This is a genomic window from Dethiosulfatarculus sandiegensis, from assembly GCF_000931935.2.
Taxonomy (GTDB): Bacteria; Desulfobacterota; Desulfarculia; order Desulfarculales; family Desulfarculaceae; genus Dethiosulfatarculus; species Dethiosulfatarculus sandiegensis.
The window spans coordinates 57672-115342 of the sequence record NZ_AZAC01000015.1; the positions used below are offsets into that span (position 1 = coordinate 57672).

The following is a 57671-nucleotide window of genomic DNA, read 5'->3' on the forward strand; positions in this document are numbered from 1 at the left end:
TCCGTCAAAACTTGGGCCAGGGTTTTATGCTCCTGGTTTTCATAGAGCATCACCTTGCCTGCCTGAGGCGGGGCCGCTTCAAGGATTTCGGTATATTCGGCCGGAGGCATGAAGGCGGGGGGGTGGGCTGCGCCGCATTGTTTCAGGGCCTGACCGGCAATCCGCTCCCAGCGTTCTATACGTTCGGTGGGGTTTTTGAGTTTTTTCACCGAGCGCAGAGATTCAAAGGGCCTAACCTCGTCTACTGCCAGTTCAGTGAACTTTTGGGCCAAAAGATCCATGTTGCCGCCTTTTATAAGGCCGCAACATAGAACCAGTTTGGGCAGGGGGCGGGGTTTTTGCCAGGTCTTCCGCACCAGGCAGGAGACCTGCTTTTTATCGACCCGGTTTATCTGGGCCAGGGCCATAAGGCCCCGGCCGTTCATCAGCTCAACCAGATCGTCTTTTTTAAGGCGTAAAACCTTTCTGGCGTGGGCCGCTTCCTCGGAAGGCAGGTCGACCACCTGATCCGTTTTAAGGGACCCTGATATGAGAAAGCGCCTTTTGCTCACGCCATCACCAAAGAAGACCAGGCCGCCATGGTGTTCAACTCCATAAAGGTGAGGCCTGCCTGTTCCAGAATTTTCCTCACCTGACCCGCCTGTTCGGGCAGTATGCCCGAAACCACCAACTCTCCGCCCGGAGCCAGATGGTCGGCCAGGTCTTGGGCCAGGCCGGTGACGTCCTTGGCTGTGAGATTGGCCATAACCAAGGGGAATTTTCCGCTGAGCGAGGCAAGGGGAGTCTCACTGAACTCCACCTTGTCCGCCATGTTATTGATCTCCGCGTTTTTACGGGCCGCTTTTATCGCCTCCGGGTCCAGGTCAACCCCCACCGCGCTTTGGGCTCCGAAGGCTAGTGCGGTAAAGGAAAGAATCCCCGTGCCGCAGCCCACGTCAAGCACCCGCTCAGGCAAAAGATCACGCTTGGCCAGGCGGCTGATTCGTTTCATGCAAAGCAGGGTGGATTCATGATGACCGGTGCCAAAGGCCTGTCCCGGATCAATGATGACTACATTTTTGCCCGGTTCCGGCTCGGGGACCTCCCAGGAGGGCGCTATTATCAGTCCCGGTATGGCTTCTCTTGGGTGAAAATGTTTCTTCCAGTTGCGGCTCCAGTCCTCAGCCGGAATAAAGTTGAAATTGATGCTGGCCGTTTCGCCCTCTTCCATCTGGCCAAGGCTTTGGGTAAACCTCTCCAGGCGGGCTCTTTTTTCGTCCAGCTTATGATCAGCATCAAGATAACCCAACACCTGGATTTGGTTTTCCGGGATCTGGCCATCTTTTAATAATACGCCCCTGCCGGTCAAGTTAGCCAAAAAGTCGGCCGCCGCTTCGGCCTGGGGGGGGGCGGCGGTGATCGCAACCTCCAGCCATTGGGTCTGTTCAGCCGCCATGATGATTCAACTCCTATAAAGATAAATGTTTGCCCGCTGATTGGGGCCGGTTTAGAATACTTTGGTTGTTATAAATATAAGATTAGCAGTTCCAAAGAACAACCCGGAGGCTGATTTACCAATATTGTTAGATGATATGAGGTATTTTTACGATAACATCACGATTTTATAATTTATTTTTGGTTCTTATTACGTAATCCCTTTGCTCTTTGACGGAGATGTAAAAGTCTTTTTTGGGGGCGCGGCTTTTTGTTTGTTGTGGTTATGGCCGGAAAAATAATTGTAATCCAATCTTAACTGGTTCATGAATAAAGAGTGATCGAGCCTGTTACAGGTGAGGGTAAAAAAAGGTAAAGAGCATTAAACCCCCGCTGGATTTTTCCCGGGTGAAGTGCTTTTGTGAAAATAATTCATATTCAGATTATCGTATAAGGAGCAGGTATTTTGCGGGCAGTGGTTCAGAGAGTGAGTGAGTCCAGGGTAAAGGTGGGAGACAGGGTGACAGGCCGGACCGGCCCCGGGCTTTTGATATTGCTCGGTGTTTCCGGGGAGGATACGGAAAAGGAATCCGCCTGGATGGCCGACAAGATAGCAGGGCTCAGGATATTTCCGGATGACCAGGAAAAGCTGAATTTATCTGTGATGGATATCAAGGGTTCGATAATGGTGGTGAGCCAATTCACCCTTTGGGGGGATTGTAGAAAGGGCAAGCGCCCCTCGTTTGTGCGGGCCGCCAAGGGAGAGGTGGCAGAGCCCCTTTATCGGGATTTTGTTCAAAGGCTTGAGCAAAAGGGGATTACCGTGGCCACCGGCGAGTTCGGGGCCATGATGGATGTGGAGTTGGTTAATAAAGGTCCTGTAACCATTTTGGTTGATACGGAAAAACAGTTTTGACTTGAAGGGGAGAGCTTGATGACTGAAAAGCTGGATTTAAACGGTTACATCCCCGAGGGTTGGCAGGGCAGATATCCACCTTGTCAGATCCAGGTCAACAATAATGGGGAGCTGTTGCATAACGGAGCCCCCTTGGTGCATCCCGGCATTATAGAGCTGATTTACCAGTCCGTGCATCTGGACGAGGACGGGGTTTACTACCTTTACATGGACGGTAAAAAATGCCAACTTGAGGTGGCCGACACCTTTTTCGTGATAACCAGGGTGGATATTAAGGATGATAATCTCGTCCTGACAGTAAGCGACGGCTCCAAACAGGAGCTTGATCCCGCTTCCCTTTACATAGGCAAAGACGAGGTGCTTTATTGCCGGGTGCATGAAGGCCGTTTCCCCGCCCGTTTCCAAAGGGCCGCCTATTATCAGATAACCGATTGGGTCAAGGAGACCGAGGCAGGTTTTGCCCTGAGCTTGGGCGGCAGGCTCCACCCCTTGCCCGGTACAGCCTGAACACCGGCAAAAAATTCTTTGTTTACAGGGTAAAAAAAGCCCTGAATTAAAGCCCGAGGCCTCATCAGCCTCGGGCTTAATTTTTGTAAATACCTGTATGTAAATACAAAATTAAAAAATCACTCTAACTGGCATTACACTTGCTAGCATCAAAGGCCAGACCCATTTTGCTCAAGGAGGAGCCAGTGAAAACCGAGGCATTTGCCATTGAAACCTTTGGCGGAATAATACCCCAAGGCTTCAATCAGGATCAGGGCGGATCATCGTCCAATGCCTTTGAGGTGCTGTTTAATCAGATCATGCAAAAACAACAAGCTTACGATTATAAACAGACCGAGACCAGGCAGAACGAGACCCTGGGGCAGGTTTTAAGCGGCGGGCGGGAAACCAAGCTCGAGCTCACCTCTCCAGAGGGAAGCCCCATAGCCCGGCTGGAGGCCGGTCTCAGATCCACCCAAAAGTCATTGAACGAGTTCAGCCTGCCTCCTTCGGCAAAGGATGAGCTTAAGGAAACCTTGGTGAAAAGCGGCTATTCCGATGAAGACGCCGAGGAGATGATTAAAAGGGCCAGTCAGGAAGACGGTTCGGTGAATATGGGGGTTTTGTTTGAAATGATGCCCCAATACGCCGTAACCGAGGGGCCTGTTTTCGAGCTCAATGCCACGGATCGCCCGCTTTTGATCCAGGCCTTGAAAGATTTGGGGATTAGCGAATCGGAGATAAAGGAGTTTGTGAATTCCCTGCCCCAAAAGGGAAACAAACTTATGGTAAGCGGCCTGCCCGAACTGCTTTCCAAGGCAAAGGGCGGCAAGGTGGATCAAAAGGTCCTGAGTGATCTTTTGGGCCGCTTGGGGCTAGACAAACAGGAAGTCCAGACCCTTTTGACCCAATCCGGAGCAGCTCAGGGAGAACTTTCACCCAAATCCTTTATGGCCATGCTCCAGGTGGCGGCGGATCGCCAGGACAAGGGCATGCAGGAAAGTTTGAAAAGCCTGGCCGCCAAATTGAAGGTTAATCCGGCCCAGGTTGATACGGCAGGCGACGCCGCCCGCATAAAGGCCAAGGTTCTGCAGAATTTACAGATGAACTCTCCGGCCCTGGCTGCGCAGGATAAGGGCGATATCGCCCAAGCCTTTAACAGCGCTTTAAAGGCGCTTGGCGGCTCCACTTCGGCCGAGGCAATGCAGGCCGCGATCCAGACCCAGACCGATGCCCCGGCCCAGGCAGCAATGGCCCAGGCCGCGCCGGTCAGGGAAAGGCCCGAGGCACAGGCGGCCGCAAATGCGGCCAAGGCTGGCGTGGTGGAGGTTTCGGCCGCAGATGACCTGCCCTCCACCTCCAAGGTGGCCCAGGCAGGGGCGGGGGCAACAGTGGGCGATAGGCTGAATCAGGCCGGGCAGGCCCTTAAATCAAACCGAACCTTGCCCTCTTATGTGGTGCGTCAGGTCAGTGACCAGATCACCCAGATGGCCAAGACCAGTAAGTCCAGTCTTCAGCTTGCCTTAAAGCCCGCCCACCTGGGTCAGCTCAACCTGGAGCTGAGCGTAAAGGACGGGCTGGTTAAGGCAACGGTTATGGCCGAGACCGTGGCCGCCAAAAACGCCCTGGATTCAGGCATGGAGCAGTTAAAAAGCGCTTTGAGCCAGCAGGGCATAAAGCTGGAGCGTCTGGAGGTGATGGTCAACCCGGACTCCCAGGACGGGCAGCAGCAAAGACAAGCCCAGTTCGGAGCAGGCGGCCAACGTCAGGGTTCCGGTGGCTTCAACCAGAACGGCGATGGTCAGGGACAGGGCCGGGAAGGGGCGGCGGACGATGACCTGCCGCCCGGAAACATGGCGGCCTCTCAGATGATCGGAGGCAGGGGTATAAGCCTCTTTGCCTGAATTAATTAATAAAACGGCCGGTTGCCCCTGAAAAGGGCTTCAGGTTAAAGGCATGAATATCAAGCGCGTCAGGAGGTCAAGGTGATATACCAGACCACAGCCACTCAATTAAACAGCACCACCACGGGAACTGGGTCCAAGACTACAGGGCCTGATAGTGGACAGGGTAAAGATGTCTTTTTGAAGTTGTTCATGACCCAGATGACCAACCAGAACCCGCTTGATCCCATGGACAATTCCGAGTTCACCGCACAGCTGGCCACCTTCAGCAGCCTGGAGCAGTTGACCAAGATCAACACCAACCTGGAAGGCCTGGCCAGTATAAAGACCAGTGTGAACACCTCCACCGCCTTAAGCCTGGTGGGCAGGGAAGTGGAATTCTCCGGAAACCTCATGCCTGTGGGCGAAAACCACGTGGGTAAACTGAACTACACCCTGCCCGCCAAGTCCAGCAAGACCTCCGTCACCATAACCAACACGGAAGGTGATATTGTGCGGGATTACGAATTGGGTGAACTCGAGGCCGGCTATAGAACCCTGGAATGGGACGGCAACGACAACCAGGGCAACAGGGTTGAGCCGGGCGTGTACAAGATCGCAATCAGCGCCTATAACAGTCGGGATGAGGTGATCAAGATAGAAGACTACACGGTCTCCGGCCTGGTTACCGGCTATGAGCGGGGCGAAGACGGCACAGCTTATCTCCTGCTGGGTGACGACTCAGCCCTGCCTCTGGAAAAGGTCATGAGCGTCAGCCAGGCCAAAACCACCACCGGCGACACCAATCTCGGCACTGACGGGGGCGACGACTCGGAAGAGGAAAGCACTGAAGAGGCTTCTTCCACCAGTTCCGACGATGATACGGACATCTTGGATGTCCTCAAAAAGATAGCGACCGTGGGCGGCATGGCGGCCGCCTTGTTATAGGAATTACGGTTCAGAGCGGCAGGGAAGCCGCTTGGATGAACTCCAGGGATAAGGAGAACAGGCCATGGGAATGTTAACCGCAATGTATGCGGGGGTTAACGGCCTTAATGTTCACGGCAAGGCCTTGAGCAGTGTGGCGGACAACATCGCCAACGTAAACACCCACGGATTCAAGTCCACGCGAGTCAATTTTGGTGATCTCATGGTCCATGCGCTCACGGCCGGGGGCAGCGTTTCCTCCAATGTGGGCACCGGCTCCCGGGTCTTGAACGTGCAGAACATGATGACCCAGGGCTCTTTTGAGGGCACGGACATCCCAACCGACCTGGCCATTAACGGCTCGGGGTTTTTCGAGGTCTCAAACCCGGACGCGGGCAACAACGCGGGGTTTTTTTACACCCGGGCCGGGCAGTTCACCATGAATGCGGAAGGCTACATGGTGAATCCCTTGGGGTACCGCCTCAGGGGATACAATGTGGATGGAGACGGCAACGTGGTGCAGCAACCCACTGACCTGCGGGTAAGGGTGCATCAGACCGACGCCATCAAGACCGAAAACGTGGAGTTGAGCATCAACCTGGATGCAGAGGATGAAGACGAACACAAAGCCTCTGAACCCATTGATCCCACGGACACCGCAACCTGGAACTACCTCACCCCGGTGAGGACCTACGACACCCTGGGTGTGGCCCACGACCTCATGACAATTTACCAGAAAATTGATAGGGACAGCTATCCCGCCGGCGGGCCTTACCCCACAGGCGAGAATAATGACGTCTCTCCTTCCGATATCACCGGTATCTGGAAAGTTGCGGTCTATGAGCAGGAAGACGGGACCTTTGACAACTCAAACATCCAGTCTCCCACCACCTATTTCCTGCATTTCGATACTAACGGACACCTGGTCGGCACCACCACCGGCCTGCCGGACAGCGGTGATTCCTATGAGAGCAAAAACGCCTTTGCCGACGGTCTTAACACCCTGGTGAGCGAAAGGGCGGGCGAGATCTTCAACTACACTGCCGCGGGAGCGGATCAGGAGTTTGTCTCCAGCGTGGAAGTAGTCATAGATCCGGCCACCTGGGACGCCAGCGGTGACACCTTCGGGGTGGGATCCACCACCTACACCTATGACAATTTCGCAACGACATCCGAACTGGTGGGGGCCATCAACGGAAATGCCTCCACCTCGGGCATCTGGGCCGATCTGGCCAGTGGCGGCACCACCATCACCCTTTATGGAAACGGCGACTCGGCGGTCAATGTAACGACCAGCTCTTCCGTTACCGCCACTGTGACCGGCACCTCCTTGAGTGAGGTTGTAGACGCCATAAACAACGGTGATACGGCCAACGGCACAATTTACGTGACCGGGGCCACCGTGCCCGCGGCAACAGATCTCTATGTAAACGGAACCACCGTAAGCGTGGCCCAGGGCACCACCATGGGCGCATTGGCCACCCAGCTCGAAACCGCACTTGAAGGCGGCGGGGGCGACACCTGGAGCGTCAAGGTGATCGGGCAGTCCATATTCTTTGAGGCCAACCAGGTCGGCACCGCCTACAATGTGGACCTTTCAAGCTCCAACACTTCTTCCATCAAGGGGCTTAAGGGCGACAAAGCGGCCGGAGGCATGGATACGGGCACAGACACCCGGGTTACCGCCTCGGTGGATTCGGATAACAAATTCACCTTAAGCCATACCAGCACAGGCCTGGGAGCCACGGTGGAGATCGGCACCAACACCCTTGGCACCTCCCAGAATGGGGCGGATTTCTCCACCTGGGTGCAGAACACCTATGCCAATGACGGTGAATCACAAAACACCACCCACAATGACTCCAAGCAGCCCATAACCTTTTTGTGGAAAGATGAAACCGGGGCGGGTGAGCCCCAGGAAATAACTTTTGACTATAAACCCACCGGCGCCAGCGCCAGCGCCTCAACCCAGTCGGCCGGAGCCAGCGAGGTGCTTTACCTGTTCCAGGACGGTTCCACCAGGGGCACCCTGGATTCATTAACCATCAGTGATGACGGCGTGATCACCGGCAACTTCAGCAACGGCACCCTGCAGATTCTGGGCAGGATTTTTCTGGCCGGTTTTGCCGATGCCGGTTCCCTGGAGAGGAACGGCGAGAACCTTTGGAGCAAGACCCGTGATTCGGGCCAGCCCAACATAAACAATCCCAATCAGGGAGGCATGGGCAAGGTTCAGTCCAGGACTCTGGAACAGTCCAACGTGGACCTGGCAGAGCAGTTTGTGAAGATGATCAACTACCAAAGGGCCTTCCAGGCCAACAGCCGGACCATCAGCACCACAGATCAGATGCTGAACGAGCTGGTGAACCTTAAACGGTAAGTAAGATTCCCCGCCTGACCAAGGCGTGGTTCTGCCCCTTTTGCGCGGGCCTTTTGACGTCAAAAGGCCCGCGTGTCATTTCCCTGACATGGTTTTAACTCTTGACCGTGTCTCCCAAAATGCGTTTTCAGGTGCTTTTGGAAGCATCGTTTTAAAAAGCGTCTCCTTATTTCCGTTTTTTTGCCCTCTCTATGAATCGGCTGGTTAATTATTTAAAATAATATGGCTTTTACAGTTTGCGTAATTCGCAGGGTGCGTTTCCCCGGGGCCCTGGCAGGCGCAGATTTTTCACGGTGAATCCCGCCTTGGTTTTACAGCTGTTTTAAAAACACATGTTAAAGCCTGATATAAAAATAATCCTTTCCAAAGGCCGCCTTAAATAAGCATAATCAGGCCCAAGGCTACAGACAGGCTGCCGGTTAATATTATTTTTGGATAACTTATTGATTCGTAAGGCTAAATGTAATTTATGATTCGGTTGGGCCAAAGGCGTGCGCTTTTGTTTTCACAGATGATGTCAAGGGGTCCGGGAGACCTTTGGGTGGTGCAACCGATTTTAAAAACCATTTGCCGCCGACAGGACTTAACTCCCCAACTGGACGCATGGTAGGCTGGCTGTCAACATAAAAGTCAACGGCTTTATTTTTCCTTGCCGGTAAAATTCATTCAAGGTATTGATATCCTATGTCAAATGGCAGGATTGCCTTGACTGGTTATCTGGCGCGGATGTTGCATGATCCTGTTTCGATAGGGAGGCTCTAGGAGGGGTAATGGATCTGGCTACCATTATAGGCATTGTCAGCGCGTTCGCCTTGGTTGTTATCGCCATGAGCCTTGGCGGCAGTGTTGGGCAGTTTATTGACGTCAAAAGCCTTTTGATTGTGGTCGGCGGAACCATCGGCGTGACCCTGATCAACTATCCTTTAAGGGATCTGCTCAAGTTGATAGGGATTGTAAAACAGGTGTTTTTCTCCCGGGTGGTCCCCGTACCCCAGCTGATAAGCCAGTTTGTGGAATATGCCACCAAGGCCAGGCGCGAGGGGATTTTAGCCTTGGAGGCCATCATGAAAGAGGTTAACGACCCCTTTTTACGAAAAGGTCTGCAATTGACCGTGGATGGTCTAGAGCCTGCGGCCATAAAGGAAATTCTGGAAACGGAGATCGATTATGTGGCCGACCGGCATCGTCTGGGGGCCGAGATTTTCCTGACCATGGGCACCTTTGCTCCTGCTTTGGGCATGATCGGTACATTGATCGGCCTGGTCCAGATGTTGGCAGCCATGGACGATCCCTCCTCCATTGGCCCGGCCATGGCTGTTGCCATCATAACCACCTTTTACGGTGCGGTTATGGCCAACATGGTGTTTCTTCCCATGAGCGGCAAACTGCGCAACCGCTCCCAGGAAGAGGTTATGGTAAAGGAATTGATTTTAAACGGGGTTCTCTCCATCGCCCGGGGCGACAACCCCAGGGTGATTGAGCAGAAACTGCACAGCTTTTTGCCCCCTGCCTTACGGCAGTCGGTCTTTAAATAGAAGCGAAAGGGGGCCCGCCTTTGGGTCGCAGCAAGCAACAAGAGCCGGATCGACCAAGCATTGTGGTGCTTTACACCTCTTTGATGATCCTTTTGCTTGCTTTTTTTATCCTGCTGAACGCCTTCAGCACCACCGAGGAAACCAGGCTTATCAAGGCGGTTAAATCAGTGGGCGATGCCTTTGGAGCGGCCAAGGGCAGCGTGAGCCCTTTGAGGCTGGGCTATTCAAGTTCCGGCAGCTCCTATAAAGCGCCGATCAACCCGGTGGAGCAGGACTATCTGGCCTTGAGGGGCCTGGCTTCTGATCAGGATAATATAGAAGATGTGAGACTACTCAGAAGCCAATCGAAGAAGACCCTGGTGATGACCGACGCCCTTCTGTTCATGCCCGGCTCAATTGAACTTGGCGAGCGGGGAGAGGAGTTTTTGTTGCGGGTGGCTGAGGTGATCCGGGGCAGAAGTTACCCGGTAAGCGTCAAGGGACACACGGATGATGAGGAGAGTTCCGACGTTGGGGGGCGTAACAACTGGCGTTTGAGTGCGGAAAGGGCCCTGGCTGTGGTGAGGTTTCTTGCCTCCAAGGGGGTGGACCCCACCAGACTGGCCGCCTTTGGCCTGGCCGGTTACCGGCCCATGGTGCCAAGGACAAACCCCAATCATCTACGCCTTAACAACCGGGTGGAACTTGTTTTTGACGCCAAAGACTCCAGTTTTTATCAGATTCCCGATGGCAAGGCCCAAAGAAGACTTGATTTCAAGGGCTTTACCTTTGATCTTTTCAAAGATGAGGATAAAGACTAGCCATGGGCAGAAAGGGAGACCAGGGAGTTAAAATGGACCCTCTGGGCTGGATGTTCACGTTCAGCGATCTGGTCACCCTTTTGCTTACTTTCTTTGTGATGCTTTTGACTATGAAGGAGCCGGAGGTCCCCAAGATGCAAGAGGCTTTTGGTTTCTTCGCAGCGGGCGGTTCGCCTGCCATAATGGATATAGATGGGGCGAAGCCAAAGGACGCCTCGACTCCGGGGGCCATACATAAGCCTTCGGTCGATGATCTGCTCAAGGAAAGTGTGAAACTTTCCATGGAGATGGGGTTGCCTCCCGCCGCCAAGGCGGCTTTGGCTCAAAAGCTCCAGGGCAAGGTGTCTTTCAGAAGGGATCAAAGGGGCGAGGTGATCACCTTGGCCAATGACCTTTTGTTTGGCCCGGCCAGCGCGGCCCTCTCGGATAAGGCGCGCAGGGCTCTTAAGGAAGTGGCGGTGGTTTTAAGGCAGGTCGACGTCCCCATGGTGGTGGAAGGGCATACAGACGACGCCCCTCCCAATCCGGCCACCGGTTTCAGGGATAATTGGCAACTTTCCCTGGCCAGGGCCCTGGCTGTGCTTGACTATCTGGTACAGGAACAAGGTCTGCCCCCTGATCTCATGCGGGTGGGGGCCCTGGGTGAAACCAGGCCGCTCAAACCCAACCGGAGCAGGGAGCAGAGGGCCATGAACCGGCGCACCGAGATTGTGCTCTTGACCGGGGAATCATGATGCCTGACCAGAAGATAAGCTCTTCCCCTTTGGAGTTGGGGAAATGTTGATAAAGGCTCGGGAAAAAAGCAGGCCCGCGGGCCGGTTTTTTAAGGTGCTTACAGAAATCCCGGGCGATTTTGAGGGTGAAGGCAGCAGGGCTTTGGCGGCATATCCCCCAAAGAGGTTTTCCTGCTGAGACCTGGTTGGCTCCTCGGGGCCCAGGAGGGAAAAATGGCTGAAGAAGAAATGGAAATGGAAGTTGACGGCGGGGAGAAAAAGAAAAAAAAGTCTCCGCTTTTGAAGATCATCATTCTTGTGGTTCTTTTGCTGATTCTCGGTGCGGGCGGATTTTTTGGCTGGCAGTATTTTATGGCCGAGCCCGAGCCCCCGGCAGAGGACAAGGCCAAGGCGGAGGACGCCCAGCCTGCCGAAGAAGGAGCACCGGGCGAAAAAGGAGCCAAAGCCAAAGACGGGGAAAAGGCCAAAGAAGCCCAAGGTACGGTTATCAATCTGGAACCTTTTGTGGTTAATCTGGCCGACCATGGCGGCAAACGCTATCTGCGCCTTTCCCTGGCGGTTGACGCCAAGGAGGAAAAAATCAGAAAAGAGATAGTGGCCCGCATGCCTATAATCAGGGATTCCGTGCTGCTTTTGCTGACCAGTAAGAGTTACGGGGAAATCTCAAACGTATCCGGGAAACTGCGCCTGCGTAACGAGGTTTTGCAGGCGTTTAACCGGGCCTTGGCGGGCAAGGGTTCGGTTCACGCCGTGTATTTTACCGAGTTTGTGGTTCAGTAGGGGTGCATCATGAGCAAGATTCTCAGCCAGGACGAGGTCGATGCTCTGCTCAAGGGGATGAGCGGCGGCGAGATCGAGGTGGAGACCGACACCGGTCCCGGGGCGGACGGGGTCATAGTTTATGACCTCACCAACCAGGACCGGATCATCCGGGGTCGCATGCCTACCCTGGAGATTATAAATGATCGATTCGCCAGGCTTTTCAGAACCACATTGAGCAGCGCGGTGCGCAAGATCGTGGATATGACCACCACCAGTGTGGATATGGTGAAGTTCGGCGAGTTCATGCGCTCTTTGCCTGTGCCCACCAGTCTGCATATTTTTAAAATGGACCCCTTGCGCGGCCACGCCATATTTGTGCTGGAATCAAAGCTGGTCTTCAACCTGGTGGAGACCTTTTTCGGCGGCGCGGGCACCGGAGAGGTTAAGATAGAGGGCCGGGATTTTACCGCTATTGAGCAACAGCTCACCCGCAAGGTGGTGAGCATGGGGCTAAAGGACCTGGAACAGGCCTGGAAACCGGTGCATGAGGTGACCATGGTCTATCAGCGCACCGAGATCAACCCCCAGTTCGCCTCCATTGTGCCGCCTTCGGATGTGGTCATTGTGATCAAGTTCGAGATGGAGATGGAGCATGCCGCGGGCACCATAACCATCTGCATACCCTATTCCACTATAGAACCTATCCGCTCCAAGCTTTATGCGGGTTTCCAGAGCGATCAGCTGGAAGTGGACCACGAGTGGATGAGGCGCTTCCGCACCCAGCTCAGAGAGGCCAAGGTGGATTTTACGGTGGAGCTGGGGCGCACCCATATCACCAGCGGTGAACTGCTTGATTTAAAGGTGGGTGACGTAATGAAGCTGGATAAGGATGTGAGCGACACCCTGGTGGGGATGGTGGAGGGTGTGCCCAAATTCAAAGGCAAACCGGGAACCTTCCGGGGCGCCAAGGCCTACCGGGTGGAGGACTTTACCTGAGGGCGTCCGGTTTTTTTGTTTGAGGTCCCCACTCGCGGGCCGCAGACGCCCGCAAAAAGCAAGCACCCGGGGATTGAAATAGTTTGTCAAAGGCCGGAAAACCTTCGGCCCCAACAAAAAGGTGATTGATCATGCCCGATGAATGGGAAGACGGACAGAATGGAGATTTGGGAGGCGAGGCTTCGCTGGAAGAGTTCGGCGAACCGGAGGCCCCCGCGCCTGCACAGGCACAGAATATTGATTTTATTCTGGATATTCCCTTGGAGGTTACGGTTGAACTGGGGCGCACCACCATGCTCATAAACGATCTTTTACAGTTGGGCCAGGGGTCTGTGATAGAGCTGAACAAACTGGCCGGCGAACCCCTTGAGATCCTGGTCAATCGTAAGCTTATCGCCAGGGGCGAGGTGGTGGTGGTTAATGAGAAATTCGGTGTGCGCCTAACCGATATCGTCAGCCCCATTGAACGCGTAAAATCCCTGTCCTAGGAGATGGGTATGAGTCGCGCATTGGCTGTCATATCGGTTGCCCTTATCATCTTGGCCAGCGCCTGCCCGGCCCTGGCCGGGCAAGAGGATGCCGCAAACGATCTGGCCCAGGGGGATTTCAGCCTGGCTTTACTGAACATGGTGGCCGGATTGGCCCTGGTGTTGGGTATCATGCTCTTGCTTTTTTGGGCGGCCAAACGCTTTTTACCCTCCGGTTTCACCGGTGGTGCGGCCGGCATGCGCATAATCAGCCGCTTACCTTTGGGGCCGCGCAAGTTTCTGGCCCTGGTCAAGGTGGGCGACAAGGTTCTGGTTTTGGGTGTGAGCCCGGACCGGATCAATCTATTGACCACCTTTGAAGATTCCGAAGAGTTCAACATGCTTCTAAAAGAAAAGGGTGCAGGCCTGGCTTTTGGGGAGATCTTCAAAAAGGCCAAAGCCAAAAAGGAGGAAGGCAATTGAAACGCCTGGCCCTTTTAGCTTTACCCGTTCTTTTGGCCCTGTTCTGGGTGGATCCGGCCTGGGCCCAGGAAGGCGTCTTGAGGCTGCCCACCATAACCATGGGAGTGGAAGAGGCGGTCAATCCGGAGCAGGTCTCCACGGCTTTGCAGATAGTGGTCCTGCTGACCATATTGACCCTCGCGCCCGGCATATTGATCATGACCACCAGTTTCACCAGGCTGGCGGTTGTGTTTTCCCTTTTGCGAAACGCCATGGGCACCCAGCAGATGCCCCCGGCCCAGATCATCGTGGGGCTAAGCCTTTTTTTGACCTTTTTTATCATGGCCCCGGTCTTCAACCAGATACATGAAACAGCCCTGCAACCCTACATAGACGGGAAGCTTGGGCAGGAAGAATTTTTAAAAAAAGCCGCCGGTCCTTTGCGCTCCTTCATGCTGAAACAGACCAGGCAAAAGGACCTGGGGCTTTTCATGAAGATAGCAGGTGAGGAAAAACCGAAAAACGCAGACGACGTACCCTTGACCAGCCTGATTCCCGCTTTTGTGATCAGTGAACTTAAGACATCGTTCCAAATAGGTTTTTTGTTATATGTTCCCTTCCTGGTCATAGATATGGTGGTGGCCAGTGTGCTTTTGTCCATGGGTATGATGATGCTGCCGCCGGTAATGGTTTCCCTGCCGTTTAAATTGATGCTTTTTGTATTGGTGGACGGCTGGTTCTTGATTGTGGGTTCCTTGGTCAGGAGTTTTGCCTGACCTTTACATCGGCTCCCCTTTTGGGGGGGGAACCGGCAGAGGTGTTTGCATGACCACGGATTTTATCATCGGCTTTGCCAAGATGGCGGTTGAGACAACCCTGCTTCTTGCCATGCCCATGCTGGGGCTCGGCATGATTGTGGGACTTGTGGTGAGCATTTTTCAATCCGTGACCCAAATCCAGGAGATGACGCTCACCTTTGTGCCGAAGATTTTGGCGGTCATGCTGGGGCTTCTGATCTTTGGGCCCTGGATGCTTAACCGGCTTATGAGTTTTACCCAGGGGATTTTTACCAATTTCCCGGACTATATAAGATAAAGGGGTGAAAAGGGCGTGATTCTGGAAGGTTTTGATTTTGGTCAATGGATGGCCTTTTTGCTGGTGCTTGTAAGGACAAGCGCCGTTATGGCCACCATGCCCTTTTTCAGCTCCCAGAACCTGCCGCCCATGGCCAAGGCAGGGCTCAGTTTTGCCCTGGCTATCTGGCTTTATCCGGTGGTTAAACTGGATCCGGCGTTATTTCCGAATAATGTTTGGCAGTTGGCCCTTTTGGCCGTGGGCGAGCTTATGATCGGAGCCATTTTGGGGTTCACGGTGCGCCTTTTTCTCACCGCGGTTCAGATAATGGGTCAGCTGGTGGGGTTTCAAATGGGCTTTGCCGTGGCCAACGTCATTGACCCCATGGGAGGCGGACAGGTTTCGGTATTGGCGCAACTATGCTATTTAATGGTACTTTTAACTATGTTTGCCGTTGGGGGGCACCTTTGGATCATAAAGGCCCTGGCCGACAGTTTCACCCTGATCCAGCCCGGCGGCTTTGCCCTGAGCGAAAATCTCTATGCCCAGATGCTCAAGTATTCGGGGGGAATGTTTTCCATGGCCGTGCGTTTGGGTGCGCCGGTTATAGGGGCGCTTTTGTTCACCCAAGTCACCATGGGCATTCTGGCCAAGACCGTGCCCCAGATGAATATCCTGATTGTGGGTTTTCCTCTCACCATCAGTGTAGGCTTGTTTTTCCTGGCCGTGACCATTCCCTTGATTGTCAGCCATATGGCAGCCACTTTCAGGGGGTTGGGACCGGTTTTCATAGGTCTTTTAAAGGCAATGTAGAAAATGGCGGATAAGGGCGCACAGGATAAAACCGAAAAACCAACTTCGCGACGCAGGCAAAAGGCGCGTGAACAGGGCCAGGTGATCAAGAGCCAGGAGCTTAACAGCGTGGCGGTTCTCATCACCGGGCTCATGGCGATTTGGTTTGGCGGCGGTTACCTCTCCAGTCAGATTTCCAACCTGATGCGCGAAACCTTTGCCAATGTGGCCCAGATCAATTTTTCGCCTTCCGAGGCGGCGGCCATGATCACCAAATATATCGGTTATTTTTTGATAACCGCCGTACCGGTTTGGCTGGCCGTGTTTGTGGCCGCGGCCCTGGTGAACATAGCCCAGGTGGGCTTTCTGCTGGCGCCAAAACGGCTTAAACCGGATCTGAGCAAGCTGAGCCCTTTGAAGGGATTCAAAAAGTTTTTTGCCCTTCGCACCTTTGTGGAGGCAATTAAAAATATTCTGAAGCTGACGATTGTGGGATTTGTGGCTTATCTCACAGTACGCGCCGAATGGGAGAACCTGCCTGATCTGGGGCAGGAAGAAGTGATCCAGATAGTTTCTTATATCATCGATGTCTGCTTCACCATATTCTGGCGTTGTGTTCTGGCCATGTTCGTTCTGGCGGTTATGGACTGGGCCTATCAGAAATACGAGCATGAAAAAGAACTCAAAATGTCCAAGCAGGAGGTCAAGGACGAATACAAACAGACCGAGGGCGACCCCCAGGTTAAGTCCCGCATCCGCTCCTTGCAAAGGGAACAGGCCAGAAACCGCATGATGGCGGAAGTGCCCCAGGCGGATGTGGTGGTTACAAACCCCACCCACCTGGCCGTGGCCCTGGCTTACAGGTCCCATGAAATGGATGCGCCGGAAGTGGTGGCCAAGGGCGCCAACAAGATCGCACTCAAGATCAAGGAAATCGCCCGGGAGAACGGAGTGCCGGTTATCGAAGACAAGCCCCTGGCCCAGGCGCTTTTCAAGGCGGTTGAAGTTGGCCAATCCATCCCGGGCGAACTGTATGAGACTGTGGCCACCATCCTGGCCCACGTATACCGAATGAAGAACCGGCACCGCGAAGTGCTGAACCGTGCCGGTAAAGGCAGTTAGGCTGATAAAAGGAAAATATGGCTGAAGCAGCTCCCAAAAGAAAATTCCCGGCCCTGCCGGTTTTGGATTCAGGCAATATAGCCGAGGTCGGGCTGGCCATGGGTGTCATAGGCATCCTGGTGGTGATGATCCTGCCGTTGCCTTCCTTTATCCTGGATATATTGCTCTCCTTTAACATCACCTTTGCCATAGTCATTCTGCTTACGGCGCTGTACACCTTAAAGCCCCTGGATTTCTCCATCTTTCCTTCGGTGCTTTTGGTCACCACTTTGTTCAGGCTTTCTTTGAACGTGGCCTCCACCAGGTTGATCCTTTTGCACGGAGGCGAGGGCACCGAGGCGGCCGGACAGGTGATCCGGGCCTTCGGCCTGTTTGTGGTGGGCGGCAACTATTTTGTGGGATTTGTGATCTTTCTGATCCTGGTCCTGATCAACTTTATTGTTATCACCAAGGGTTCGGAGCGTATCGCCGAGGTTAGCGCCCGCTTTACCTTAGACGCCATGCCCGGTAAGCAGATGGCCATTGACGCGGACTTGAACGCGGGCCTTATAGATGAAGACGACGCCAGGAGCAGAAGGAGCGAGATTTCAAGAGAGGCGGATTTCTACGGCTCCATGGACGGCGCCAGCAAGTTTGTGCGCGGCGACGCCATTGCGGGCATAATAATTACCCTGACCAACATAACCGGCGGCCTTTTGGTGGGAATGCTGCAACAGGACATGAGCTTTTTCGATGCGGCCCAGACCTATACCGTGCTCACGATCGGTGACGGCCTGGTCACCCAGATACCCGCCTTGATCATCTCCACCAGCGCGGGTGTGATGGTCAGCCGCGCGGCCAGCGATGTGCCCATGGGGGTTGAGTTTTCCGTCCAGTTTGCCAAACAGCCCAAGGCGCTCGGCATTGCCAGCGGGGTGGTTTTTTGTTTTGGCCTGGTGCCGGGCATGCCCCACGCGGCCTTCATTCTGTTGGGCGGTGTGATGGGCGCCCTTTCCTTTATGGTTTACAAACGCAAAAAAGAGACCGACCGCCAGGTCCAGATGGAATCAGCCATGGCCGAGGCCCCGCCGCCTTCGGGACCGGAGCAGGTGGAGGCGCTATTGCCCCTGGATCTCCTGGAGTTGGAGGTGGGCTACGGTCTTATTCCACTGGTGGATGAGGAGCAGGACGGCGATCTCCTGGACCGCATCCGCACCATCCGCCAGCAGCTTGCCCTGGAACTGGGCCTGGTGGTGCCCCCCTTGCATGTAAGGGACAACTTGCAGCTCAAACCCGGCGGTTATTCATTTTTGATCAAGGGCAATGAAGTGGCCGGTGGGGAATTGATGATAGATTACCTCCTGGCCATGGACCCGGGTGATGTGAAAAAGCAGGTGGAGGGCATTCCCACTTTGGAGCCCGCATTTAACCTGCCCGCGCTTTGGATACCCTCGGCCCGTAAGGAAGAGGCCCAGTTCTCCGGATATTCGGTGGTGGACCTCTCCACGGTGATAGCGACCCATTTGACAGAGGTGATAAAAGCTCATGCCGATGAGCTTTTGGGCAGGCAGGAGGTGCAGAACCTTTTGGACAACCTGGCCAAGACCTCTCCCAAGGTGGTGGAGGAGGTAAACAGCCTGCTCACCCTGGGTCAGGCGCAGAAGGTTTTGCAGAATCTGCTCAGGGAAAGGGTCAGTATTCGCGATCTCCTGACCGTGGCCGAGACCCTGGCCGATTACGCGCCCTTGACCAAAGATCCGGAGATGCTCACCGAATACTGCCGCCAGAAGCTGGCCAGGAGCATTTTAAAGTCCATTGTGGGTCCGGGCGGCCAGGATCTTTATGTGTTGACCCTGGATCCCTCGGTGGAGGATCTTTTGACCGCCTCCATTCAGCAGACCGAGCACGGTACTTTCATCTCCATGGATCCCGGCAATGTCCAGGCCATAATCAACAGCTTAAACGCAGAGCTGGAACAGTTTGCCTCCTTGAATCAGCCGCCTTTGGTGCTGTGTTCTCCTGTGGTGCGCAGACACTTCCGCCGCTTGGTGGAGCGCTTTGTCCCCACGCTGTTGGTGTTGAGTCATAACGAATTGGTTACGGATTTGAATGTGCATGCCGTAGGCTCGCTTAAACTTTCCAAATAGTGGAGATGAGGGACTTATTTGATGAAGATACCCAGAATCCAAAAGGCCCGGCCCCATGAGGATTAAACGTTTTACAGCCCAGGATATGGCTCACGCCATGCGCATGGTGCGTCAGGAGCTGGGGCCCGAGGCAGTGATTTTATCATCCACGGATCTGCCGAACGGCACAGTGGAGATATCGGCTGCCATTGATTCGCCGGTTAAGGCTGCGAATGTGGATTTCGGCCTGGATGCCAAAAAGCCGAAGGGCAAGGGCAAGCAACAGGAAACCGGAGATCTCGGTGAACTCGCCAAAAAGGTGGAAGGCCTGGGCCAGACCCTGGAGCGTCACCTGATGCTGAGCGAGGCCGCTTTCGGTTTTTCGTCCCGTCCCGAGATAGCACCCATATATGACCACTTGGCTACTCAGGAGATTTTGCCTGATATAGTACGCGGCCTTTTGGATGGATTGGCCTCCAGCCAGGGGCACGGCATATTGCCTAGGCTTTCCATACGCCTCAAAAAGGCCTTTGAGGTGAACGGCCCGCCAAAGGTCTCAACCAAGGGCCCCACAATTTGGGCGTTGGTGGGACCCACCGGGGTGGGCAAGACCACCACCTTGGCCAAGCTGGCCGCAACCTTTGCCCTGCGCCACAATCTGGGCGTGGGCATGATTACGGTGGACACCTTTCGCATGGCCGCCGCAGAACAGCTTAAGGTTTACGGGCGCATAATGGAGGTTCAGACCCTGGTGGCGGCCACCGGCGAGGAATTGGCCCGGGCGGTAAAGCGTTTGGGAGGTTCGGATATAATACTGGTTGATACTGTGGGGCGATCACCTGAGGATGAGGGCAATTTGGAGGAGCTGAAGTCCATTTTAGCTTTCGTGCCGGGGGTTCTTGCCCACCTGGTTTTGGCCTGCCCCACCCGCGAGGCGGATCAGGAAAGAATTTTCAAGAGCTTCGCCCGTTTTGACCCCCAAAGTTTGATCTTTTCCAAATTGGATGAGACCAGTATCTACGGGCCGGTTTTAAACCGGGTGGTGCGCACCGGATTACCGGTGAGCTATCTCACCACCGGGCAAAGGGTGCCTGACGACCTGGAAGAGGCCACTCGCGAGGGGTTGGCCCGCCGCCTTTTGCCGCCCAGAAAAGATCTCAAAGTTTTTGACGAGTAAGGAGACCCCATGGATCAAGCGCAGACCTTAAGACGGATGGCAGCCCGCAAACGTCCGGTGACCAAGTCCGTGGCCAAGGTGCGCACCTTGGCTGTTACCAGCGGAAAAGGGGGTGTGGGCAAGACCAACCTGGTGGTCAACCTGGCCTTGGAAATGGCCCGCTTGAAAAAGAAGATCCTCATAATTGATGCGGATTTGGGCCTGGCCAACGTGGATGTGGTGCTGGGGCTCAACCCTCAATACACCATGCAGGATGTCATAGCCGGCACCAAATCCGTGGCCGAGGTGGTCTTGAAAGGACCGGGGGGCATAAAGATTCTACCGGCCTCCAGCGGGGTGAGTGAGCTGAGCAACCTCACCAAAGACGAAAAGCTCATGATCCTGCAGGAGCTGGATTCCTATGAAATGGATGCGGAGCTGGTTTTGGTTGACACCGCGGCCGGTATAAGCGATATGGTGCTGTATTTCAATATGGCGGTTCAGGACCGGCTGGTGGTGGCCACAGGCGAACCCACCAGCTTGACCGATGCCTATGCCCTGATCAAAGTTTTAGTTACCAGACACCAGGAACAGTCCTTTAAACTGGTGGTAAACAATGTTCGAGATGAAAAGGAGGCCAAACTGGTCTATCGCAAACTTTCCATGGCAGTGGATCATTTTCTGGGGAGCGTTTCCCTTGATTATCTTGGTTTTATACCCTCGGATCCATCTGTCACCAAAGCGGTCATGCAGCAAAAGCCTTTGGTCTTGTCCTATCCTCATTCTCCGGCCGCAAAGGCCATAAGGGAGCTGGCCCTGCATCTTTTGACCGCGCCTACCGGTGATTCCGGAGGCAATATCAAGTTCTTCTGGCGTAGACTGGTTGATATGGCGTAGAATTCACGCGTGAAATACGATACATTTCAAACTAACGGAACCCAAATTAAAAGGGCCAAGCTATATCGAATGACAGGTTATGGCGATAACATCCCCCACTCCACCAAGGCGGGGCTGACTCCCAGGGAACGCGAGGAGCTTATCCTGGAGCACACGCCTTTGATCAAATATGTGGCCGGACGCATCGCCATGAGGTTGCCTTCGCATATTTACTTGGACGATTTGATGAGCGCCGGCGTTCTGGGCCTGATTGACGCGGTTGACAAATATGACCCGGGAAAAAAGGTCCAGTTCAAGACATACGCGGAATTCCGCATCAGGGGCGCCATCTTAGACGAGTTGAGGTCCATGGATTGGGTGCCCAGGAGTGTGCGCAAAAAAAGCACTCAACTGGAAGACACCTACAACCGCCTGCAGAATCAACTCGGCAGGCCCGCCTCGGATGAAGAGGTGGCCGAGGAGTTGGGGATCGGCTTAGAGGAGTTTCACCGCCTTTTGGATGAGGTGAAAGGGGTGAACCTGCTTAGCATGGATGATCAGGACAGTCCCTTGGCCCACCTGGACTCGGAACAGGTCTTAAAGGCCCTGGGAAAGGACGAAAGTGAAGATCCTTTGCTGATGCTCGGCCTGGCCGAATTGCGTCAGCAGGTGGCCAAGGCGATCGCGGGCCTGCCCGAGAAGGAAAAATTGGTGGTTTCGTTGTATTATTATGATGAACTCACCATGCGAGAAATTGGCGAAGTACTGGGGTATACTGAATCACGGATAAGCCAGATGCACACCAAGGCAATACTGCGCCTGAGGGCCAGGCTGCGGATGGTGGTGGCATCCTGAACCAAGCCTTTAAGGAGATGAACGCTCATGGCTGTTGACACCAAGATGAAGGTTCTGGTAGTGGACGACTTTTCGACCATGCGCCGGATCGTCAAGAACATCCTGCGTCAACTGGGGTTTGAAAATATTGTTGAGGCCGACGACGGCGAAACCGCAGTGCGCAAATTGGAGAGCGAGCGCATTGATTTTATCGTCAGTGACTGGAACATGCCCAAGATGAGCGGGCTTGAGTTGCTGAAATGGGTGCGCAGTCATGATGAATTCAAGGACCTGCCATTTTTGATGGTCACGGCTGAAGCTCAAAAAGAGAATGTGCTCGAGGCTGTCAAGGCCAAGGTCAGCAATTATATTGTCAAACCCTTCACCGCGGAGACCCTGAACGAGAAGATCGAAAAAATCTTCTCCTAGCCTTTCGTGAAAAATCCCTTGGCAAAAAAGGGGGAAGGGCTTTTTCGGATGGTTTTTTCAGGAGGACCTTTTTTCGGGTCCGGCCTGGTGTCACCGGGGCTGAAAAGGTTTTTAGACGACTATCCAAGGAGGTCAAGTGGCCGAGGCTATTCCAGTTGCTCCGGCTGCGGATTCATCGGAAAAGAAAGCCGATCAAAGTAGTGGTCAGGTTTCCTCTTTTGATGAAGATGTACTGGCTGATATTGAGAACAGTTTAGACCTGGCAGACGATGACGAATCGTTGACCCGAAAGGCGGGGGAAAAGGTTGAACTGGATAAAGCCGACCTGCCTTTGGACATTGGGCCGCCGCCGGATGAGGAACAGGCCACCCCCAAGATTGAGGTGGATTTAGCCGGTGAAGGTGAGACTGAAATCACCGGCGAACTTGAGGCTGAAGATGACGAGGCTGCTGCTAAGCGCAAAAAGCGCAAGAAAATTGTTACGTTAGCCTCGATATTGTTAATTGCTCTGGCCAGCAGTGGCGTGGGCTTTTGGATGGGCATGGGCGGGGATGAGACGAAAGAAGAGTCCCCCCCCGAGCTGAAACCCTGGGTTTTCAAGGGGAAGGTGCCAAATCCTGAAACAGCCTTGAGAATTCAGCTGGAGCCTTTTTTGGTTCCGCTTCTCAAAAGTGAGAGGGGGGGCAGGATCCTGGCGTTGAAGGTCAGTCTGGAGGTTACCGACCAGTCGGCCCGCCAGGATTTGACCGAGAAAACCCGCCCCATAAGGGACGCGGTCTACCGCATTTTGAGGGATAGGCCTTCCGTGGAGTTGAGAAAGGCCAGGGCCAAAAAGCTCTTGCAAGCCCAGATCAAGACGGAGATTAACCACCAGCTTAAGAAGGATCTTATTTATCGGGTTTTTTTTACGGAGTTTGTCATAACCGGATAGGGTGACATGGGCGGTCCAGGACCAAATCTGCCGATCGTGATTCAGCAGGCCGGGGATGTCAGCCGGGTGCAGGAAAGCGTGCAAAGGCAAGGCGAAGTGCACCAGGCAGCGGCGGCCAATGAATCCGTCAGGGAACGGGAAAAGGAACGCACCCAGGTGCAGCAAACGGGTGGTTCAGATGCCCAGAACCGTATAAAAGCCGACGACAGATCCCAAAAAAGGCGTAGAGAGCGATACCTGGCCCTGAAGAAGAAGCGGAAAAAGAAAGAAGAAAAAAAAGCCGACAAACCTTCCCGGTCTTCCGGCGGCGGGGTGGTGGATGTGATTATCTGATGCATTGGTTGTGGTGGTTGCAGATTGGCGCTGATCTCATCCTTTTGGGGGCGATCGCCGTCTTGTTGGTCAAGTTGACCAGGGGCGGAGGTGTTTCCTCCGGGGCTATGGCCTCCAGTGCCGATCTGGAGCGGTTTTTGGAAGAAGCCGGCAGCCTCACCCAGGAATTCGACAGGCTTCTGGGGGAGAAAAGGGAGCTTGTCCGAACCACCCTCATCACCTTGGACAGCCGTATTGAAAAGTTAAAGGACATGACCCGGGAGATGGACGCCCGCATAGAGTCCTGTCAGGCCCCCTCCATTGTCTCCAAAGAGCCTTATAATCCAAACCCCATGGATGAATTCCGGGAAAAGGTGGCCAGGCTGGCCAGGGAAGGCAAGAACTCATCTCAGATCGCCCAGGCCACCGGCAGGCCCAGGGGAGAGGTGGAGCTTGTCCTGGGGCTTAATTCCGGCAAATAATCCCTTCATGTATTTGTTTGAAAACCCGAGCCGTTCTTTTGCGGCAATTGCCCGTCTTAAAAATTATTGCCGTTAGTTTTTTTATTGCGTCAAAAATACGGCGCTTTTTTCTTTTCCCAGATCGGGGTGCAGATCATTTAATTAAGAGCGATGCACCCTGCATCGGTGCACCGTGCATCTTGATTTGCCAGTAAAGAGAGGTCTTGTTAACACACTAAAATTGCAGACTTAATTACCTAACGATCCGGCGGGGCATTCCTGTTCCGCTTGAGGCCTTGTGAATTAAAATGGTAAAATCCGTCTTTCCCGTGCGATGGCCTTCAATCAACCCTGCTTTAAAATAAAAAATCTCAGCTAAAAAAGGCCGGAGGCTTTATCACGCTAGGCAATTTGTTCCTTGAAAAGGGGAGGGCATGTGCCTTTTTTTTGACTGTTGTTTGGTAGCTATATTAACTAAAGTTTAGTTATTTCAATAGCTTATTCTGACAGGTTTAATCCTGGCACGAAGGTTGCTTTCCTCCATGGGCAGTAAGTTGAAAAAGCCCTTGGAGAAAAGAAACCATGGCAGATTATCCCTATTACAACGGTTACAGAGACGCAGTGCACGGCGCTTTGGTGCAACAGCGTCACATGGATATTATCTCCAACAACCTGGCTAACTTAAATACTCCGGGCTTTAAGTCGGATCGATTGATCTTCAATGATTACATGACCCGGGAGATTCAGACCTTTCACGACCAGGGATCTTTGAAGGTTACGGACAATCCCCTGGATGTGGCCATTGGCGGTGACGGTTATTTTCAGATCAAGATGCCGGATGGTGAAACCAGGCTGACCAGGAGCGGGTCCTTTCACATGACTACCCAGGGCGCCTTGGTAGACGCCATGGGGCGCACGGTTCTGGACGAAAACAAGGCCCCCATCAACCTGAACCCCGAGGGCGGCAAGATTTTTATCGACTCCGAAGGCGGAGTGAACCAGGGCAATGAAAGAGTCGGCGCCCTCGGCGTGGTCACAGTCAAGGATAAAAACATCCTGCAAAAACAAGGAGCCAACACCTTTCTGGCCAAGGAAGGCAAGCAGCTTCAGACTGTTCCGGCCACGGATTACACCATAACCCAGGGGGCGCTGGAAGCCTCCAATGTGGTGGTGGTCAGGGAAATGGTGGGAATGATCAATGCATTCAGAGCATTTGAGTCTTACCAAAAAGCCATCCACACCATGGGTGAAATTGATTCAAAAGCGGCCAACCAGGTTGGCCGAGTGGGTTAGCCCCCGGAAATAAGAAGGAGGACTTTGAGCCATGATGAGAAGCCTTTTTACAGCCGCCACAGGCATGGGGGCTCAGAACCTGAATATGGACGTGATCAGTAACAACCTGGCCAACGTCAACACCACCGGTTTTAAAAAGAGCCGGGCTGATTTTGAGGATCTGCTTTACCAGACCATGCGCCAGCCCGGAGCCGCCCAATCCACAGGTCAGCTCATACCCACCGGGGTGCAGGTCGGTTTGGGTGTAAAGCCGGTGGCTATTCAAAAGCTCTTCAGCCAGGGCAACTATCAGCACACCGAGAACCAGCTGGACCTGGCTATCGAAGGTGACGGCTTTTTCAAGCTGCTTAAAGGGGACCAGGAGGTCTACACCAGGGCCGGTGATTTCAAGTTGGATAACAACGGGGTGATCGTTGATTCCAACGGTTACATCCTGCAGCCCCAGATCAACGTGCCGGACGGCACCACCAGCCTGGTGGTGGACCCCACCGGCCAGGTAACCGCCCTGGACGCAGACGGAAACGGCAATGTCCTGGGGCAGATCAGCCTTTATAAATTTGCCAACAACGCAGGCCTTTACGCCCGCGGCAAAAACCTGTTCACGCCCACTCCCGCTTCCGGAGACCCGGTGGAGGGAGTGCCCGGAGACGCTGAGTACGGCACTCTGGCCCAGGGTTTTTTGGAGATGAGCAACGTAAGCGTGGTGGATGAAATGGTCAATATGATCGTGGCCCAACGCGCCTATGAAGCCAACTCCAAGGCTATTCAGACCTCGGACCAGCTGCTGCAGTTGGCCAATAACGTCAAGCGTTAGAGAGATGTCATGAGGCGCCTGGTATTTAAAATTTTTGTGATTGCGGTCCTTTTATCGGGGACCTGGCAGGTGGCCCGGGCAGCCGGGGTTATCAGCTTCACATCTTTTGCCAAGGTTGCCCGATCCCGCGTCACCCTTTTGGACCTGGTCAGTAAAAAGGCGGATTTGCCGCCTGTGCTCAAAGACCGGCTTTCCACCCAGACCGTGGTGCAGAGCCTGCGCCCCGGCAGGGGGGTCAAGGTCACCGGCAGGCGTCTGCGCGCCCTGGTCAAAAGGGCCGGTCTTCCCGGTGATGTCAGCGTGTTGATTCCCACCAGGGTGGACATGCACAGGGCCTCCACCGTCTTTACCACGGTCAGCATGATAGAGGCATATCGCAATGCATTGGAAGACCGCCTGGGTCATCAGGCGGCTGACGCCGATATCCACGATGTAAGCGCTGTTCGGGATGTGGTTATCCCGGAGGGCCGGGTGGATACCAGGGTGAACTTCATAGGCCGTAAGCTGACCGGCAGGGTTCCGGCCAGCCTGGAGATTTTGGTGGACGGCCGCAAGGTCCAGACTGTGCGGGTGGTCGGCATTGTGGACCTTTACGGTGAAGTGCTGGTGGCTGCCCGCAATTTAAATCGCAACCAGGTGCTTGATAAAGGTGATGTAAGCCTTGAGCGGATCAACCTGAGCAAGGTCAGGGGACGCACCTCCCAAAGTGTGGAGGATGTGGAAGGCCTTACCCTTATGAACCCCTTGGCCGCAGGTGAGCCTGTTCTGATTGCCAGGCTTAAAAGAAAGCCCCTCATTAGAAAAGGTGAGGTGGTGGCCATGATCTGCAAAGGTCCCGGCCTCACCATCACCACCAAGGGAAAGGCCTTGCGCACCGGTTACAAGGGCGGCTCCATAAGGCTTGAGAACATAAAGAGCGGCCGCAAAGTATATGGAAAGGTACTCGCCTCAGGTGAGGTGGAGGTTGATTTTTAGCGAGCCAGGGAAGGCGGGCTTACAAACACTCGGACTATCTGCTTGAGTGATTTGAATGGTTTATCGGATGCTCCGATATCAGCCAGCCGGGAAAAGCCAAGGATGGCTTTTTTCGGCAAATCCGGCAAAAGGGCCAGGGAAGGCCTCTTTGAAAAGCAATTATCTCGTTAAGGCCAGGGAAGGCGGAAAAAGAGGACCCCATGGGAGGTTATGAAAAGATGAAAAGGCTCATGGCCCTGGTTCTAAGCGGTTCGCTCGTGATTCTGGCGGGCTGCGCGACCTCGCCCCAATTGGCCAAGGTGGATCAGCCGATTCCCGCCCCGACCCGGCCCGATAAAAGCCTGCGCATGCCCAAACCGGCCACAGGTTCTTTGTTCCTGGACAGAAATTCCGATCTGTTCAGCGATTTGAGGGCCAAAAATGTGGGCGACATTGTGATTGTGGAGATTGTGGAGAATTCAAAGGCCAATAAAAAGGCCGACACCAAAGCCGAGCGCACCAACGAGTTCTCTGCCGGAATCCCCAATTTTTTGGGTTACGAAAATTCATTGGTCCCCACCAGGGGGGATGTGGATCCCAGCAACCTGGTGAAGGCGGATTTCACTTCCAAGCATGATGCCAAGGCATCCATGACCAAGGAAGACTCCATGACCGCTTCCATCGGCTGCACGGTCATGGAGGTGTTGCCCGGCGGCAACCTTTTGATCAGGGGGTCCAGGGAGATCCAGGTGGCCGGAGAGACCCAGAATATCATTCTGGAAGGCAAGATCCGCACCGCAGACGTGACCAACGCCAATACCGTCTTTTCCACCCAGTTGGCCGACGCCAGGATTTTCTACACTGGCCGCGGCGTACTGACAGACAAGCAGAAACCGGGATGGCTGGCCAGGCTTCTGGACACCATCTGGCCGTTTTAAGGTGTAAATATGATGCAAACCAAAATAAAGACCATATTTACAATAGCTTGCCTGATCTGCTTGATCCTGGCCGAGTCTGCCTTTGCCATCCGCATCAAGGATATGGCTTCCTTGCGCGGGGTGCGCAAAAACCAACTTCTGGGCTACGGCCTGGTGGTGGGCTTAAATGGAACAGGCGACAAGTCTTCAACCACCTTTACCGTACAGGGGCTCACCAACATGTTGAACCGCATGGGGGTGAAGGTCACTCCGGGACAGGTGAAGGTCAAGAACGTGGCCGCAGTGATGGTCACGGCCGAGCTGCCCCCCTTTGCCAGGCAGGGCAACCGGCTGGACGTAACCTTAAGCTCCATGGGAGATGCCAGCAGCCTGGCCGGGGGCACCCTTTTGATAACCCCCTTGAAGGGACTTGACGGCAAAACCTATGTAGTGGCCCAGGGCCCGGTTTCGGTCGGCGGTTTCCAGGCCGGTGGCGCTGCGGCCACGGTGTCGAAAAACCATCCCACTGTGGGCCGCATCCCCAGGGGCGGCATGGTGGAGAGGGAGCTGCCCCTTAACTTCAGGGATCTGAAAAACCTCACCATAAATCTGCACACCCCGGATTTCACCACGGCCAATCGTATTGCCAGGAAGATCAACCAGGCTCTGCCCAACTTGAGGGCCAGGGCGGAGGATTCGGCCACAGTGAAGATCAACATGCCGCCGAACGACGATCAGGTCGGAATTATGGCCAAGCTGGAGAACCTTGAGGTCAGGCCCGATATGTCGGCCAAGGTGGTGGTGGATGAACGCACCGGCACCGTGGTCATGGGCGAGGCGGTGCGCATAAGCACCGTGGCCGTGGCCTCTGGAGCCTTGAGCATAAGCATCACCGAAGGGGCCGAGGTGAGCCAGGCCCTGCCCTTGGCCCAGGGCGGTCGGACTGTGGTGACCCCCAAGACCCAGGTGGAGGTCGGCGAAAGCAAAAAGGCCCTACGCCTGGTCAAGGGAGGCGGGGTCTCCATAGGCGAGGTGGTAAAGGCCTTGAACGCCCTGGGAGCCACCCCCAGAGACCTGATCACCATTCTGCAGGCCATCAAGGCCGCCGGGGCCTTGCAGGCGGAACTGGAGATTATCTAGCCATGGCTGTGGATTCACTCAATACATCCCTGGTCCGGCTGGAAACCAAAGCGCTTGGCGGCGCGGAAAAAACCGGCAAGACAGGCGCGCAAGGGGGCGACAGCAAGGAAGAGGTGCGGGAAGCGGCCCGCATGATGGAGGCCCTGTTCCTCGGCATGCTCTGGAAGGAAATGAGAAAAACCATCCCCAAGGGCGGTTTGTTCGACGGGGGCAAGGGCGAGGAAATGTTTACCGATATGCTGGACCGCTCCGTGGCCGAGGCCAGTGTCAAGGGCGGCTCCATGGGCCTGGCCGAAATGCTGGAAAGGCAGTTGACCAAAAATGCCGCGGTAAGGCCCGACGCAGGCAACAGTTACTTCAAGGGGCTCAGTTCCCAGGGCTATACCATGCCGGTCGACGGTGTGGTTTCAAGCCCCTTTGGCCCCAGGGTCCACCCCATCACCGGGGAGCATAAAGACCACAACGGGCTGGACCTGGCCGCGGAACTTGGCGCGGATGTAAAGGCGGCCCAAGACGGCAAGGTGGTCTTTGCCGGTGAAAAGGGCGGTTACGGCAATCTGATCGTTTTGGAACATCCGGGCGGCCAAAGCACCTATTACGGGCACCTCGACACCATTGAAGTGAAGGTGGGCGACAAGATCAAGACAGGCCAGAAGATGGGCACTGTGGGGCAGACCGGCATGGCCACCGGGCCGCATCTGCATTTTGAGGTGCGCGCAAACAACGGTAATCCCGTTGACCCCATGACGGTTTTGGCCATGGGGCCAAAACGCGTTACCTGATTAATAATTACGGGGAGACAGGTGAAATGCAGTCTATAACTCAGGCGGTCACAGAGATGCTCGGCCAGGAGGTGAAGTGCCTGGAAGAGCTTTTAAACGTGGTGGAACAGGAAAAAAAGGTTCTGATAGAGGGAAACCACGAGGGGCTTATTCCCTTAAGCGAGCGCAAGGCCGACCTCAGTCAACGCCTGGCCGATGCTCAAAAAAAACGCCTAGGCCTGCAGAAGAAACTTTCCAGTTCTCCCGAGAGCCCCATCGGCCTGGCGGACCTGGAAAAGCACCTGGAAAAACCCTATCATTCAGCCTTTCGCAGCACCATACGCTCCATGCGGACCATGGCCGGGCGACTCAAGGATCTGAACGAGGCGAACGGCCGTTTTGTCCAGGACGCCTTGCAAACCGTGGAGCATTTGCTCGGCATAATCACCGGAGCCGGTGAGACCCAGGGCTACGGCCCCAGGCCCGGCGGCCCCAGAAAAGCCCATCTGCCTCCCAGGCTGGTGGCCAAAGAGGTGTGACATGCCCGGCATCTATAGCATGATGGATATTTCCCGGTGGGCATTGCAGGCTTCCACGGCCCACCTGGACACCATCAGCCACAACGTGGCCAATGTGAATACTCCGGGCTACTCCCGCCAGTCCATTGTCCAGGCGACCCGCTCCCCTGAACTCACCAGGGAGGGTTGGTACGGCAACGGGGTGGAGGTGGTGAACGTGGTGCAGCACGTTGATCGCCTGTTGTTGGGCAGAATCACCGATAAAACCAGCAGCATGAATTATCAGGACAGCAGGCTTGCTCAGCTTAAGCGGCTTGAATCTTTGGCTAACGAGGCCGGAGACACTAGTTTGGGCGAGGAAGTCACAGCCTTTTTCTCGGCATGGGAAGCGGTGAGCAACAATCCCGAGTCCTCGGCGGTTAGAAGGGCCCTTACAGACAAGGCCCAGAACCTGATAAACCGTTTTCAAACCCTGCACAGCGACCTGAGAAACATTGAAAACGACCTTGATATTTATATCAAGGGAGCGGTGGAAGAGGCCAACGGCATCTGCCAGCGCATAGCCGAACTCAACTCCCAGATTGTGGCTTCGGAGAATACATACCGCACAGCCAATGACTTCAGGGACGAACGCCAGCGGCAGTTGGAAAAACTTTCCGAGCTGATGGATATCCAGTGGTTTGAGGATGTGGACGGTTCTGTGACGGTATTCGGCGGCAAGGGCAAGACCCTGGTGCAGGCAAACTACCCCAAGGACGGGGACAGGCCTTTGGAATTCATGCCCGTGGACGGTGAGGACCGCTACCAGGTGGTCTGGCAGGGCGTGGAAGACATGGCCATGGACAAAGACGAGATAAGCGGCGGGAAGTTGGGCGCCTGGCTCAAGGTCAGGGACGACGACCTTCCGGAGATGCGCGACTTCTTGGATAAATTGTCCAATAACCTAATATCCGAAGTGAATAAACTGCATACCCAGGGGGCTGGTCTCGATAAATTCACCAGTGTGACCGGAACCTACCAGGGCGCAGGCCCCAATGAGCCCATCAACAATACATCGGGAGAGCCGCCTTTTGGCGGTCTTTTGCAAGACGGAACCCTCACCATGTGGGTCTATGAAGGCGGCACCAGGACCAAGCATGAGATCAGCGTAACCGCAGGTGAGAGCATGGCCAGCCTGGCGACCAAGATAAACGACGCCATAGACCCGGTGAATCGAAACTTTGCCAGTGTTGATTCGGATAATAAATTTTGCCTGAACGCTTCTGCTGGGCAGGAATTCCTCTTTGCCGGAGATACCAGCAACGTGCTGGCTGCCTTGGGGGTTAACACCTTTTTTACAGGAGACAGTGTTTCCAATATTTCCTTGAATGCCGATGTGGCCTCTAATGTTAGAAATGTGGCGGCGGGACGGGTCCTGGAAGATGGGGAACACGCTGCGGGAGATAAGCGAAACGCTCTGGATCTGGCTGATTTGAAAGATGTGGAGACCATGGAGAACCAGGACTCCAGCGTCAAGAGCGATACCTTTAACGAGTCGATCATCGCCTGGGCCTCGTCTTTGGGCACTAAGGTTGCCTCCACGAAAGATAATTTAAAATACGCAGCAACCGCCACCAGTGAACTTCTGGACCAAAGGGACAGTGTCAGCGCCGTAAACCTTGATGAAGAAATGGTTAAGATGGTGCAGCAGCAGCGTTCCTACCAGATGGCGGCCAAACTGGTTACAGTGGCGGACACCCTGTTGGCCACTGTGCTTGACATGAAGAGCTGAAAATATTTCCCCTTGAGGGGTTGGGCCTCAATAGGCCGCATATTTATATTTTTTCGAACTTGGCCGACAGACTGTCGTTAACAGCCTGCCCGGGCCTTTTGGAATATACGCCAAAGGGGTGATGAGACCATGCAACGCGTTACTCATATGACCCTGTACCGTCAGACCTCGCTTCATTTAACCAGGCTGCGGGAAGGTCAGCTTAAGATGAGCGAGCAGTATTCCAGCGGCATGAGGATCAACCAGCCCAGTGATGATTCCCTGGGTTCCATCATAACTCAGCACGCCCACCGCAGACAGGAAGAGCTGGCCCGCTATGGCGAGAATGTCAAATATTCTCTGAGCTGGCTGCAACAGTCTATTTCCATTGTGGATTCCATGAATCAGGAGCTGACCCAGCTTAAGGGCAAGGCCGAACAGATGGCCACCGGCACCTACAGTGCGGATCAAAGGCGCGCCACCGCCGCCGCGGCCAATGCCAGGTTTCAGCAACTGATCAGCCTGGCCAATACCGAACTCAGCGGCAATCATATCTTTTCCGGCAGTATGACCGATAAAAAGGCTGCCAGCCTGGTGATGCGGCCGGATGAGGTGGCCACCGGGCACCCCACCAATGCCGGGGAAGGCGGGCTTTACGGATCGGGCGACTATACCGGGGTCTACAGCCGCACTGTGCAGATGACAGTGGTCAGCTCCCCGCCGGCCGGTACGGATATAAGCGCGGCAGATCCTTTGGTGTTGAATGTGCGCTATGTGGACGACTATGGCCGCCAGATTGACAGCGAGGTGGAGATCGAGACCGCCGGGGCCGGCGCCGCGGTGCATATCGGAGACGGCATCCTTATCGCGGCCGAGGACAAGGATTACGCGGTGGGGGACACCTTTACCCTTTCCGCCGGTTATTATGAGGGCAACCAGGAACTTATGGATGTCAACCTCTCCTGGGACAACCGCATGCGTTACAACTACACCATGGAGATGCTCTATGGGGCTCAGGGGTATTCAAAGGGCGGTTGGTCCAACACCCTGGATCTTTTGGCCGGATGGGAAAACGCCCTTACCAAAGACGGCAAAGTGCACGACTATTTTGAGGCTGTGTCAAATCTGCATAACAATCTGACCACCACCGCCTTGCCCAAGGTTACAGGTGAATGGGCGGATATATCCTCCAAGCAGATTGAAATGAATGTGGGAGGCCCCATCCAGACCTATGGCGATGACGAGGATCTGGCCCTTTACCGGAACTTCAGCATTGACGGGGGCTATGCCGGGGGCGTGCCGGACGAAGACAACCCCATGAATATCACTTATGAATGGTGGGACGGCGCTGCCTGGCAGAACAGAAGCACGGTTATCGGTGTGAATGCCTTTACCGGAACCGGTTCGGAGAACCGGGTGGTTCTGGCCGAGGGGCTGGAGATTTTCGTGGCCAATGCGGCCTATCAACCGGGCGATCCCCAAGTCGGCGACCCCCCGGTTTCGTTGGATGGTTTCCAGCTTTCGCCGGTGCATGATTTCACCATAACCGCCATGCCCGCCGACCCGCCCACCGAGGCCAATCCCATGACCCTTTCCTATGAGTATTGGGACGGCTCGGCCTGGGTGAACCAGAGCGTGGATGTAACGGGTTACGACGAGGAAAACAAGGTGACCCTTAAGGGCGGATGGGAGCTTTCCATACCCGCAACTCCTCCGGGAACCTATGCGGTGGGCGACACTTATCAGTTCAATCCCACTCACAACCAGAGCTCCGAGCCGAGCCAGACCGATCCCCAGACCATCACCTACACCTATAAGGGCGCCGACGGGGTGCGGCATTATCAGATGATGACCGTGACCTCAACCGGAGAGGATGAAAAGCTTCTCTTGGGTGGAATGGATCGTTTCAGTTCTCTCACCGGCGCCTATGAGGCCGACTCCATCACTGCCGCCCTGGACACCCTTTCCATTGGAAATGAGGTGGAGGTCGGTGGGTTCCAGGTTCTGGTTGAGCAGGGGGGGGTGGAAAGGGTCTTTAATGTGTCTGTGGACCCGACCACCGACAGCATAACCGATCTGGCCAACAATATAAACGCGGCCGTAAACCCCACCCTTGACCCCAACCTTGGCCCCATCGCCAGTGTGGAGGACGGCAAACTCAAGATCGAGGCGTCCGAAGGCATCAAGTTCGGCATGGCAAACGACACCTCGGGCGCGCTAGAGGCTTTGGGTATGGATTACGCCCAGGTTTCAGTCTATTTTGACGAGGGTGCGGTAATGGACGACTTTGACGCCTGGGATGTTTCTTTGGAACAGTACAACCAGGGTCAGGAAAAAAGTCAGGAGCTTCTGCCGCTTTTGGATCAGGCCATGACCAGGCTGCTTTCCCACTCGGCCGACGGCGGCTCCAGGCAAAACCGCCTGGAGGTCAGGGTTCAACTTTTGGCAGATGACAAGCTGAACAGCGATGAGCGCTTAAAAGACCATGAGGACGCTGATCCCGCCGAAGTGGTGACCAACCTTAAGATGTATGAAATTATGTATCAGGCCAGCTTGCAGGCCACAGCCTCCCTTACTTCCCGCACATTGGCGGATTACCTGTAGGGTGATTTGAGCGGTTTTTAAAGGCCCGTCAAATCATGGTCCGAAAAAAGGCCTGAGCTGGTTTTTAAGTTAAAGTGGTTTACAACTTGCGGGGTTATGGTGTAAAAGCCTGGTACGGTCTTGGTTTCGCCAATGGTTGTGCGGGCCTTATGCACCAGATGTCAACCCCGTGAATAGAGGATAATGATTTGCTGATCTTGACCCGTAAAGTTGGTGAAAGCATCACCATCGGTGACGGGTCCATCACCGTAAGCGTGATGGAGATAAAGGGCCGTCAGGTGCGCCTGGGCATAGAGGCGCCTGCCGACACCCCTATCCATCGCGAGGAAATTTTCGCCAAGATTAAAGAGGCCAATGAAATGGCCTCATCGGCTGATGCCAGCGATCTTGATCGCTTAAGCGGTCTGTTTGATGAAAAGGGCAAAGATGCCTGAAGCCAATCCCAAAGAAGACCGGGTGAAGGTCCAGACCTCTCGTTTTGGGGAGATTGAGGTTCCCCAGGAGCAGGTGATCGAACTGCCCCAAGGCATGATCGGTTTTCCCAATTTCCACCGGTATGTCATGGTGCAGCACCGCCCGGGTTCGCCTTTTTACTGGTTGCAATCTCTGGAGCAGCCCAGCCTGGCCTTTGCCGTGGTTACCCCGCTCGTCTTTGATCCCAAATACGAGATAACCCTGGGAGGGGCCGAGACCAAACTTTTAAAGGTGGAAGATCCGCAAAATATCCAGGTTTGGGTGGTGGTCACCATACCCCACGGCAAGCCTGACGCCATTACCGCCAACCTGAAGGCTCCTTTGGTCATTAATCTCGGCAACCGTAAGGGAGCCCAGGTGATTCTGGATAATCCCAAATATTCAGTACGCCAGAAAATGCCTTCCTAGGCCTGTTTTACCCGCAACTGAAAAGGCGCTTGAAATGGCGGTCTTAGCCGTTTGCGGAGTTTTTTGTCCAGCTACAGTCTTTTAGACTGAACAAAAAGCCGCAGCCCCCTTTGCAAGGGGACAGCGGCTTTTTGAAACCTTTTTTCCATTACGCTTTTATCAGTGGTGATGAAGACCGGGTCGGGCAGGGGTTCTCCCAGGGCCATAGGATCAGGTCGTGGACTATAAAGATTCCCAGGTCCTTCTCCCAGGCCTCGTCCGCCAGGGTCCTAATGCAGATGGGGCAAAGGGCCACCATGGCCGAGGCATCGGCCTCCTTGATTCAGATTTTGTATGTTCCTCCTGCTTCAAGCACGGTTGTCTGGCTTTTGAGTTCGTTTCTGAACCTGTCTATGGCGTGGTCGCAGGTGTCGTGGGCAGAGAGAAACACCTTTTGGGGGCCAGCCTGGTTTATGGCCTTGATGGTGTTTGTGAGCTCCTTATCGCTGATGGGGTCCCAGGGCGGCTTGCCGGTTCCTATAATCTGCTGGAACTGAATGCCAAGCTTGTTTCCCCTGCCGGTGGTGATGGGGAAATGCAGGCCGCCGCCAAAGGCGTATATGGGCTCGTCGCCAAGGCGGCGGGCCATTTTCAGGATGACTTCCGCGGTTGGATGCCCGCATCCTGTGAAAACCACCAGGCCTTTTCCCTTGAGCCTGGCCACAATCGCCTGCTCTTCCGTATAACCCATGAAAAACAGGCTTCTTGCCAGGGGCCCTGTGGTCCCCAGGCCGCCGGTCAAAAGCCCCGGTTCCATGACGATTTTGGGCTTAAAACCCTTGGCTTCCGCCTTGTCCGGCAAAAAGCAGGTCTTAAATCCTGCGGAACCCAATTCCTTGGGATAGGTCACCTGCTTTTTTGATGAGGCCTTCATCCCGCCCATATGGTCCGGATGCAAGTGGCTTATGGCCAGGGCTTCGGCCTGATCAAGGGTGAAACCCAACTTGGCCGCGTTATGCGTCAAGGTGGGGCGCTCCGGGCCAAAACCCAGGTCGTAAAGCAGAGATCCCTTGTCTGTTTTAAAAAGATAGGAGACTCCGGCATCGCCCAGAAAACCTTTTTGGGCTTTTTCCTCAACCAATATAGTCAATTCAAGGCGGTCAAGCTCCGGCAGATCCAGGGGCTTGGCCTGGTCTATCCGGGTTTTGTTGCTTATATCCGCCTTAATGCGCCCTGCCTTGAAACGTTTGTTTTTGGCCGCCACAAAAGGAATCAGAATTGGAGAACCGGCCAGCAAAATCGGCCACCATAACGGGTTGATTCTAAAAGACATTGTTTCACCTTTCCTCGTGGATATTTTTTCCCCGCCGGTAAGGGGAGGCCTGACCGGCTGTAACATTTTTAAAATCGGGTCGTAAGTGCCAAATAGGCATTTAACCGGGCTCAACCCCGCAAAGGCGGTCGACTTAGGGGTTACAGGCAGGGCTCCCGAAGATCTTCACTGTAAATTTCGCAACCTTTTTAAAAGCTTTTGATCAATAGCCTTTCATCCGCCCCGTGAACGCCATTGAAATCATGCCGGTTGATCAAAACCGGGAAAAGGCCGTAAGAGTCCATGCCAAGGCGACGGAAAAATCTGGAATCGTGGCGCCCACTGATAGGGACGGCGTTACCGCGGCCTCCGGATGGTGCTTCTTAAGGGCCCGGGGGGATCTGGCAATCCGGCGTGTCTGTGGGTGAGGAAGTTGCCGGAAAGAGGTTGGTTGCCTCTATCTGTATTTCCTGGTTGCCTATTGACCTTCCCTCTGAATGAAGACGGGTCTTGGCCCGGTAAAAGCCGGGCGTCCAGTTGCGCCTCGGCCTTGGCCGGAATTACCTTGGCCTTTTCCCCGGCCTGCATGGTGTTCAGGCTGATGGTGTTTTCGAACATGCCCCTTATATCAGGCAGTTTCATGAGCCCCCCCTTGGCAAGGCAATAAGCCAGATCCTCACTTCTGTGGCTTTTTTGAAACGGTTCAAGAAACTGCCAATCCTCTGCCAGGTTCAGGAAAAACTCTTTCACCACCGGGTTTACGGTCAATTCCGATTCGCGGGTCAGAGCCCGGTTTAAGGATTCTGTCAGGGCCTCCAAGAAGTTTTGATCATGGGGCATGGAGCCGTTACCTTGGGGCCCTTTGCAGGTAAGCCTAAACCGGCAAGGGCCTTTTCCCGCTGATGTAATCATGAAAACAGGCCGATTGGCAAGGAGATTTGTAAACCCGAAACCTTCCTCATTCAAAACCAGCCGGGCCTGGAAATCCTCCTGGTGGTTTTCCAGAAGCTTCCCGTGAAACCAGGCAAAGAATTCTTAACTCCGCCAAGGAATTGTTCACCAAAATCGGCTTTGAGGCTGCCACCACCCACCTCATCGCCCAGAACGCCGGGATCTCGGTTGGCGGGCTTTATGCCCATTTCCCCAACAAGGAAGAGATGTTTCTGCAGATCATCGCGGATCGGGATAAAAACGCCTATGAAGTGATGCGCTCGGCAATCGATACGGCTGTGAGCAAAAACATGACGCCGGAAGAGACGGTGGAATTTTTGTTTTCTTCCTTTTTCAGCATATACAGGCGTGACATCGCCTTTAACCTCGAGGTGAACAAATTTGCCCGATTCAACAACCAGGCCAGGGAGATACACGATTATTGGCAAGACCATGAGGCTGATCTTCTGGATGAATGGCTTGCCTCGGTCTTTACCGAGAGCAATGAGGACGACCTTAAAGCTGCCGTTTTGATAGTGGCCCTCTCAGCCCACGAGGTGTTTCAATATCTGTATAAGAACCAGGGGCGGGTTGATGAGGAAAAGATGCTTAAGCAACTGATTATGATGGTGAAGAGGTTTTTGATTCCCCGGGCCTGAACCCCTGGGTCTTCAATCCGCATGTTTCAAAACATGCGCCGGCTGATACAGCCGGGGCATGGGCAAAAGGGTTTAAAATGGGAATCAAGGGTCAAGAGGTAATCCTCTATCCCTATATTTTTACTTACCAATTAGGGTTTTTAATCTTTTGCCGTAAAAGGACGAACCGGCTTCCTTAACGGAAAGCCGGTTCGATAGCTTTTAACTTCAATTGTTCCGGTCAGGCGATCTCACCCAAAATGTCAACGATCATCTTGTGGGCCACCTTGTCGGCGTCGACCTGGTAATGGCCGTCCGCCAGGCGCTCTTTTATCTCCGCAACCTTGCGGGCGCGCACATCGGCCGTGTTGGCAAGCACTTCCGCCGCCTTGGCCATTTCCTTGCTGCGGCCGGAGATGTTGACTTTATCGGTGGAGGTGGATTGGGATTCAGCCGCCGCCTTACCGGTTTTGCCCTGGTCTTTATTTACGCTTGAGGCGCGGTCTCTGCTTTCCAGAGCTTTGGTGCCTATACCCAGGACTTCTTTAACGTTCATTGTCACCCTTCCTTTTCGCCGCCAAAACCTGAGATCGGCTTTAAGCGACAACTCATTAGATCATATTTTGATCCACAATCTTCTGGGTGATTGTAAATAGCCGCTCTTGCAGTTTATTTGATTCCTCGGCCGGAAGGTCTTCTATGACCTCCCCCTTCTCCTGGTCCACAACCTTAAAAAACAATTGGCCGGAGGACTCATCCTGATGAATATCCAGTTGCTTGCCGTATTCTTCGGAAAGCTGCCGTAAGGCCTGGTCCTCAACCGCTCCCATTCCCTGACTGAGGCCTGGTATACGAGAGCCGATATTGGTTACAATCTCAGATGTTATCTTCTCGATGACCTGTTTGCGCCTGGCTTCTATACTGATGTTGACCTGATCGGTGGGCGCACTTTGAGTGGCCGCCCGATTTCGGGCCAAACGTTGTCCGCGACTTAATTGCCTGGCATAAGTCCGGAGAATATTTTGTACTTGGAACGAAGTAATGGCCATCGCCTCAACACCCCTTCATATAGTGTATCGGCATACACTGACCAGAACTTTATAGAAATTTCCGCTCAGGGTCAATTTTTCCCTGGTTTATGCAAAAATCGTCGTCCAAACGGGGTGCTCAACAAGCCAGGCTCACATGGCCATGGTTTACTTGTGTTCTGCCCGGCTTTTTTGATATGCAAGAAAAGGGCCGGGTGCCTTTTCCAGGCTCAAATGGTATACTTAATCGTTAGCAAAGGACTTTTGACGGAGTCTGTCTCATGCGTCTATTACAATTTGACGCGGGCCAAACCGCAACCGCCAAAAATGAACCAGCCAAGCCCGATTCCGGGTCAAATGATTCCGGCCTGACTGTGACCAGTCACAGTATTTCCTTGCGGGCGGGTTTTATTTCCCTTGATTTTAATTGGTCCCACACTGAGACAAACCAAAAATCCCCTAAAGAGCCGGTATCTGCTTCTTTGCCTTCCTCTGCCGGGCATCGGGTTTCCGCCCTGCGCAGAAGGGCCGAACTGGCTGCCCTGTTGGATCCTTCTCCATCTGTGACCCGTCAAAAAAACGTCTCGCGCCAAAATTCCCCGCAGAATATTGAGTTTAAAGATTCAACGGAGGCCGATGACAGCCAGGGCCAACCAGGCAATGGCCCTTTGGCTGGGCGCTGTTTCATTGTCTGATCGGTTGCTTTGAAAAATAACTTTAGGAAAAAATGAAAAAAAGCCGAGAAATCCTGCTCGGTGAACAGAAAACTTTTTCCGGGAAGAACTTTCCGCCTTTGGGCCCCTGATCAGGGGATTCTTTGCAACTATCTAAATACAGAGCCAATTTAAGATAACTTTCCTGTGCTTGTCTGGCATATGGATTGCATCCCTTTCCTCGCGGAGTCTTATTTTTCGCCCTCGTGACTTTGATGGGGCCATGGCCTGGACGGCTCAGGCGGTTATTCAGGAGGTTTTTTTGCGGATTTTGATTATGGGAAGCGACAATCTTGCGGTTCCCCTCAGAAATCTGGGCTGCCGGGTCTGGACCATGGGGCCTGAGCCTGACCGGGATCTTTTGATGAGAGACCCTGACCCGGATTGGGCCATGATCCAAAAAGCCTTGAAAAGTAAGGGTATAACCCCGGATGCCCTATTGGTGACCGATGACCTGGGCTCAAGGAAACTGCCGACCGGCCTGTGGAGCGCTCCTTTGGTTACGGCGTTTTACGGCATAGATTCACCCATAAACGGTTTTTGGCAGCCCTTCTATGCCCGGCTTTTTGATCTGGCCTTTTTGGATCAATTGCCCCAGGCCAGGGAATTGGGCAGGGTTCATGGTCAGGCCCACTGGTTGCCGGTGGGGATCAACCCGGATTTTTACCTGGGCGAGGAAACAGGTCCCGAAGAACCGGGGATCTGCTTTGTGGGGGTGGTGGAGCCTTCGGTTCGGCCCAAGCGTTCCGCCCTTCTGGACTTGGCCGCCAGGCTGGCCCCTTTAAAGGTGCTCGGCGGGCGCAAGGGAGCCTGGTTCCCCACTGAAGAAGCGGCCAGGCTCTACCGCAGATATCAAATCGTGTTGAATGAAAACCTGTTCCAGGGAGTCACCACCCGACCCCTGGAGGTGATGGCCAGCGGTGGTTTCCTTTTGACCGAGGCGGCGCCGGGCTCCATGGATCTTTATTTTGAAGACGGATGCCATCTGGCCTATTTCAAGCCGGATACCTTTCAGGAACAGGTAAGGCGATATCTGCCCGACCGGGAGCTTCGGCAAAAGATTGCCGTTCAAGGCAGGGAACTGGTTCTGGACTGCCACACCCTCACCAAAAGGGCTTCCGAGATTCTGACCCGGCTTGAAGCGCTGGTTCAACAGAAGAACGGCCAACAGGCCAGGACCAAAAACGCACGAGCCTTATGCGCCGAAGGCCAGGCCCTGTTAATGGCCGGGCTGAGGTGGCCTGCCCTAAACGGTCCCAAAAGGGTTCTAAGGGGCGCAGGCAGACTCAACGCAGCCTGGGAATACGGCGAGGAATCGGTGGAGGCCTTCAGGGCTTCCGGTCTGGCCGCCGTGGCCCTGGGAAGATGGAACCAGGCCTTGACCTGCCTGGCCCGGGCCTATGAAGCCGGAAGCGCCATTGACGGCCTTTGCCTGGGACTGGCCCTGGCCGAGTCGGGCCAGGAAGAAAAGGCCAGGGAAATACTGAAAGGCATTTCCCCGGCCCAGGCCGGTCTGAGAGCGGGAGTGGGCACTCCTCAGTTTCATCTGGCCGCGGCCCGCCTTTTGAAAGACCAGGGGCTTTCCCTTTCACCGGGGTTCGGCCGGGGTAAATTGAGCCCGGTCTTCTGGACCGCTCTGGAACATGCCATGGAGGCCGCGCGTCTGCGCCCCACCTGGTTTGAACCCTGGGAAATGATGGGCGATCTGCTTTGGGAGAACAACGCCCCCAATGAGGCGCACGGTTTTTTCCAAAAGGCGCTTTTCCTTTCCACTGATCAGAATTTGGCCGGAAAGGCCGCCCGGACCGCAAGGGAGGGTTATATCCAATGAAGGCCCCCCTTGTAATCGCCCCTGACGGAGCCTGTTTTCTGGGGCGGAATCTCCTGCACCCTGCCGATGATCCCCTGGCCGCAGCCAAGGCTGATTTAGAGCGCCTTTTGCAACGGGCCCGGGGAAATGACACCGTGGTTCTGGTCGGTTCGGGCCTGGGCTGGCACGCCAGGGCGGTATTGGATCATGAGCCCCGCCCCAGGCTGGTGATTTACGAAGAAAGCCCGGAAAGACTGGCCTTGATGCGCTGCCTTGGCCCGGGTTTATCGGAATTTGACCTTGCCCGGACAGCCGGGGAACTCACTGAAATCCTCGCCCAACGGCTTGTTTACGACCAGCCCGGCAAAGCGGCCCTTTTCTGCCCCCAAGCTTATAAAACAGACGACTCTGAAATGCACGCCCTGGCCGGCAAGCTGCTGAATCAGACCCTTGAAAGAAGCCATGTTAACCAACGGACCACCAGCAGAAAAGGCGGCCTTTGGTTGCGGAACCTGGCGGCCAATTTTAGGCAAGTGCTTAATATTCCGGATATAACTCTTTTGGAAGGCGTGTTCGAAGGTATGCCCGCCTGTGTGGTCGGCGCCGGACCTTCCCTGGACCAGAGCCTGGCGGGGCTCAAGAGCCTTGGTCATAAGGCCCTTTTGTTGGGGGCTGCCTCTGCCATGATCCCCCTGGCCAGTGTCGACCGTTCCCTGGACTTGGCGGTTGCCCTGGAGGGATCGGACGAATCCCGTCAGTTTGCCGGCAAGAATATGGAGCAAACCGTTTTAGCCGCCGCCAGCACGAGCCATGCGAACCATTTTGAATGCTGGCCCGGGCCCATAAGCATTTTCCATCTTCAGCCCTGGTTAACCTGGCTGGCCGGATTGGGGCAGGTGTTGCCAACCGGAGGCCACGCCACCAGCGCCGCCTTCACCCTGGCCGTTCTGCTGGGCTGCGACCCCATTATCCTGGTGGGCCAGGATCTGGCCTACACCGGCGGCAGAATCCATGCCTCCAACCGTCCCGGCGGAGAAGACGAACAGAGGCCCGAGATGCTTGCCGTCCCGGCCATAGGCGGGGGAACCACTCAGACCTCACAGGTCATGCAAAGCTATCTGGGCTGGTATTCAGAGGCGGCCCAGTATCTCAGCCATTCCCAGCCCCAAAGGCGCTTTTTGAACTGCACCGCCGCGGGGGCCGCTATCAAGGGCTTTAAGGAGGTTGATCTGCTTGAGGTTGTTTCCGGGCTGCCGGACCTGGACGAAGAGACCGGGCTTTTAAGCCAGGCTGTGCCGAGGCTCCCCCTGGCCTCGGCCGAGGTGACCTTCAGACGGCTTTCCAGGCTTGGAAAAGAGCTGGAAAACGCCCTGGCCCTGGTGGAAAGAGAAGGCCCCGGCGCAATGAGTCAGGCTCCCGACAGCTCCGGCCTTTTGGCCCAGATAAGGGAAAACGCCGAGCCCGGCTGGGGGATGGGCGAATACCGGGAGCGCTTGTTAAGCCTTTGCCGGGTGCTTACGGAGATGCGGGATGGTTGCCATGGCTGATCCGAGCCTGGGTCTTGTGATGATCCTTAAAAACGAGTCCCAAAACCTGGGGCGCTCTTTGGCTCCAGTGGCGGATTTGTTTGACGAGGTGGTGGTGGTGGATACAGGTTCCGCAGACGCCACGGCAGAGATATGCGCCGGTCTGGGGGCGAGGGTTTTTGATTTCACCTGGCAGGACGACTTTGCGGCGGCCCGCAATTATTCCATAGAAATGGCCCGCTCGGACTGGCTATTTTGGCTGGATGGAGACAATGCGGTCAGCCGGGAAGCTGTGGTTGCTTTACGCAGAGCCTTGCCTGAAAAGGGGCCCGCAGTGCTTTGGGGCCTGGAGCAGGTGGAGTCCACCGGAGGCAGGTTGTGGCAAAAGAGGTGCTTTGCCAACCACCCCAAGGCCCGATTCCGGGGCAGGGTCCATGAACAGCTTGTGCATCCGCCGGATTGGCCCGGCCTGCCCACCTCTTTGGTTATCCGGCATTGGGGTTACGACGACCCTCAAAAGGTGCGGCAAAAGGGTGAGTATTACCTGGGCCTGCTTGAGTTGATGCTTAAAGACCAGCCGGAAGATTTCTACGCCCGTTTCCAGGCTGCCCGCTGCCTGATAAACCTGCGCCGTTTTGATGAGGCCCTCACGGCCCTGAGGCGCTTTGCGAATCAAAAACAGGCTGCCCGGAAAAATCCCCAGCTTTGGGCCCATGGCCATTTTCTCCTGGCCCAGTGCCTCAAACGCCTGGGGCGGCGCGGGGACGCGTTAAAGGTGCTGGAAGATTTCAACCGCGAAACCCCGGGCAACGCCCTGGGGCTCTTTCACCAGGGGCGTCTGTTATATGAGATGGGCGACTACCCACAGGCCGCCTTTTTTCTCGGCGAATCATTGCAAAAAAAGCTGGATGCGCCGGTGGTGGATCTGGACCCGGTGGCGACCTTGTTTCAGGCCAGTTTTTTTCTGGCCAAAAGCCTTGTCAAATTGGGACGGGCCAAAGACGCGTTGCCTCATTTTGCCTGCGCCCTCAATTTGATGCCCCAAAACACCCATGCCCGCACTGAGATGGCTCAGGCCCTTTCCGACCAGGGCCGGGTGGAGACGGCCATAAGGGAGCTTAAAAAGGTCCTGGCCTTTCGCCCCCAAGACCGCAGGGCGCAGGCAATGTTAAGGGAAATGGGGGTCGCGGCATGAGGCTCTTTAGCCTGGATATCTGCTTTGTTACCGACGGCGAGCCTTTCCACGGGGCTTCTCCCGAGGAAAGGGCCCTGGGCGGCAGTGAAACCGCTTTGGTTCAGGTGGCCCGGGCCCTGGCCCAAAGGGGGCACAGGGTTATGGTTTTTTGCCGTTGCCCGGCTCCGGGGGTGTATCACGACGTGGTTTACAAAGACCGCTCCGAATTGGTGAAGGCCGCCCCCAGGGAATGCTTTGACGTGCTTATTGTGAGCCGTTTTTTCACTGCCCTGGATCTGCCGCTCCAGGCCGGGCTGAGGGTCCTTTGGAACCACGATATCCTGGACAAGCCCGGCGCCCTGGCCGGGCGGATGGACCAGTTGGACCTTTGCCTGGTCCTGAGCAGGTATCATGCCCGGGATTACGCCCTTAACCTGCCCGAATGCGCCTCCAAGCTGGTGAATACCAGAAACGGCCTGGATCTGGATATCCTGGCCAGGGCATCTGCCGGGGCGGAAAGGGACCCCAAGCGGATGATCTATGTGTCCCGCCCGGAGAGGGGGCTCCAACTGCTTTTGGACCGCATCTGGCCCAGGTTGAAAAAAAGGTTCCCGGATTTAACCCTTGAGGTCTGCGGTTATGAAGTGGACGACACGGAGATTCACCCCAGGCTGAAAGAGCAATACCGGGAAATAGCCGGGCTTCTGGCATCGGCCCAGGATGTTCATGTGTTGGGCGGCCTGCCTAAAGAACAATACTATCAGACCCTGGCCTCATCAGGCATGCTGCTTTATCCATGCGTATTTCCTGAGATATCCTGCATAGCCGCCCTTGAAGCCCAGGCCCTGGGCACCCCGCTTGTCACCAGTAATGAGTTTGCCCTTACCGAGACTGTTGCCGCGCCCGAGTTTCTGGTGTCGGGCAAGCCGGGCAGTCAGGAGTATGTGGAGGCTTATCTGGAGCGAGCCGTTGAACTGCTTGATTCTCCAGAAAGAACCAGGGATCTGGCCCGGCAGGCCAGGGACCGGATCTGGGCTGGACATGACTGGCAGGTGATAGCGGGGGAATGGGAAAGGCTTTTTCTGGAGACCCTTTCCGAACGTATTTTGAATCGGAATCAGGCCCTGGCCGCCGGGCTGGTGCTGAAAGGGGCCAACCTGGCCGCTGAGGAGGTCTTGGGCAAAAGCCTGAATTTGCCCTGCGAAGGCCAGGTCCCGCCCGATCCGGATGAGGAAGGGCTTCAGCAGGCCCTGGCTCAGGCCCTGCTCGGAATTATGGGCAAGGTGAAACATGCCGCGCGCCTGGGAGTGCTTGCCCCTGATCAGGGGCGCAGTCAAAAACGTTTTGCGGATTTACTCCCCGCCCTGGAGGTGGTCCAGGTTGGGGGCGATCCGGAGCCGAATTCCCTGGATTTGCTTTTGATCAGAGACACCCTGGAAAGGTTGGAGGATCCGGCCGCCTTTTTGCAAAAGGCTTTCACCTGGTGCAAGGAAGAGGGATACATCCTTTTGTGCCTGGCCAGCGGGGCCTGGCCCCTGATCACTCCCGGTTTTTTGGCCAGGAAACACGATTTGGGCAAAAAAGAGATCCTGGATTTGTTCCCCGGCAGGCAGGTTGCCCTTTCCTACCTGCCCAGGGGACTGGTCGGCAAGGGAGCCGCCGGACTCTTTGTGGGGCGTTGGCTGGCCATGGCCCCGGTAAAGGGGCCGCCGTTGGGAAGCCTGGATCAGGAGGCTTTTGTGCGTAGAACCAGGCCGTTGGCAGAGGAATATGTACAGGAGGTCTTACGTGCAGGCCTTATCTGAAAATACCGGCCTAAAAGCCGGGATCCAGGCCAGGGGTAAGGTGGTGGTTGTTCAGTTGGCCCGCCTGGGGGATTTTTTACAGACAACCCCGCTTCTGGCTGCCGTTAAAAAGGCAGCACCCCATGATGAACTGGCTGTGGTCGTCACCCCGGCCGGGGCGGATTTGGCCCGGAGGTGCAGCTTTGTGGACCGGGTGATGATTCTGGACCCGGATTCGCTGCACGATGCGGCGGGGGCAACGGATGAGAGCAAAGGCCTCAGGCTGGCCAGGCTCAAGGGGCTTTTGCAACCTTTGTGTTGGGGTGAGGTTTCCACTGTCTATAACCTGAATCTGCAATCTTTGGGCGCCGCCCTTACCCGGTTGTGGGGCGATCCGGAGTTGAAGGGGTGGAGATTCAATCCGGCGGGCAAGGGGCTTGTGGGCGAGCCCTGGACCGGCTTTGTTATGTCTCTGGTCAGAAACCGCAGGCTGACCAGGCTGCATTTGAGTGATATCCTGGCATCTTACGCCGATCCCGCCCAACCGCCCTTAAGTTCTCTGGATTATCGGGTGAGCGTTGCCGATAAAAATGATATCGCCGGGCTGATCCCCCAAAAGCCTTATGTTGCCTTGCAGTTGGGGGCCAACAATGACTTGAGGCGCTGGCCCATTAAGAGTTTCGCGGAACTGGGGCAAAGCCTGGCCGGTCAGGGCCTGGGCCTGGTCTTGGTGGGCTCCGGCAGGGAAAGGGTCTTGGCCAGGCGTTTGTTAAGGGGGCTGGGCCCGGCCGGGGAAAAGGCCCTGGACCTCATGGGCAGAACCAGCCTGCCTCAGCTGGCCGCGGTGCTGCAATCTTCCAGCCTGGTGGTCTCGGCCGACACCGGCACCCTGCATCTGGCCACCGCGGTGGGGGCCAGGGTGCTGGCTCTTTTCATGGGACCTGCCCAGGTTCACGAGACCGGCCCCTATGGCGCTGGTCACCTGGTTTTACAGGCCAGGGATCAATGCGGGCCTTGTCAGGAGCATAACCCGGTCTGCAAGGGTAAGGCCCCCTGTCGTGAATTGATCGCCTCCAGGGACGTATTCAAAGCCTGTATGGGGCTTTTGGCTGACGAGTCGCCCCAGATGGCGGCTGTGGATTTGAACCTGCCTGAAGGAGTGGAGGCCCTGGCCTCTTGTCTGGACGGATTTGGTCAAAGATACCAGCCGGTAACTCAAAAAAACCTGGATTGGGAAACCGGCCTGGGCCTGGGGTTGCGCCAGGCGGGCAGGGTGCTGTTGCGCACAGCCTACCGGCCCCTGGCCGAAGACCTGGCCAAAGAGGTCGTCACTGAATATGCGCCGCCTTTGCCTCAAGTTGCCCGGGAATTAATTTTTGCCGCAGGCAGAGCCAGGGCCCTGGCCCGGGCGGCCTTGTCCCATGACCGCGCCGCCTCTGTCAGGATAACCGCCCAGGGCGCGGAAGCGGCTCCCTTGGCCGGGCTTATTGGAGAAAACTCCCCGCCCAGGCTGAGCCTGGCTTTGGAGGAGATGGCCCAAACTTTGGAGACGGCTGCCCGGTCCGGTTAGGTGGTACGAAAATTGCTTCTGAAACAGGATGTGAAGTTTTTTTGAAGTAAAGGAAAGAGTTTTAGATTGTCTGGTTTTTTGCAAAAAAACCTGGCTCTTTTAGCCAATGATCAGCCTGAAGCGGCTCGATTGATCGCAGAAGCCGAGTTTCCGGCCGAAGCGGTGATTGAAACCACCCGTTCGGGTCTGCCCGGTTTAAAAACCGGCAAGGTGAGGCTTTGTTCCACTGTGGACCCGCAGGCTGAGGGACGCAGCCTGGCGGCCAGGGCCCTGCCCGGGGCTGTGGCTGTCTTTGGCTTTGGCCTGGCGTATCACCTTGAGCCTTTGGCCAAAAGGCGCCCCCTGGTTTACGAACCGGATGCAAGACTCTTGAAACTGGCTTTGGATGCCAGGGATTTCAGTGAGTTACTTCCCCATATTCGGCTTGAGTGCGACCTTTCCCGGCTGGAAGGTATCTCGGGTTATTCCCTTTTGGTGCACCGCCCCACAGCCAGACTGCACCCGGCCGAACTGGAGGGATTCAAGCGCCGCTTGGAGGCCGGGCCTCAAATCGGAGTTCGCCCCGAGGAACCCAGGGTGCTGGTGGTCCCGCCTATTTTGGGAGGTACCCTGGCTGCCGCTTATTGGTCTGCCGAGGCCCTTTCTCACCTGGGCTGCCGGGTGGAGACCCTGCCGATTGAGAAACTGGCTCCGCTTTATGATTTGGTACGCAAAAGTTCTTTGGACCTCAACAGGTTGGATCAGGTGCGAGAGCCCATGATCAGGTTCTTGAGTGAACTCACCCTGATGAAGGCCGAGGAATTTCAGCCCCATATGGTCTTGGCCCTGGCCCAGGCGCCCTTGCAGAGAAGGACCGTAACCCAGCTCAGGGGCCTGGGCGCGACCACGGTTTTCTGGTTTGTGGAAGACTTCAGGCTGATGACTTATTTCCGGGAAGTAGCTTCCGCATATGATCATTTTTTCCACATTCAAGGGGAAGAAATAACCCAAGAGCTGGATAGGCTGGGAGTGAATCACTCCTATCTGCCGGTGGCAGCCCATCCCCCCTGCCACAGGCCCCTGGACTTGAGCCCGGAGGACAGAGACCTTTACGGGGCCAAGGTGGGGTTTATGGGCGCAGGTTATCCCAACCGCTGCCGCATATTTGGGGAACTGGTTGAAAACGGCTTTGACCTTAAGTTGTGGGGCGTGGATTGGCCTGAAGACGGTCCCCTGGGCAGATGTCTGGCCAGGGAGAACCGCTATCTGGAAAGCCATGAAGTAGTGAAGATTTATAATGCCTGCCGCATTGTTCTTAACCTGCACTCCTCCCCCAGGGAGGAGCAGCGCATGGGAGGGGCTGATTTTGTCAACCCCCGCACCTTGGAGGTGCCTTGCTGCGGCGGGTTCCAGCTGGTTGACCATGTGCCGGCTTTGGATTCCATGCTCAAACCCGGCAAGGAGGTTCAGGTCTTCACCAGCAAGCAGGACCTCCTGGACAAGGTGAGGCATTACCTGGCCTACCCGGACCAAAGGGCGGCCATTGCCAGGGCCGGGAGGCTCAAGGTCCTTAATCAACATACCTATTACCACCGCATGGAGACTATGCTGAACCTTTGCCTGGGTGCTGCGGCAGAGTCCAAGACCCCAAAGGATCAGAAAATCTTCGCAAGCGCCAGGGAAGGGGCTTGCGATCAGGCCGCGGGAATATTGATGCAAAGCCTCATGCCTGCCACGGCCTGAGGAGCAAAAAAGGAGGATATGACATGGAAGTCGTGTTGGACGGCAAACTTTACGGATCCCAGGTGGCCGGGGCCAACCTGCAGGATATCTTGAACGACATGGCGAGCAATGCCTTTGACGGAGATCGCATCCTGCAGGAAGTGACGATCAACGGCCAGCCTTATGAGGAAAAGGTGTTTGGCCCGGCGACTAACCTTCAGCGGGAAAGCATCCAGCGCCTGGAGGTGCAGACCATCGCCTCCCGGGAAGTGGCCATGCATTTCATGAGCAACTCCACTGCCTATCTGGATACCATAATCGGATCTGTGGAGCGGGTTTCCGAGTTGTTCAGGGTGAGCGACGAGCAGGAAGCCAATGAAAACTATCTGCAGACCCTCGAAAGCCTTCAGCTCTTTTTGCAGGTTCTGCAGAATGTGCGCGAGTCTTTGGGCCTTGATTTCAATCAGGCCAAGGTGGGGGCCCACACCGCTTCCCAGCGTCTGGACAGGCTCTCTGATCTGGTCAAGGAGATGCTTACCGCCCAGGAGCAGGAAGACTGGGTTCTTTTGGCCGATATTCTGCAATACGACTTGGCCGGTGAACTGAGGGCCTGGCGCAACCTGATCCCCTTGTTAAAGGAGCAGACCCTGTCGTGAAACCGATCCGGGAGCTGAATAAGCTGCGCGATCTTAATAAACAGCTTTTAAGCCTTTCCGAGGCTGCCTTGGGATTGGTTAAGCTTAAGGAATTTGAGGCGCTGGAGGACATCTGGCCCAAAAGGGCCAGATTGATCCGTTCCCTGGAACAGGTCAACCGCAGGCTGAATCCGTTTTGGGGGAAATGGTCCGAAGGCCTTGCAAGCCTTTCTGTGGCCGAAGACCAGAAGGCCAGGGAGATTGTGGATCAGGTCAGGAAGATGTGCCAAAGCGTTCTTAACCTGGACCGGCAGATGAACCAGATGCTTTTGTCTTTCAGAGACGAAGAAGCGAAACAATTGAATCGGGTGAACCAGGCTAAAAAACTTTTTAACGCCTATCACCCCAGGGACCCTGTTTTATCTGCCCCTGATCAGATCTCCAAGTTGCGTTAGGATGCCTACATTCCAAGAGTAAGGCGGTCTCAAACCCTCTGGCCATAACAAGGGGATCGAATTGCCTTTTGGTCCCGCGCTCCACCAACCCGCACCTTTCATTTCCCCGTTCAGGAGGAGGCGAATTGGTGCGCCTTAATTATTCTACTCTTTATATCCACTCATTACATGGCGTAGCTTGCCTGGTTTTATTATTTTGACAGAACCCTTTTGCCGGGACTGGGTAATGGTTTCAAGGGTGGTGAGTTGACCGGCAGGTTTTTGCTTGCGGGGGTCGGTAAGGTAAGCCTCGGATCCCCATGAAGCCATTCCTTTGGCAGTTGAGCCGCCAGCTCAGTTTTTGCTTCCTGCATTTTTGGGGGCGGTATTTTGGTCTGGATTTAAACGTCCACATAGGTCACACAGGAGATTTGATCGCTTAAAAGCTCATGTCGAAGTTACCGGCTTGGATCCCCCCCGGCCTTTGGTTTGGGCTGCCTGATCTGGATTTGAGTGGGGTGGAGAGGCAATTATTCAATAACCTTAAACGCACCACTACCTTCCAAGATTCTTTTGAATCCGGCAGGGTGGGGCCTTGGCCTTTGTTGGTTTGCGGGCAACCGGCGGGTTCGCCGGTTGCCCGTTACAGACAAAATCAGGCCGGGTGTTGTAAAGGGGCCTGGATCGGGCCGGGCGGGGTTTGTCCTGGCCCGTCAGATCCTCATGCTGCCCCTTACCTGGGTTTTCTGGGGCGTGGGGCGGTTGCTCAAGGCCTGCTGGGCCTCGGGCTTGGCCACTGCCTCGCGCCAGGCTTCATTCAGGGTGCTGAGCATACGGATCACTTCCTCCAGGGGAGCGGATTCCGCCTTGATTTTGGCTCGCACCAACTGATCGCCCATAAACACATAGAGCCTGCGCAGGTTGGTGGCGATATCGCCACCCTGTTCCATGTTCAGCGATGCATTCAGCTCATCGATGATATCCTGAGCCCGGTTGATGAAGTTGCTGGCTCCGGGAATGTCGCCATCGGCCAGGCAGGCCTTGGCCTTGGTTAAAAAGCTGATGGCGCCTTCATAGAGCAGGACAATCAACCTGCCCCTGTCCACTGTGGCAACCTGCGTTTTTCGATACTGGTTCTGTCCGTATGCTTGCATGATACAACCCCCGTCCTTGGTGGTTTGCGGCCCATCCAGGGGCCTTGTCTTGGGTCTTGCCCCGGTTTTTCAAAGCCCGGGCTTTTTGTGCTGGGATTTAATTCCCGCTTGGCCAAGTTGAACTCGGCCGATTTATCTCACCGGCCTTTTCAGGCCGGAATTGGTGACTTTTTTAAGCGCCTACTTACTATTATTGCCCGGCAACTGGGCGATTTGGCTTGTTATGGCCTTGTCCTGGGCATTTAAAACAGCCAGGGATTTTTCCAGGCGGGCGAACCTCTCCACCTGTCTTTGCCGGTAGAGCTCAATGCGCTTTTCTTCGGATTCAATCTTTTTGTCAATATTGGTTATGATGCCTTTATAGTTGCCGATCAGCACATTCAAGGTGCCTGTCTCGGAGTCGGTGAGGTCCTTCATCTCGTCAAACATGCGCTTGGCCACACCAATGCTTTCCTTGGTGGTGTTTTCTATGAACAGGTCGGCCACCGCTTCCGGGTTTTCATTGAGGGCATTGCTCAGTATGGTCGAGTCTATGGTCCAGGAGCCTTCTGCGTTCGGGTCGGTCTTTATGCCGATCTGGGAAAGATGGGTGTAGGTGTCCTCACCGTCGACCAGCCCTTCCACGCTCGTGTTCAGGGCGCTGTCTATGCGGGATTTCAGGATGTAATAGCTGTAGTTGCCGATCAGGATGCCGGTGTTTTCCCCGTCAGGGTCGAATTTGGTTTCCTTGCGGATATATTCCTGGGTGTAGTTCACCATGTTGATGAACGCTTCGATATTTTTTTTGACCGATATAATATCGGTCGAGACCGTAATCACGGCGGAGCCCACGTCATGCAGGTCAAAGGTTACGCTGTCCACCACATCGGCAACCTGGTTGTTGGTCCGCTGTAGGTAGACATCTGTCTCAGGCGGATAGCCGTCGATCTTGACCATGGAGTTTGTGGCCCACTGGGATGTGGTGAAACCGCCTCCCAGCTCTCCGGAACTGCTGAAGTTGTTCCCGCTGAAGTCATGGGAAACACTGCTTATTTGATATTGGGCCCCTGTGTCGCCGCCGGTCAGGACCAGCTTGTAGCTGTTCGGCAGGCCAAGGCCGTCGTTGATCACGCTGGCCACCACCCCGGGGTTGTCATCATCGCCGTTTATCATGGTTGCCAGCTGGCTCAGCGTCTTGCCTGCCGGCACCGTTATGTCTATGGTTTCACCGGCATAGGTATAGCTGAAGGTGGCATTCGCAGTGGTTACGGCGGTCACGTCCTGATCCGCGAATCCCGAGTGAACCACCTTGCTCACCTGGGCCAGGCCCTTGTCCTGTCCCTGCTGTTGGTCCGGCGCAAAGACGTTCACTTGAAAGGTGTCGCCGTTCACCAAGGTGGTGGCTCCGAGTTTCAGTTTTACTCCCTGGTCCACCTCATAGAACTGGTCGGAATCGGTGACGCTCACCGTGCCGGTTTGGCCGGTGGAGTCTGTCCAACGCAAGACCGCGGTGTCTGCCCCGCCTCCGGCTTGAATGGCTCCGGAGGTGACCACGGTGAAGGAGTATGTCTTGTTAACCGTGCCCAGGTAGTTGCCGCCGGTGCTTACGGTTGAGCCGCTCCAGGTCCCTAATTCCGCATCGTCTATGTCATCGGCAAAACCGCGTACTGTAAAGGAATCGCCATTGGCCACCGTGGCTCCGGAAAGGTTGATAAACATGCCGTTTTCAACCTCCAGGGCGTCTCCGGCCACATAATCCGCCGGAACGTTTATGGTGGAGCTGGAGAGGAGGGTGGCTCCGTCATAGACCGAGACCGCCAGGTCAAAGGTCGTGGTGCCCACCTGCACCGAGCCGGAAGAACTTACCTGGAAAACATATTCATAAATCGAGGCGGTGTCCTTGTCCCCGAAAAATTGCCCGGAAAGCCCGATATCGGCGGTGCTGGCCCCGCTCCAGTCTTGCTGAAGGGCCATGTCCTTGTAATCCAAGGACAGGTTGGTGGGGTTGGCCGAAACGGTTATCCGGCCGTCTGCACCACCGACTGCGGATTTCATCACCAAATGATAGGGATTGCTCTCGGTGCCGTCGTTTTCTATGTATACTTCAAGCGCTCCCGGGGCCTGGGCGGCCACGGCGCTTTCTATGTCAGACCTCAGTTGATCCAGGGTGCGGCCGCTGGCCACGCTAACGTTTATGGTGTTGCCGCCGGTTTCAATGGTCAGAGTCAAGGGGCCTCCGGCGAAATCCGCCACATTGCTGGAAGTGGAGGCCACGCCTGCCGAGCGCAGGATATGCTTGGTGTTCTCACCCACCTCCACGGTGTAGGCCCCTGCCTTGGCCGAGTTGCTGACAGTGGCCGAGGCTGTGCTGGACCTGCTGGAAGAGGCCTGCTTGACCATGAACTCATCTTCCGTGTCCATGGCTGCGGCGGCTTCCTCAATGCCTTCCATGCGCTGGTTAAGGGACTGCATGGATTTGATTTTGCTCTGCCAGGAGGTCTTCCAGGTCTCCAGCCTGGTCTTTTGGATGGACTCCAGCTTCACCAGCTGATCAATGACGCTGTTAAAGTCCGAACCAGATCCAAGACCCGTGAAGTTGATGCTTCCGCTTAAGATGCCGAAGTCGTTATCCGGGGTCTGGTATGTGCTGTAGAGTACGCCGTTTGTGGAGTCGGCCACCTTTTCACCTCCACTTAAATGCGAGCAGGGTAAAAATCAAATTCAATCGGTTTGTCTTATTGCAACTTGCATGCCTATGCTTTTTATTTATTTAACTATTTGAATTTAAAGAGTTAATTCTAAAGCGGCTTCAAGCGCCCGGACAAAGCGGTTCCCTTGCGGGGGAAAAAAATGCCTAAACCGGCTTTTTGCTCCTAATTAACTGATCGGCCGGAATTGCCTGAATCATTAATCGGTCTTGACTGGCGGGATAAAAGTTATTCATGATCTAGCCGGGATTGGAGGGTACAAATATAAAGGTCGGGTATATTTCCGCTAAAGGCATTCCTTGGCAAAGTGGAGGCTGTATTGCTGATAGAGAAGATCCCACACCACTTAAGAAACACCATAGTCAGCCTTGAGCTGCCTCTTTATATTGAACTCGAAGGGGATGTCTGCCGTCCGCCCGATGAACTGGCCCTGGGGGATACGCTTATGGTGCTGGGGTTGATCAGAAATCAGGGCAGGCCGGTCACGCTTTATTTCAACCCCGGTCCGGCCAGAGAGCTTGTGGAGGGGCATCCCTTGGTCAAGGAGCTGCTTTTGCCGGAGAAAAGGCCGGCGGGCTGGGAGTTGACTTCAATTCCGGTGGGCAGATCCGGCCGCAGGCAAACCTGGGTGTCCCAAAAGACCCATTCCCATAAGGTGCGGGTCCTGCCGGTGGACCAGATCAAGGCCAATCCGGTTTATGCCCACAGCCTTTATTATCGTTTTAAAAATTTAGATGACCGGCCCAGTGTTTTTGTGGATCCGGGACGCAGCCCCGCTCTAAAGGGGCTTTTGTCAAAAAACAGACCCACCATGGTGGTTTTTCCCCTGAATCCCGGACGGGTGGATTATTTTTGGCAGGATGAGGCCTGGTGGATCTCCCTATTGAGGGAGCTTGGCAAGGAATACCACCTGGTGGCGGTGGGGGCCGGGGATTACGGCTCCCTGACGGCGGAGGTGGATGAGGTGCTGGCCATGGATCACCCCGACTCCACCCTGGCGGACCTGGCCTGGCTGATGCAGCAGGCCCATGGTTTTGTGGGCCGGGACGGCGGGCTGGCTCATCTGGCCCTGGCGGTGAATCCAAGGGTGACGGTGGTTTGGGATTCCATGGCAAGCTTTCGTTTCTGGGCCTCTCACCAGGCTTGTCATATTATGATGTCAAATCCCTATGCCATGCGTTACCCCCAGGCCTGCCGCCTTTACCCCGAAGACCTTGCCGAAAATACCCATATGGTCAGCCTGTCCGACTCTGAAGGTCACATGATTGAGCAGGAGCTAAGCCTGCAGAAAGATGAGAACCGCATCCTTGAGCTTTTCGGCTCGGTTTCCGGCTTTGCCCGGGCCGTGCAGGCCCAAAGGGAGATTATGGCTGAAAGACAGGCGGTGAACGGCTGGATGCAAGACCCGGCTCAAAAACGGGAATTCTATGCCCAGAGCCTGGGGACTGCCCTGGCCTCCCAAAAAGGGAAGTTACAGCCTGGGCAAGGCTGGACTGCGCTTGTATTCCCCTGACAGGGTGTTGACGGAAGGTCCGAATGCGGAGCATGAAAATGTCTCGGGAATCGAAGATTTTTCTATGAAGCTCCTTGTCAATAGGAAATTTGTTTTTGGCAAGCTTCTTTCCATTCGCGTCTTCATTAAGCCAAGTACCTATTCGGTCTCGAAATTACCGCCATTTGGGGAATGTCACCTTGGCAGGCGTTGGTAGAATAATCCTGTAGGGATATCACAGGCTCTTAAAAGGACTGCCTGTGCACGATTTTTTCCATAACAGAACTGGTTTTGTCCTTTAGTATATCGGACACGGTAGTTGTAATAGAGTTGAGTTGAATATCGTAACTGTGTTTTATATCACCTTCTACAAACAGGAAACAAGCTACCGTAAACTGTTTGCCTAACGATAACTTTTTCGATAAGATTTGTGCTGGCTTTTAGACTTCTGTATTTTGCCCGCCAATAATTTTTGTCGATAGCAGATAATTTTTCATTTCAGTAGGTTAACAACTATTAAATAATTTAGCTTATTATTTCATGACCATATGAGTTATCTATTGAACACAGCCAGTTCCCATTGGCTGTTCTATTAAAAACATAAGTTGCCTTTCGCTCCGTTACGGGCATATTGGGTGCTGTAACTTCTGTATTCGCGAGAACCAAGGCTGTATCACCCGATTCAAGAATTTCCATACCATTCTGTCTTACCTGAAGACCATTCTTAAAATAAATCGCTATAGCTTCAAACGCTGCGCGTATTGATTCTTTCCCTTTTGCGTTTCTGCCAGGCTCTACGACTAAAACAGCATCCTCTGTATAAATACCAAGTAGTGTGTCGAAGTCTTCAGCCATAATTGCTTTGTCTGCTTTTTCTATTTGTATTTCTATGGGATGTTTATCCATTTTGGATTCTTTCTGTACTTAATACGGGCATAATCGGGCGCGCCCCGTCTGAATTTATGCACAAGTTATAATGAATATTTACATCATATCGATGTAAGCACCACTGAGTAAGTCTGTCTCTGAAATATTGAATGCTTCCATCAGTTGTTTTGCTTCTTTTTCACCTTCGATTACTTCTTCGCCATCCTGTAATATAACTTCAAATTCAAGAAAATTTCCCAGATTTTCGACTTTGTCGAGATGTACACGAGTTCTACCTATCATATATAGTTTACGGATCTTTTTTACCTTACCGCATGAACCATACGCCCTTTCTAATACATCAAGCAGACAATGAGGTTCTTGAGTGGATGAAAGGTAGTACTCTGAGGTTTTCGGGCCGGTTGCCTCAGGCCGATTATAAAATATGAGTAGGCCATTTTCTTTTGAGAAAATACGGAGTTTTAATTTCCCCTTCTCACAATTGAAAAATATATCTTCTTGTTTAATTATTTCTGGTTCTGTCCCGGCTAAAATTTTTGCTTTTCTGTCGCAATAAGCTAGGTCAGATATACTTGCTTTAATTTCAATATTCCTTGCCATGCCATTCATCTTCTATCAAATCTTTATAATGCCAAGCGGTTCACAGGCGCCGAAGTCGGAGCACAGGGTAGAGATCGGCGCTCTAGTGCGGACGTATACTGTTATGTCAGATGTTCTGTATAAATTTTAA

The 57671-nt window shown here is 54.7% G+C and carries 56 protein-coding genes (1 of these 56 only partly in view); 46 read left to right on the top strand and 10 right to left on the bottom strand.

Going from position 1 to position 57671, the window contains the following annotated elements:
- Positions 1-551, bottom strand: partial view of an RsmE family RNA methyltransferase gene (locus X474_RS12145; protein WP_044349211.1) — the 5' portion only. Its footprint begins 175 nt before the window's first position; 551 of the gene's 726 nt are visible here — the first part of the coding sequence; its start codon is at positions 549-551; its stop codon lies beyond the left edge, outside the window.
- Positions 548-1435, bottom strand: a complete 888-nt coding sequence (locus X474_RS12150) for a 50S ribosomal protein L11 methyltransferase (protein ID WP_052515141.1) — start codon at positions 1433-1435, stop codon at positions 548-550. Before X474_RS12150 ends, X474_RS12145 begins: the two co-directional genes overlap by 4 nt.
- 453 nt (positions 1436-1888) lie before the next feature.
- Between X474_RS12150 and dtd the strand changes: the two genes are divergently transcribed.
- The 35 genes from dtd to fliW all read left to right on the top strand — a co-directional run bounded on the left by dtd (position 1889) and on the right by fliW (position 35486).
- Entirely contained in the window at positions 1889-2329 is a 441-nt protein-coding gene (dtd, locus tag X474_RS12155) for a D-aminoacyl-tRNA deacylase (protein WP_231688325.1), read from the top strand.
- A gap of 18 nt (positions 2330-2347) precedes the next feature.
- Positions 2348-2836: a DUF1285 domain-containing protein gene (locus X474_RS12160; protein WP_044349213.1), complete on the top strand. Its 489-nt coding sequence runs from the start codon at positions 2348-2350 to the stop codon at positions 2834-2836.
- Positions 2837-3021: 185 nt separating this feature from the next.
- Positions 3022-4719 carry a flagellar hook-length control protein FliK gene (locus X474_RS12165; RefSeq protein ID WP_044349214.1) on the top strand — a complete coding sequence of 566 codons (1698 nt, stop codon included), beginning with the start codon at positions 3022-3024 and terminating at the stop codon, positions 4717-4719.
- An 81-nt stretch (positions 4720-4800) separates the two neighbouring features.
- Positions 4801-5646: a flagellar hook assembly protein FlgD gene (locus tag X474_RS12170; protein ID WP_052515142.1), complete on the top strand. Its 846-nt coding sequence runs from the start codon at positions 4801-4803 to the stop codon at positions 5644-5646.
- 64 nt (positions 5647-5710) lie between these two features.
- Positions 5711-8005, top strand: a complete 2295-nt coding sequence (locus X474_RS12175) for a flagellar hook-basal body complex protein (protein WP_044349216.1) — start codon at positions 5711-5713, stop codon at positions 8003-8005.
- 770 nt (positions 8006-8775) lie between these two features.
- Positions 8776-9540, top strand: coding sequence for a motility protein A (locus X474_RS12180; protein ID WP_044349218.1), 765 nt, complete (start codon positions 8776-8778; stop codon positions 9538-9540).
- 20 nt (positions 9541-9560) lie between these two features.
- Positions 9561-10340, top strand: coding sequence for an OmpA/MotB family protein (locus X474_RS12185; protein ID WP_044349219.1), 780 nt, complete (start codon positions 9561-9563; stop codon positions 10338-10340).
- 2 nt (positions 10341-10342) lie between these two features.
- Positions 10343-11074, top strand: coding sequence for an OmpA/MotB family protein (locus tag X474_RS12190; protein ID WP_052515143.1), 732 nt, complete (start codon positions 10343-10345; stop codon positions 11072-11074).
- A gap of 213 nt (positions 11075-11287) precedes the next feature.
- On the top strand, positions 11288-11854 hold the full coding sequence (locus tag X474_RS12195; protein ID WP_052515144.1) for a flagellar basal body-associated FliL family protein: 567 nt from the start codon (positions 11288-11290) through the stop codon (positions 11852-11854).
- A 9-nt stretch (positions 11855-11863) separates the two neighbouring features.
- Positions 11864-12832, top strand: coding sequence for a flagellar motor switch protein FliM (fliM, locus tag X474_RS12200; protein WP_044349220.1), 969 nt, complete (start codon positions 11864-11866; stop codon positions 12830-12832).
- A gap of 131 nt (positions 12833-12963) precedes the next feature.
- Positions 12964-13320 (top strand): flagellar motor switch protein FliN, encoded by a 357-nt coding sequence (gene fliN, locus X474_RS12205; protein WP_082464331.1) that lies wholly within the window; start codon positions 12964-12966, stop codon positions 13318-13320.
- 9 nt (positions 13321-13329) lie between these two features.
- Entirely contained in the window at positions 13330-13782 is a 453-nt protein-coding gene (gene fliO, locus X474_RS12210; RefSeq protein WP_052515145.1) for a flagellar biosynthetic protein FliO, read from the top strand.
- Positions 13779-14537 carry a flagellar type III secretion system pore protein FliP gene (gene fliP, locus X474_RS12215; RefSeq protein ID WP_044349221.1) on the top strand — a complete coding sequence of 253 codons (759 nt, stop codon included), beginning with the start codon at positions 13779-13781 and terminating at the stop codon, positions 14535-14537. The genes fliO and fliP overlap by 4 nt, the downstream gene beginning before the upstream one ends.
- A gap of 49 nt (positions 14538-14586) precedes the next feature.
- On the top strand, positions 14587-14856 hold the full coding sequence (fliQ, locus tag X474_RS12220; protein ID WP_044349296.1) for a flagellar biosynthesis protein FliQ: 270 nt from the start codon (positions 14587-14589) through the stop codon (positions 14854-14856).
- Positions 14857-14871: 15 nt separating this feature from the next.
- Complete coding sequence (gene fliR / locus X474_RS12225) at positions 14872-15648, top strand: flagellar biosynthetic protein FliR (RefSeq protein WP_052515146.1); 777 nt, start codon at positions 14872-14874, stop codon at positions 15646-15648.
- A gap of 3 nt (positions 15649-15651) precedes the next feature.
- Positions 15652-16749 (top strand): flagellar biosynthesis protein FlhB, encoded by a 1098-nt coding sequence (flhB, locus tag X474_RS12230; RefSeq protein ID WP_044349223.1) that lies wholly within the window; start codon positions 15652-15654, stop codon positions 16747-16749.
- A gap of 17 nt (positions 16750-16766) precedes the next feature.
- On the top strand, positions 16767-18875 hold the full coding sequence (flhA, locus tag X474_RS12235) for a flagellar biosynthesis protein FlhA (protein WP_044349225.1): 2109 nt from the start codon (positions 16767-16769) through the stop codon (positions 18873-18875).
- Between the two features lie 55 nt (positions 18876-18930).
- A complete protein-coding gene (gene flhF, locus X474_RS12240) occupies positions 18931-20031 on the top strand; it encodes a flagellar biosynthesis GTPase FlhF (protein ID WP_052515147.1) in 1101 nt (366 codons plus the stop codon).
- A gap of 9 nt (positions 20032-20040) precedes the next feature.
- Entirely contained in the window at positions 20041-20907 is an 867-nt protein-coding gene (locus X474_RS12245; RefSeq protein ID WP_044349227.1) for a MinD/ParA family protein, read from the top strand.
- 69 nt (positions 20908-20976) lie between these two features.
- Positions 20977-21741, top strand: coding sequence for a FliA/WhiG family RNA polymerase sigma factor (locus X474_RS12250; RefSeq protein WP_044349228.1), 765 nt, complete (start codon positions 20977-20979; stop codon positions 21739-21741).
- 27 nt (positions 21742-21768) lie between these two features.
- On the top strand, positions 21769-22149 hold the full coding sequence (locus X474_RS12255) for a chemotaxis response regulator CheY (RefSeq protein ID WP_044349229.1): 381 nt from the start codon (positions 21769-21771) through the stop codon (positions 22147-22149).
- Positions 22150-22285: 136 nt separating this feature from the next.
- Entirely contained in the window at positions 22286-23080 is a 795-nt protein-coding gene (locus X474_RS12260; protein WP_044349230.1) for a flagellar basal body-associated FliL family protein, read from the top strand.
- A 6-nt stretch (positions 23081-23086) separates the two neighbouring features.
- Entirely contained in the window at positions 23087-23413 is a 327-nt protein-coding gene (locus X474_RS12265) for a hypothetical protein (RefSeq protein WP_044349232.1), read from the top strand.
- Positions 23413-23874, top strand: a complete 462-nt coding sequence (locus tag X474_RS12270) for a hypothetical protein (RefSeq protein ID WP_044349234.1) — start codon at positions 23413-23415, stop codon at positions 23872-23874. The genes X474_RS12265 and X474_RS12270 overlap by 1 nt, the downstream gene beginning before the upstream one ends.
- A gap of 561 nt (positions 23875-24435) precedes the next feature.
- Complete coding sequence (locus X474_RS12275) at positions 24436-25146, top strand: flagellar hook-basal body protein (RefSeq protein WP_044349236.1); 711 nt, start codon at positions 24436-24438, stop codon at positions 25144-25146.
- A 31-nt stretch (positions 25147-25177) separates the two neighbouring features.
- The gene (gene flgG, locus X474_RS12280) at positions 25178-25960 is read left to right on the top strand and encodes a flagellar basal-body rod protein FlgG (protein WP_044349238.1); all 783 of its coding nucleotides are present in this window, start codon (positions 25178-25180) and stop codon (positions 25958-25960) included.
- A gap of 9 nt (positions 25961-25969) precedes the next feature.
- The gene (flgA, locus tag X474_RS12285; protein ID WP_044349240.1) at positions 25970-26935 is read left to right on the top strand and encodes a flagellar basal body P-ring formation chaperone FlgA; all 966 of its coding nucleotides are present in this window, start codon (positions 25970-25972) and stop codon (positions 26933-26935) included.
- Between the two features lie 200 nt (positions 26936-27135).
- On the top strand, positions 27136-27852 hold the full coding sequence (locus X474_RS12290; protein ID WP_052515148.1) for a flagellar basal body L-ring protein FlgH: 717 nt from the start codon (positions 27136-27138) through the stop codon (positions 27850-27852).
- A 12-nt stretch (positions 27853-27864) separates the two neighbouring features.
- Positions 27865-28971: a flagellar basal body P-ring protein FlgI gene (locus X474_RS12295; protein WP_044349302.1), complete on the top strand. Its 1107-nt coding sequence runs from the start codon at positions 27865-27867 to the stop codon at positions 28969-28971.
- 2 nt (positions 28972-28973) lie between these two features.
- Positions 28974-29753, top strand: a complete 780-nt coding sequence (locus tag X474_RS12300) for a peptidoglycan DD-metalloendopeptidase family protein (RefSeq protein ID WP_052515149.1) — start codon at positions 28974-28976, stop codon at positions 29751-29753.
- A gap of 26 nt (positions 29754-29779) precedes the next feature.
- A complete protein-coding gene (locus X474_RS12305) occupies positions 29780-30271 on the top strand; it encodes a flagella synthesis protein FlgN (RefSeq protein WP_082464333.1) in 492 nt (163 codons plus the stop codon).
- A 1-nt stretch (position 30272) separates the two neighbouring features.
- A complete protein-coding gene (flgK, locus tag X474_RS12310; RefSeq protein ID WP_044349243.1) occupies positions 30273-32021 on the top strand; it encodes a flagellar hook-associated protein FlgK in 1749 nt (582 codons plus the stop codon).
- A gap of 129 nt (positions 32022-32150) precedes the next feature.
- Positions 32151-34604 (top strand): flagellin N-terminal helical domain-containing protein, encoded by a 2454-nt coding sequence (locus X474_RS12315; RefSeq protein WP_082464334.1) that lies wholly within the window; start codon positions 32151-32153, stop codon positions 34602-34604.
- 188 nt (positions 34605-34792) lie between these two features.
- Positions 34793-35038: a carbon storage regulator CsrA gene (csrA, locus tag X474_RS12320; protein WP_044349246.1), complete on the top strand. Its 246-nt coding sequence runs from the start codon at positions 34793-34795 to the stop codon at positions 35036-35038.
- On the top strand, positions 35016-35486 hold the full coding sequence (gene fliW / locus X474_RS12325; protein ID WP_082464335.1) for a flagellar assembly protein FliW: 471 nt from the start codon (positions 35016-35018) through the stop codon (positions 35484-35486). The genes csrA and fliW overlap by 23 nt, the downstream gene beginning before the upstream one ends.
- 322 nt (positions 35487-35808) lie before the next feature.
- On the opposite strand, the gene X474_RS12330 is transcribed toward fliW, so the two are convergent.
- Together X474_RS12330 and X474_RS12335 are read right to left on the bottom strand one after the other, a co-directional pair.
- A complete protein-coding gene (locus X474_RS12330) occupies positions 35809-36798 on the bottom strand; it encodes an MBL fold metallo-hydrolase (RefSeq protein ID WP_044349248.1) in 990 nt (329 codons plus the stop codon).
- 336 nt (positions 36799-37134) lie between these two features.
- On the bottom strand, positions 37135-37689 hold the full coding sequence (locus tag X474_RS12335) for a peptidase dimerization domain-containing protein (RefSeq protein WP_156360743.1): 555 nt from the start codon (positions 37687-37689) through the stop codon (positions 37135-37137).
- A gap of 119 nt (positions 37690-37808) precedes the next feature.
- Here X474_RS12335 and X474_RS12340 point away from each other — a divergent pair, with 119 nt between their 5' ends.
- On the top strand, positions 37809-38366 hold the full coding sequence (locus tag X474_RS12340; RefSeq protein WP_082464336.1) for a TetR/AcrR family transcriptional regulator: 558 nt from the start codon (positions 37809-37811) through the stop codon (positions 38364-38366).
- Between the two features lie 220 nt (positions 38367-38586).
- Here the strand turns inward: X474_RS12340 and flgM are convergent, their stop codons facing one another.
- Both flgM and X474_RS12350 read right to left on the bottom strand, forming a co-directional pair.
- On the bottom strand, positions 38587-38901 hold the full coding sequence (gene flgM, locus X474_RS12345) for a flagellar biosynthesis anti-sigma factor FlgM (RefSeq protein ID WP_052515151.1): 315 nt from the start codon (positions 38899-38901) through the stop codon (positions 38587-38589).
- A 55-nt stretch (positions 38902-38956) separates the two neighbouring features.
- On the bottom strand, positions 38957-39394 hold the full coding sequence (locus tag X474_RS12350) for a flagellar protein FlaG (RefSeq protein WP_052515152.1): 438 nt from the start codon (positions 39392-39394) through the stop codon (positions 38957-38959).
- Positions 39395-39654: 260 nt separating this feature from the next.
- Between X474_RS12350 and X474_RS12355 the strand changes: the two genes are divergently transcribed.
- From X474_RS12355 to X474_RS12395, 9 genes are all read left to right on the top strand, one after another.
- Complete coding sequence (locus X474_RS12355; RefSeq protein WP_044349252.1) at positions 39655-40068, top strand: hypothetical protein; 414 nt, start codon at positions 39655-39657, stop codon at positions 40066-40068.
- A 280-nt stretch (positions 40069-40348) separates the two neighbouring features.
- Positions 40349-41917: a glycosyltransferase gene (locus tag X474_RS12360; protein WP_197282076.1), complete on the top strand. Its 1569-nt coding sequence runs from the start codon at positions 40349-40351 to the stop codon at positions 41915-41917.
- Entirely contained in the window at positions 41914-43443 is a 1530-nt protein-coding gene (locus X474_RS12365; protein ID WP_044349255.1) for a motility associated factor glycosyltransferase family protein, read from the top strand. Before X474_RS12360 ends, X474_RS12365 begins: the two co-directional genes overlap by 4 nt.
- Complete coding sequence (locus X474_RS12370; protein WP_197282077.1) at positions 43436-44617, top strand: tetratricopeptide repeat protein; 1182 nt, start codon at positions 43436-43438, stop codon at positions 44615-44617. Before X474_RS12365 ends, X474_RS12370 begins: the two co-directional genes overlap by 8 nt.
- Positions 44614-46401 (top strand): glycosyltransferase family 4 protein, encoded by a 1788-nt coding sequence (locus X474_RS12375; RefSeq protein WP_044349259.1) that lies wholly within the window; start codon positions 44614-44616, stop codon positions 46399-46401. Before X474_RS12370 ends, X474_RS12375 begins: the two co-directional genes overlap by 4 nt.
- A complete protein-coding gene (locus X474_RS12380; protein WP_052515153.1) occupies positions 46385-47950 on the top strand; it encodes a glycosyltransferase family 9 protein in 1566 nt (521 codons plus the stop codon). Before X474_RS12375 ends, X474_RS12380 begins: the two co-directional genes overlap by 17 nt.
- 66 nt (positions 47951-48016) lie before the next feature.
- Positions 48017-49672 (top strand): CgeB family protein, encoded by a 1656-nt coding sequence (locus tag X474_RS12385; RefSeq protein ID WP_052515154.1) that lies wholly within the window; start codon positions 48017-48019, stop codon positions 49670-49672.
- Positions 49673-49695: 23 nt separating this feature from the next.
- Positions 49696-50307: a DUF8043 domain-containing protein gene (locus X474_RS12390; protein WP_044349261.1), complete on the top strand. Its 612-nt coding sequence runs from the start codon at positions 49696-49698 to the stop codon at positions 50305-50307.
- Positions 50304-50741 carry a hypothetical protein gene (locus tag X474_RS12395; RefSeq protein WP_044349262.1) on the top strand — a complete coding sequence of 146 codons (438 nt, stop codon included), beginning with the start codon at positions 50304-50306 and terminating at the stop codon, positions 50739-50741. The genes X474_RS12390 and X474_RS12395 overlap by 4 nt, the downstream gene beginning before the upstream one ends.
- 692 nt (positions 50742-51433) lie before the next feature.
- On the opposite strand, the gene fliS is transcribed toward X474_RS12395, so the two are convergent.
- Complete coding sequence (gene fliS, locus X474_RS12400) at positions 51434-51874, bottom strand: flagellar export chaperone FliS (RefSeq protein WP_044349263.1); 441 nt, start codon at positions 51872-51874, stop codon at positions 51434-51436.
- Positions 51875-52054: 180 nt separating this feature from the next.
- Complete coding sequence (gene fliD, locus X474_RS12405) at positions 52055-54532, bottom strand: flagellar filament capping protein FliD (protein WP_044349264.1); 2478 nt, start codon at positions 54530-54532, stop codon at positions 52055-52057.
- Positions 54533-54880: 348 nt separating this feature from the next.
- Here fliD and X474_RS12410 point away from each other — a divergent pair, with 348 nt between their 5' ends.
- Positions 54881-56074 carry a glycosyltransferase family 9 protein gene (locus X474_RS12410; protein WP_044349265.1) on the top strand — a complete coding sequence of 398 codons (1194 nt, stop codon included), beginning with the start codon at positions 54881-54883 and terminating at the stop codon, positions 56072-56074.
- A gap of 504 nt (positions 56075-56578) precedes the next feature.
- On the opposite strand, the gene X474_RS12415 is transcribed toward X474_RS12410, so the two are convergent.
- Both X474_RS12415 and X474_RS12420 read right to left on the bottom strand, forming a co-directional pair.
- Positions 56579-56959, bottom strand: coding sequence for a YybH family protein (locus tag X474_RS12415; protein ID WP_044349266.1), 381 nt, complete (start codon positions 56957-56959; stop codon positions 56579-56581).
- Between the two features lie 78 nt (positions 56960-57037).
- The gene (locus X474_RS12420) at positions 57038-57541 is read right to left on the bottom strand and encodes a class IV adenylate cyclase (RefSeq protein WP_044349314.1); all 504 of its coding nucleotides are present in this window, start codon (positions 57539-57541) and stop codon (positions 57038-57040) included.
- Between the last annotated feature and the right edge of the window lie 130 nt (positions 57542-57671).

Excerpts from the sequence above, each read along its gene's own strand:
- flhB (WP_044349223.1), top strand. The coding sequence starts at position 15,652 with ATGGCGGATAAGGGCGCACAGGATAAAACCGAAAAACCAACTTCGCGA.
- X474_RS12250 (WP_044349228.1), top strand. The coding sequence starts at position 20,977 with ATGACAGGTTATGGCGATAACATCCCCCACTCCACCAAGGCGGGGCTG.
- flhF (WP_052515147.1), top strand. The coding sequence starts at position 18,931 with ATGAGGATTAAACGTTTTACAGCCCAGGATATGGCTCACGCCATGCGC.
- fliQ (WP_044349296.1), top strand. The coding sequence starts at position 14,587 with ATGACCACGGATTTTATCATCGGCTTTGCCAAGATGGCGGTTGAGACA.
- X474_RS12370 (WP_197282077.1), top strand. The coding sequence starts at position 43,436 with ATGGCTGATCCGAGCCTGGGTCTTGTGATGATCCTTAAAAACGAGTCC.
- fliO (WP_052515145.1), top strand. The coding sequence starts at position 13,330 with ATGAGTCGCGCATTGGCTGTCATATCGGTTGCCCTTATCATCTTGGCC.
- X474_RS12270 (WP_044349234.1), top strand. The coding sequence starts at position 23,413 with ATGCATTGGTTGTGGTGGTTGCAGATTGGCGCTGATCTCATCCTTTTG.
- flgG (WP_044349238.1), top strand. The coding sequence starts at position 25,178 with ATGATGAGAAGCCTTTTTACAGCCGCCACAGGCATGGGGGCTCAGAAC.
- fliW (WP_082464335.1), top strand. The coding sequence starts at position 35,016 with ATGAAAAGGGCAAAGATGCCTGAAGCCAATCCCAAAGAAGACCGGGTG.
- X474_RS12275 (WP_044349236.1), top strand. The coding sequence starts at position 24,436 with ATGGCAGATTATCCCTATTACAACGGTTACAGAGACGCAGTGCACGGC.
- X474_RS12150 (WP_052515141.1), bottom strand. The coding sequence starts at position 1,435 with ATGGCGGCTGAACAGACCCAATGGCTGGAGGTTGCGATCACCGCCGCC.
- fliM (WP_044349220.1), top strand. The coding sequence starts at position 11,864 with ATGAGCAAGATTCTCAGCCAGGACGAGGTCGATGCTCTGCTCAAGGGG.
- X474_RS12190 (WP_052515143.1), top strand. The coding sequence starts at position 10,343 with ATGGGCAGAAAGGGAGACCAGGGAGTTAAAATGGACCCTCTGGGCTGG.
- X474_RS12175 (WP_044349216.1), top strand. The coding sequence starts at position 5,711 with ATGGGAATGTTAACCGCAATGTATGCGGGGGTTAACGGCCTTAATGTT.
- X474_RS12375 (WP_044349259.1), top strand. The coding sequence starts at position 44,614 with ATGAGGCTCTTTAGCCTGGATATCTGCTTTGTTACCGACGGCGAGCCT.
- X474_RS12420 (WP_044349314.1), bottom strand. The coding sequence starts at position 57,541 with ATGGCAAGGAATATTGAAATTAAAGCAAGTATATCTGACCTAGCTTAT.
- X474_RS12315 (WP_082464334.1), top strand. The coding sequence starts at position 32,151 with ATGCAACGCGTTACTCATATGACCCTGTACCGTCAGACCTCGCTTCAT.
- flhA (WP_044349225.1), top strand. The coding sequence starts at position 16,767 with ATGGCTGAAGCAGCTCCCAAAAGAAAATTCCCGGCCCTGCCGGTTTTG.
- X474_RS12305 (WP_082464333.1), top strand. The coding sequence starts at position 29,780 with ATGCAGTCTATAACTCAGGCGGTCACAGAGATGCTCGGCCAGGAGGTG.
- X474_RS12390 (WP_044349261.1), top strand. The coding sequence starts at position 49,696 with ATGGAAGTCGTGTTGGACGGCAAACTTTACGGATCCCAGGTGGCCGGG.
- flgM (WP_052515151.1), bottom strand. The coding sequence starts at position 38,901 with ATGAACGTTAAAGAAGTCCTGGGTATAGGCACCAAAGCTCTGGAAAGC.
- fliN (WP_082464331.1), top strand. The coding sequence starts at position 12,964 with ATGCCCGATGAATGGGAAGACGGACAGAATGGAGATTTGGGAGGCGAG.
- X474_RS12355 (WP_044349252.1), top strand. The coding sequence starts at position 39,655 with ATGCGTCTATTACAATTTGACGCGGGCCAAACCGCAACCGCCAAAAAT.
- flgK (WP_044349243.1), top strand. The coding sequence starts at position 30,273 with ATGCCCGGCATCTATAGCATGATGGATATTTCCCGGTGGGCATTGCAG.
- X474_RS12335 (WP_156360743.1), bottom strand. The coding sequence starts at position 37,689 with ATGATTACATCAGCGGGAAAAGGCCCTTGCCGGTTTAGGCTTACCTGC.
- X474_RS12290 (WP_052515148.1), top strand. The coding sequence starts at position 27,136 with ATGGGAGGTTATGAAAAGATGAAAAGGCTCATGGCCCTGGTTCTAAGC.
- X474_RS12245 (WP_044349227.1), top strand. The coding sequence starts at position 20,041 with ATGGATCAAGCGCAGACCTTAAGACGGATGGCAGCCCGCAAACGTCCG.
- X474_RS12300 (WP_052515149.1), top strand. The coding sequence starts at position 28,974 with ATGGCTGTGGATTCACTCAATACATCCCTGGTCCGGCTGGAAACCAAA.
- X474_RS12160 (WP_044349213.1), top strand. The coding sequence starts at position 2,348 with ATGACTGAAAAGCTGGATTTAAACGGTTACATCCCCGAGGGTTGGCAG.
- fliS (WP_044349263.1), bottom strand. The coding sequence starts at position 51,874 with ATGCAAGCATACGGACAGAACCAGTATCGAAAAACGCAGGTTGCCACA.
- X474_RS12195 (WP_052515144.1), top strand. The coding sequence starts at position 11,288 with ATGGCTGAAGAAGAAATGGAAATGGAAGTTGACGGCGGGGAGAAAAAG.
- X474_RS12255 (WP_044349229.1), top strand. The coding sequence starts at position 21,769 with ATGGCTGTTGACACCAAGATGAAGGTTCTGGTAGTGGACGACTTTTCG.
- X474_RS12295 (WP_044349302.1), top strand. The coding sequence starts at position 27,865 with ATGCAAACCAAAATAAAGACCATATTTACAATAGCTTGCCTGATCTGC.
- X474_RS12415 (WP_044349266.1), bottom strand. The coding sequence starts at position 56,959 with ATGGATAAACATCCCATAGAAATACAAATAGAAAAAGCAGACAAAGCA.
- X474_RS12180 (WP_044349218.1), top strand. The coding sequence starts at position 8,776 with ATGGATCTGGCTACCATTATAGGCATTGTCAGCGCGTTCGCCTTGGTT.
- X474_RS12365 (WP_044349255.1), top strand. The coding sequence starts at position 41,914 with ATGAAGGCCCCCCTTGTAATCGCCCCTGACGGAGCCTGTTTTCTGGGG.
- X474_RS12265 (WP_044349232.1), top strand. The coding sequence starts at position 23,087 with ATGGGCGGTCCAGGACCAAATCTGCCGATCGTGATTCAGCAGGCCGGG.
- X474_RS12350 (WP_052515152.1), bottom strand. The coding sequence starts at position 39,394 with ATGGCCATTACTTCGTTCCAAGTACAAAATATTCTCCGGACTTATGCC.
- flgA (WP_044349240.1), top strand. The coding sequence starts at position 25,970 with ATGAGGCGCCTGGTATTTAAAATTTTTGTGATTGCGGTCCTTTTATCG.
- X474_RS12330 (WP_044349248.1), bottom strand. The coding sequence starts at position 36,798 with ATGTCTTTTAGAATCAACCCGTTATGGTGGCCGATTTTGCTGGCCGGT.